The organism is Aureivirga marina, from assembly GCF_015767265.1.
Taxonomy (GTDB): Bacteria; Bacteroidota; Bacteroidia; order Flavobacteriales; family Flavobacteriaceae; genus Aureivirga; species Aureivirga marina.
This window is the reverse complement of record NZ_JADPIB010000001.1, coordinates 57,672-115,342: the sequence shown is the minus strand read 5'-3', so window position 1 is coordinate 115,342 and position 57,671 is coordinate 57,672. Positions and strand designations below refer to the sequence as shown.

Genomic DNA, 57,671 nt, shown 5'->3' with positions numbered 1-57,671 from the left:
CAAATGTTGATAGATTATATAGTATGAGTTGTTTAAAAAATGTTGGGAGAAGATTACTTAGTGAAAATAGACAAAATGAAGCAGTGGAACTTTTTGAATATTGGGTGAAATTATATCCAAATTCTCATGCAGCACATTTTTATTTGGGAATTGCACAGAAAGAAACTAAAAATCCTTCCAAAGCATTAAAATCGGTTAAAAAAGCAATTGCTTTAGCTTCGAAACAAAATAGTAATGAAGCTAAAAAATATAAAGAAGCTTTGGAGAAGTTTTGATAAATGAAACAAAAAAATCCAACTCGATGAAAGTTGGATTTTTTTTATATAATCAATAAAGATTTATCCTCTGATTAATTTTTTGTATTTGATACGTTTTGGCATTAAATCTCCACCTAGACGTTTTTTCTTATTTTCTTCATATTCTGTGAAACTTCCTTCAAAGAAATATACTTGAGAATCTCCTTCAAAAGCAAGAATATGCGTACAAATTCTGTCTAAGAACCAACGGTCGTGCGAAATTACTACCGCACATCCAGCGAAGTTTTCTAAACCTTCTTCTAATGCACGAAGTGTATTTACATCTAAATCATTCGTAGGCTCATCCAGTAAAAGAACGTTTCCTTCTTCGCGAAGTGTCATCGCAAGGTGAAGTCTGTTTCTTTCACCTCCAGAAAGAGTATTTACTTTTTTGTTTTGTTCTGAACCAGAGAAATTAAAACGAGAAAGGTAAGCTCTAGAATTTACCATTTTTCCTCCCATCATGATTTGCTCTTGCTCATCTGAAAAGTTTTGCCAAATTGATTTTTCAGGATCAATATTCGCATGTCTTTGATCAACATAAGCAACTTTTGCAGTTTCTCCTAAATCGAAAGAACCTTTATCAGGAGTTTCTTCTCCCATAATCATTTTGAAAATCGTCGTTTTTCCAGCACCATTTGGCCCAACAATACCAACGATTCCTGCTTGAGGAAGTGTAAAGTTTAAATCTTCATATAATAATTTATCACCAAAAGCTTTTGAAACTCCAGTAGCTTCAATAACATTTGTTCCTAAACGAGGACCATTTGGAATATAAAGCTCTAATTTATCTTCCATTTGTTTTTGGTCTTGGTTTAATAATTTATCATAATTCTTCAAACGTGCTTTAGATTTAGATTGACGTCCTTTAGCTCCTTGACGAACCCATTCTAACTCACGTTCTAAAGTTTTTTGACGCTTCGAAGCAGTTTTTTCTTCTTGTGCTAAACGTTTTCCTTTTTGATCTAACCAAGAAGAATAGTTTCCTTTCCATGGAATTCCTTCTCCACGATCTAATTCAAGAATCCATCCTGCAACGTTGTCTAAGAAATAACGGTCGTGCGTTACAGCAATTACAGTTCCTTTATATTGAGCTAAATGTTGCTCTAACCAGTGAACAGATTCTGCATCTAAGTGGTTGGTAGGCTCATCTAAAAGTAAAACATCCGGTTGTTGTAAAAGTAAACGACAAAGCGCAACACGTCTTCTTTCTCCTCCAGATAAGTTTTTGATTAAAGCATCACCATCTGGAGTACGAAGCGCATCCATTGCAATTTCTAATTTTGTATCTAATTCCCAAGCACCTAAAGCATCAATTTTATCTTGAAGTTCCGCTTGACGAGCCATTAATTTATCCATTTTATCGGCATCAGAATAAACTTCTTCTAAACCGAACATGTCATTAATTTTATTATACTCATCTAAAACAGCAACTGTTTCCGCAACACCTTCTTTCACAATATCCATTACTGTTTTTTCTTCATCAAGTTGCGGTTCTTGTTCTAAATAACCTACAGAATAATCTTGAGAGAAAACTACATCACCTTGATAGTTTTTGTCTAATCCTGCGATGATTTTCAATAAAGTAGATTTACCAGATCCATTTAAACCTAGAATACCAATTTTAGCTCCATAGAAGAAACTTAAATAGATATTTTTCAAAACTTGTTTGTTTGTCGAAGCATAAGTTTTGCTTACACCTGACATTGAAAAAATAATTTTTTTATCGTCTGACATGATTTGTTATGTTTTTTAAAAAGCAAATATCGTAAAAAAGAAGATTCTTTGTTTGTGATATTCAGAATAATATTTGTTAGCAATTGAAAGAGAATTCATTTTGTTTAACTAGACATTAACTCAAAACGTATGGCTTTCTGAGTAAATTTAATAGAGAAATTTTAAAACTTATTGAATATGAGAAGGTTTTTTACGCTTTTTTTAATAATAGTTTTTGTTTTTGCTTGTAATAATGACGATGATTATTCTATTACAACTCCAGCAGATCCGTTACAAAATAATGGTGATAATTTAGGAGGGGAACAAAATCAAGATTATACAGAATCAATTTTAGCCTTAAACATTGCATCTTTCGGAAACCAGATTGGTTGGGCAGGAGGAACTGTTGGTTCACGACAAGAAATTGAAAAATATTTAAAAAATACCCATTTTGCCACAAAAGGAGATTGGTCTTTAAAATGGTGGGCAAATTATAATAATGATGAAACAGTTGTAAATGGAGGAATTATCATACAAGACACAACTGTAAATAATAAATTTGCGCTTTCTATTGAAGGAGCACAATTAGCAAATCATTTGAGTGATAGTTTGAATCAAGATATTTATGTTTACGAAAAATATAGAAATCAATACAATGTTTCAAGAGGAATTAATCAATTACGATTGAATGTTTTAAAAATGAAAGATACAGAATCTGCCTATCCCGATGCTACAATTGTAGATTATTTTGTGAATTATATTAATGAAGATCCAGAAAATCATTTACCAATTACGATTTATTCTGCTTCAATTAGTCAAGGTTCTGCTTTGTCAATTATTTTAGCAACAGATTTATATGAAGCTATTTCATCCAATGTTTCAAATTTAAAAGCAGGAGACGTTAACATTCGAATTTTTTGTTATGCAACACCTTCTCATTTTTCGCAAGAATATGCAGATTATTTTAATAATTTACCAAGATCTTCAGATTCTTCTGCACCGATTTCAATTTATTTTCGAGATCATGTGATGAATGGTGATCAAATTCCACAAAAATTTGCTTGGGATTTTCAACATGCAGATAGTATTCCTTATCCTATTTCTTTTGGTTTAAAAACTGAGTTGAAAGTTGCTGGAGAAGCTCTATATGCAAAAGAATTGGCTGCTGGAGTAAGTTATGTAGAAGTTCAAAAAATATTTAATGGAGATCATATATTTATTCCTAAAAACTTAGGAGTTCATCCTCCAAATTTGCCAGATACACTGAAGACACAAAGTGATTTTGAAGCATATGTAGATTGGAATCATTGGCATAATAATTATATGTTGTATTTAGGTGGGCCATGTGTGGATCCAAGTAATCCAAATAGTGACGGAAAAACATGTGAAAATCCAGGTATTTTTAATGGAACAAGTAATACTACCCATTTTGCAATAGAATATGTAGACTTATTTTTTACAGATTATATTGAATAAATAAATTCAAATTGGTTGTGTATGAAAATTTAAGATAGTTTTTATTAGGGATTTTTAAAATAACTATAAATTCGCCAAACAAAGAATTATAGAAATCCCAAAGAAAACAAATAAAATGAATTTTGATATACAACCAATCTCTACCAAATTAGATAAAGAAATACAACATAAAATTGATATAAAAACAAAGCCTTTAGGAGCTTTAGGAAAATTAGAAAAAATTGCTTTTCAAATTGCTAGAATTCAAGAAACATTAGAGCCAAAAATTAGTAATCCGACTATTTTAGTTTTTGCAGGAGATCATGGGATTGCAACTGAAAATATTGTAAATCCATTTCCACAAGAAGTGACAACGCAAATGGTTTATAATTTTTTAAATCATGGAGCAGCGATTAATGTTTTTTGTAAAACAAATGATGTAACTTTAAAAATAATTGATGCAGGAGTTAATCATATTTTTGAAGAAAATTCAAATTTAATTAATGCAAAAATTGCTTTAGGAACTAGAAATTACAGATTGGAAAAAGCAATGACAAAAGATGAATGTCTTTTAGCAATTGAGAAAGGAAAACAATTAGTTTTAGCGCAAAAAAAATCAGGAACAAATATCATTGGATTTGGTGAGATGGGAATTAGTAATACTTCTTCAGCTTCCTTAATTATGCATTATATCACAAAATATTCTTTAGAGGATTGTGTTGGAGCTGGAACAGGTTTGGAAAATGACGGAATTAAAAGAAAAGTAGATGTTCTTAAAGAAGTTATTGAAAAACATGGAGAAATTGAAAATCCATTAGATATTTTACAAACTATAGGAGGTTTTGAAATTGCAATGATTTGTGGAGGAATGCTACAAGCAGCAGCATCGAAAATGACAATTTTAGTGGATGGATTTATTTGTACTACAGCTTTATTAATAGCAAAATCTATCTATCCAGATGTTTTGGAATATTGTATTTTTTCTCATAATTCAGAAGAAAAAGGACATGAAAAAATGTTAGATTATTTAAATAAAGAAGCTTTATTAAATTTAAATTTAAGACTAGGAGAAGGAACAGGAGCAGCGATTGCAATTCCAATTTTGAGAACAAGTGTAGCCTTTTTTAATGAAATGGCAAGTTTTGCATCTGCTGGTGTTACAGAGAAGTTATAGATGAAATAATAAAAATAATCAATTGTTAAAGAGGCTTTCGAGCCTCTTTTTTTATTTTTATGGTCCCAAATTATAAATTGGAACGAATAAAAAGTGCAGAATTAAGAGTTTTGTAAAAAAAAATAAAAATGGAGTGGGGGTAAAACAAAAGTTATGAATCATAGATATAAATAAGTTTTAAACTTAGAAGAAATCAATCAATAATTAAATCATAGAAGTATCCTTTATAATAGCCGTAAAGGAAGGAAATTAATCATTTAAAAAATTAAATAAGTGTACATGAAAATAGTTCAAAAAGCATTGTTGCCTATTTTTTTACTTTTAGTTTCTGTAAAAGTTTTTTCACAGGAAAAAATAAAATTGAAAGGAAATGTAAAAGATGAAAAATCGAATGAAAAATTATTTGCTGTGAGTGTGAGCGTTCCTACTCTAAAACTAGGAACAACTACAGATGAAAATGGGAATTTTACGCTTGACATTCCAAAAGGTTTACACACTTTAGAAATCCAATATTTGGGTTACAAAACAGTTTCGAAAAAAATTGACTTTAATCGAAACATGACACTAACTTTTTCTCTTGCTCCAGATGTAGAAAATTTGGGGGAAATTGAAATTGTAAGTAAAGGAATTACTACAGATATTAAAAAACCTGCTCTAGGAGTTTATACAATTAAAGCTTCTCAGATTAAGAAAATTCCATCTGTAGGAGGAGAGCCAGATATTATTAAATCTATCCAAGTTTTACCAGGTGTTAGTAATAATGGAGAAGGAAGTAGTGGATTTAATGTTCGAGGTGGAGCTGCAGATCAGAATTTAATTTTATTAGATGGAACACCTGTTTATAGTGATTCACATCTTTTTGGATTCTTCTCTGTATTTAATGCAGATGTGGTAAATAGTATCAAATTATATAAAGGAGGAATTCCAGCAAGATATGGAGGGAGAGTTTCTTCAGTTTTAGATATTTATCAAAAAAATGGAACTTCAGATAAAATTCATGCAACTGGAAGTATTGGGAATATATCGAGTAAATTGACAGTTTTTGGTCCAATTGATAGACAAAAGAAACTGAATTTTATGGTTGGAGGAAGAGCTTCTTATGCGCATTTATTTTTAAAATTAGCAAACCAAGATAATATTGCTTATTTCTACGATTTAAACACGAAATTGAATTATGCAATAAATGAAAAAAACCATCTTTCTTTATCTGGATATTTCGGAAGAGATGTAATTGATTTAGGAGGAAGTTTTAGAAATGCTTTTGGAAACCAATTAATGAACACCAATTGGAAACAATATTGGAATGAAAAATTAAGTGCAGATTTTTCTGTTCATTATTCTTCTTATGTATATAATCTTGAAATTGATGTTGCAGAGTTTAAATGGGAATCTGCAACAAATAATGTACATGCAAAATATGATTTCTTATATAATGTAAATGAAAATTTAAAATTAAAATTCGGAGCTTATGGAGGATATTATTGGTTTAACCCAGGAACAATTCGTCCAAATAGCGAATCTTCTTCGATAAATTATAGAAAATTAGATGATAAATATGCTTATGAAGAAGCGGTTTATTTATCCTTAGAACAACAGATTTTGCCAAAGTTGAAAGCGCAATATGGTTTGAGATATAGTTTTTTCCAAAGAGTTGGAAAGCAAAAACAATATAATTACGTAAATAATATGCCAGTTGTTTATGATCCAGTTCAAGGAATTTATAAGCCTGGACAAGAAAGTGAATTAATCGAATATACAGGAACGATTAAATCATTTTCAAATCCAGAACCAAGAGTTGCGCTTTCCTATAATTTTGCTGAAAACAAATCGTTTAAAGCAGGTTATAATAGAATGTATCAATATATTCACTTAATCTCAAATGCAAGTTCTCCAACACCTTTAGATGTTTGGGCACCAAGTGGAACATATATCGACCCACAACAAGTTGATCAGTATAGTATCGAATACCAACAAAATTTTAAAGAAGGAGCGTATTCTTTAGAAGTTGGAGCATTCTATAAAGATTTAAAAAATAGAGTAGACTATATTGATGGAGCAGATTTAATTGGGCAAAATCAAATAGAAACACAAATTCTGATTGGTGAAGGTAGAGCTTATGGATTGGAAGTTTTATTCCAGAAAAATGTTGGAAAATGGACAGGACTTTTAGCTTATACTTTATCAAAAGCAGAACAAAGAATTCCAGGAAGAAATGCAAATGAACCTGGAATTAATAATGGAGAATGGTATAATGCTCCATACGATAAAACACATGATTTTAATATTACAGCATCTTATGAGCTAAATGATAAATGGAGTTTTAGTGGGAATTTTGCTTTCCAATCAGGAAGACCCGTAACTTATCCTGATGCACAATATGAATATCAAGGAATTACTGTTCCAAATTATGCAGATAGAAATAGTAATAGATTACCTGTTTACCATCACTTAGATGTTGCAGCTACTTTAAAACCTAGAAAAAATAAAGATAGAAAATTCCAGTCAGAATGGGTTTTTAGTATTTACAATCTTTATGGAAGAAAAAATGCGAATTCTATTTCATTTAGACAGAATGAAGATTCTCTGAAAAACGAATCTGTAAGACTTTCTATTTTCGGAATTGTACCATCTGTTACTTATAATTTTAAATTTTAAAAAGACATGAAAAAACTAAAATATATAGTATTATTTGTATTAATTACACTTTTCCCAGCATGTGAAGATGTTGTCGAATTAGACTTACCAACAAGTCCTCCTGTTTTAGTCATTGATGCAGCTTTAGATTGGGAAGTTGGAACAGATGGTTCGTACCAAGTCATCAGATTAACAACAACTGCTCCTTATTATGATGAGGGCGTGCCAGTAGCGACAGGAGCAGTTGTTCATGTAAATGATGAAAGTGGAAATACATTTGATTTTGTGGAAGAAATTGCAACTGGAAATTATATTTGTATGGACTTTTTACCACAATTAAATGAAAAATATACACTACATATTCAATATGAAGGAGAAGAATATATTGCAGAAGAAACGTTATTACCAACTGTTGAAATTGATGAGGTTAAACAAATTGATGATGCAGGATTTCTTCAAGATCAATTAGGAATTGAAGTGTCTTTTACAGATCCAGGTGATAAAGATTATTTCTATTATTTAGATATGGAAACAAATATTCGTCCGTTGAAAGAAATTAGTGTTTTTGACAATGAATTTTCAAAAGGAAATCAATTTAATATAGATATTACATTTGAAGATATTGAAGTTGGAGATAGAATTGATTTTAAACTTTTAAATATTTCAAAACAATATTACGATTTCATGAATTTACTTTTAGAACAAGCTGATAATGGAAATCCTTTTTCAGGAAATCCAGCAAAAGTAAATGGAAATTGTTACAATCAAACAAATCCAGAAAATAGGCCATTAGGTTATTTTAGAGTAGCGGAAACTAGAAGCCGTTCTATTATTCTTGAGTAAATATGTTTTAATTTATCTTTAAACGTTAAACTAGGTTTTTCAATTTGAAAAGCCTAGTTTTTTGTTTTTAACATACTTTTAAGAAATTTTATTTAACAAATTTAGTTATACCTTCTGTTGATTTAAACTTAATTTACTAGCTTTGGAAACATCATTTTGGAAATACAATAAAAACTATGAATAAGAAAAGATTATTAATTATAGGAGGGATTGCTGTTTTAGGATTTACTGGTTATTCTTTTTTTTCCAATTCTAAATCCGAAAGTACATTACTTTTATCAAAAGTAGAAAAAGGTAAATTTGAAAATATTATTGTTTCATCTGGTGAATTAAAATCGATGAATTCTAAAGAAATTAAAGCTCCAGTTGCTTTGACAAAACATAGAATTCGTGAGATAAAAATTAAAAATTTAATTCCTGAAGGAACAATTATTAAAAAAGGAGATTTTGTAGCAACATTAGATCCAACAGAAATTTTTGAATTGATTTTAGATGCTCGTTTAAATTTAGAAAGCGCTCAGTCAAAATACACACAACAACAACTAGATACAACACTAAATTTAAAACAAGAGAGAACTGCAATTAAAGATTTAGAGTTTTCCATTCAGACGACAAAATTAGAGCTTAAACAATCTATTTACGAGCCGCCAGCAACCATTCGAAAATTGGAAATTAACCTTGAAAAATCGGAGAGAGATTTAAAGGAAAAAAGAGAAAATTATGTCATAAAACAAAGACAAGCCAAAGCCAAAATGATTGAAGTTGGGACGGAGGTTTCAAAGTTTCAAAACAAGCTTGATGAACTTTTATCTTTAAAAGAATCATTAACTGTTTATTCTGAAAGTCCTGGAATGATTATTTATGACAAAGATTGGAATGGAAATAAGAAAGTGTCAGGTTCTTCTATAAGCGTTTGGGATTTGACTTTAGCAACAATTCCTGATTTATCACAAATGGAATCCAAAACATATGCAAATGAAGTAGATGTTCGAAAAATTAAAAAAGGAATGTCTGTAAAAATTGGCTTTGATGCGTTTCCAGAATTAGAAATTGAAGGAGAAGTTACAGACGTTGCAAATGTTGCTGAAACGAAGCGTGGTTCAGACGTGAAATTGTTTCCGATTACCATTAAATTAAAAACAACAAATGATAATATTCGACCAGGAATGACAACTTCTAATGGGATTTTAACTTTTGAAAAAGACGAAGTTTTAAGTATTCCTTTGGAAGCAATTTTTACAAAAGATACTGTCAGTTTTGTTTATATGAAAGATGGTTTTTCAAAGAAAAAACAACAAGTAATTTTAGGAGAATCAAACGATAATAAAGTTATTGTAGAAAAAGGACTTTCAGAAAAAGACGAAGTTTATTTGAATGAACCTGAAGGAATGGAAGAGAAAAAAATAAATCGAATTGAATAAAACAGGTTTGCTAAAATGAAATTCGATAAAATATTTTTAGAAAAACTGAAATCAAATATTTCAGAAGCTTTCCGTGTTATTCGTACAAATAAAGTGCGAACTTTTCTTACAGCTTTAGGAATTATTTTTGGAGTTAGTGCTGTTATTACAATGCTTGCAATTGGAAATGGTGCAGAAAAGGAAATTTTATCTCAACTAGAATTGGTTGGTGTAAACAATATTGTTGTAACACCACTTTCTGATGATAAATTAAATAAGCAAAATGATGAGAACGATGAAAAACAACTAGAATCCAAACGTTTTTCAAAAGGTTTAGATCTTCAAGATATGGAAAGTATTAAAAGAACAGTTCCATCCATTAAAGCTTTAAGTCCAGAAATTATTTTAGATACAAGAGTCATTAAAGATGGAAAACAAAAAAATGTCAAATTAATCGGAATTACAAATGATTATTTTGACATTACAAATATGAAATTGGATAATGGAGCTCTTTTTTCTAAATATCATACTGTAAATGGTTCTAGAGTTTGTATCATTGGAAAATCTTTAGAAAAGAAATTGTTTACTGGTGAAACAGCTATAGGAAAAGAAATTAAAGTAAAAGATATTTGGTTAACCGTTATTGGAGTTACAGAAGAAAAATTCATCTCTGAAAAAGCACAAGAAAACTTAGGAATACGCGATGTAAATAAAGATATTTATATTCCAATCAAAACTTTTTTAGTACGTTTTAAAAACCGAAAAAAAGTTTCATCAAAAGCAGGTGGAGGTGGAAGTTTTTATGTAAATGAAAGATCTAATAAACCAAAATTTAGAGGAAATTATCATCAAATAGATAAATTAACCATTCAAATTGATAAATCAGAACATTTAACAGCTTCTTCCGATGTTATTTCTAGACTTTTGAAAAGAAAACACAATGATGTTTTAGATTTTGAAATTTCTATTCCAATTCATCTTTTAAAACAACAACAAAAAACAAAACAAATTTTCAATGTTGTTTTAAGTATCATTGCTGGAATTTCTCTTTTAATTGGAGGAATTGGAATTATGAATATTATGCTTGCTTCTGTTTTAGAAAGAACAAAAGAAATCGGAATTATGCGCGCAATTGGAGCGACAAAAGAAGATATTGTTCTACAATTTTTATCCGAATCAATTATCATTAGTTTAGGTGGTGGAATTCTTGGAGTTGTCCTTGGAATAATTGCTTCGATTGTTCTAGAAATGGCAACAGGAATTGAAACAATTTTATCGATAAAATCTATTTTATTATCCTTTTTAGTTTCAAGTTTAATTGGTTTAATTTTCGGAATTGCTCCAGCAAAAAAAGCTGCAAATAAGAGTCCAATTGAAGCAATGCGTTACGAATAAATGCTATTTAAAAAATTAAAATCTTATTCTCTTTATTTTTCAAAATAACACATGAAAATGAAAAAAATATTAGTCATTCTATGTTTTTTGCCTTTAAGTTTATTTGCTCAAAAAAAAGTAATTACGCTAAAAGAAGCAATTAAAAAAGCACAATCAGAATCTCCAGATTTCCAAGCAACAAAAAATAGATATTTTGCACAATATTGGCGATTTAAGAATTATAAAGCTTCTTTTTTGCCAGAATTACGTTTGGATGCTTCACCTTCTTATACAAATTCGATTCAAAGTACACCACAAAATGATGGAACGTATAAGTTTACAAAACAAAATACAGCAAGAGGGACATTAGATCTTGGAATTCGTCAAAATGTTCCTTTTACAGGAGGAACAATTTTCGTTTCTTCTGGTTTAAATGCAATTTATAATTATAATGAGGATGGTTCTACTGTAAAAAGTTTTTCTGCTGTTCCTTTTTCTATTAGTTATACGCAAAATTCTCTTTTTTTCAATGAATTTCGTTGGGATAAAAAGATTGAACCTTTAGCAAATGAATCAGCTAAACGAGATTTTGTGGAAAGTATGGAAAATATTTCTTTAGAAACAAGTAGAATGTTTTTCGCACAATTAAAAGCACAAAAACAGCTGGAAATTGCAAGTAAAAATATGTCTAATCAAGATACTTTATTTCAGATTGCAAAAGGTCGTTTTAAAATTGGAACAATTGCAGAAAATGAATTGCTTCAAATGGAATTAAGCAAATTAAATGCTGAAAATGAAGTAACAAATGCAGAGTTACAATTAAAATTAGCAAGGCAAAATTTCTCTAGATATTTAGGATTGGAAAATGCAGAATTTGAACTTGATTTTCCTGAAAAATTAAATCATTTTAATGTAGATGAACAAACTGCTTTGGAATATGCTAGAAATAATAGAAAAGCGGTTTTAGATTTTAGAAAAAGAAGATTAGAGGCGGAAAGAAATTTGGCAAGAGAAAAAGGTTCTAATGTTTTAGAATTTAATTTAAGTGGAAATATTGGAACAAATTCACAAGCAAATGAATTTAATCGTTTATATGAACCAGATAATTTTAGTCAATCGCAAAATGTTTCTTTACGTTTGGGAATCCCACTTTTTGATTGGGGAGTTCGTAAATCAAAAGTGAAAATTGCACAAGCAGATTTAGATTTAGCTAAAGTGGAAATTGAAAATCAAGAAATTGCTTTTGAACAAGAAATTTCATTGCAAACACTTCGATGGAGAAATCAGAAAAACACATTAATTATAGCGGAAAAAGCGAAAGAAGTTGCTTTAAGACGTTATGATATTACAAAGAAAAGATACATTTTAGGGAAAATTACAATTACAGATTTAAATATTGCACAACAAGAACAAGATCGTGCCGTTGTTAGTTATTTAAATACTTTAGAAAATTATTGGAATGATTATTATACTTTGAGAAGATTGACTTTATTTGATTTTGAGAAAAATGAGCCATTAACTTTTGAAAGTGTTTATAAAGAATAATTTTTAAGAAAAAATTTAACGAAGCAAAAAGAAAATAAAATACATTTGCTTTTTTTAAAACCTTAAAACAATGTTTGGAGTAGAAAATTTTTATGTTTTTGTAATTACTGCGTTACTTTTTATCATGACGCCTGGAATCGATTCTGTTTTTGTTTTAAACAAATCAGTTAGTCAAGGAAAAAAAGCAGGAATTTACTCCACATTAGGAATTAATGGAGGAGTGATTGTTCATACTTTTTTTGCAGCTTTAGGATTGTCAATGTTGGTTGCAAAATCTGCAATGGCGTTTATGATTGTTAAATATTTAGGAGCTGCCTATTTGATTTACTTAGGAATTTCAAGTATTATTTCTAAAAAGCAGCCAAATTTTGATGCAATTGAAGTGAAAGAACAAAGTAATAAAAAGCATTTCTTTTCTGGATTGATTACAAATACTTTAAATCCGAAAGTTGCTTTGTTTTTCTTGTCATTTTTTCCTCAATTTATCCAAAAAGAGCAAATTGAAAATCCACTTCCTTTTATAATTTTAGGAGTAACATATGCTTTGATTGGAATTTTATGGTTTTCTGTAATGAGCTTTTTTGCAGCAACATTTTCAGATAAAGTAAAAGGAAATGAAAAATTTCATAATCGATTGAATAAATTTTCTGGAGCAATTTACATTCTCATGGGAATTAAGATTGCTTTGACTAAAAAATAAAAGAAAAATCCAACCGAATAGGTTGGATTTTTTGTTTTTGATGAATTTAAATGAAAGATTAATCATAAAATTCTTTCAAAATAATATCTTTTCCTTGAATATGTTTTTTCAATTCTCTTCTCAAATAATAACGATGCATAAATCCAGTTAAAACCACAATTTTCTTTCCTTTATTTTGTTCTGTGATTTTCATGATATTTTTCGCCATTGTTTGATTTCTAAGATCCCAAAAGTTTGCCCATAATTGATATCCATCACGATAACTAATTTTTTCTCCATTTGGTTTAATTTGAAATCTATTTGCAAATTCCTCACGAACATTTGTGATTTTAGGAATCATTTGATATTGATAAAATTGTCTTCTTTCGCAAAGACTATCTGTTTTTGGATTGTTAAAATGTTCTGGAGATTTTGCAGCTTCAATTTTAAGAGGTTCAATCGAGTTTTTATAAGTTGTTGCAATTTCAGATTCTTCTTTTGTCAATAAATTTGCTTTATTCAAACTATCCACAAGACGAAGCGTATATTTATCAGTCGGACGCATTCCATTCTCTCTTCGATATTCATTTCTTCCTTCAAATTCGAAAGGTCTTAATTGCGTTTCAGGATGTTTTTTAATATACATTCTTGAAGCAGTTCCTTCGTTTTCTCCGTAATCTTTTTTAAACTTAAAATCGGAAGTAAAAAAGGAAGAATCGATTTCATGTAAAATAAAATCAGGCTGTAATTTTTCTAAAATCTGATACAAAGTATCTCCGTTAAAATTTGGAACTGGTTTGTGTAATGTTCCGATTACAATTAGTTCAGTTGATTTTTCTTGTTTTGGAGCTTCTTCTTTTTTTTCATTTTTACAGGAAATAAATAGAATTGCAAAGAAAACAAGTAAAGTGAATTTTCTCATTGGTTGGTAATTTATTTAGGGTTTAAATATAGCGTTTCTGAAATAGAAAACTTTGATAATTAATTTTTAATTTCTTGTAATGTATTTTCTCCCCAAGCGTTCATTTGTTCTAAAACAGAAATAAGACTTTTTCCGAAATCTGTCATATAATATTCGATTCGCAAAGGAGTTTCATCATATATTTTTTTCTCAATGATTAAATCTTCTGTCAATTCATTAATAGTATTTGCCAACATTTTATCACTGATATATGGCAATACTTTTTTTAATTCATTAAAACGATTTACACCTTCATTGATTTTCCACAAAACAGCAGGTTTCCATCTTTTTCCTATAAAATGAAGTGTTGTCATAAAAGGACAATCATATTCGAGGAATTTTTCATTTTTAAAGTTTACAGATGATAATTTTCTCATTACTTACTTTTTTGTTAGTTACTAACTGTTTGGTTATTTGTTGTCAAAGATAGAATTTTGTATTGGAAATATAAAATATAATATCATGAAAATTAGTTTTTTAGGAGCAGGAAATGTAGCTCGAAATTTAGGAGGATTATTTACAAAAGCTGGATATACAGTAAAATTTAGTAAACCAAATCCAGAAGGAGAACTTCTATCAATCGCAGAAGCTTGTGATTTTGGAGATATTGTTTTTATTACAACTCCTTATGATGCTGTAAAAGATATTTTGACTAAAAATAGAGAAAGATTAAGTGGGAAAATTGTAGTAGATGTTACGAATGCTATAAATATTCAAGATTGGTCACCTTTATTTTTGGGAGAAAAAAGTGCAGCAGAAATTTCTTCAAAATTGATTCCAGAAGCAAAAGTTGTAAAAGCATTTAATACTGTTTTTGCAGATATGATGAATGAAAAAGATTTAGTTTATAATGGAGAGAAATTAACAACATTTATCGCTTCGGATTCCGAAGAAGCTGCGAATACAATTAAAGAAATTGCTGATAAATCAGATTTTTCAGGAATTGTACTTGGAAGTTTAAAAAATGCAAGATATTTAGAAGCTTTAGCACATTTAAATATTTCGCTTGCATTAGCAGGAAAAGGAACCAAAGCAGGTTTTTTATATTTTAGCAAATAATTCGATTTTGCCTTACAATTTAGGTTGTAAGGCTTTTATATTTAGAAAAAATACCAACCATGACTTCCAGCGATAGCTCCAATTATTGTAATTATACTTAAAATTAATAAAACCCAATGTGCGCGATGCATAATATTGAAGGTTTTTTCTGGATTTTCTTGTGCGAATTTTTTAAATATTTTGTGTAGAAGAAAAGGTTCTAAAAAGAAAAGAATTAAAGTGAAAATTAGCCAAATAATTACCATTGCATGCATCCACCAAAATCGAATACTTTCAAAGCGATCCCAAGCATTTAATTTATAAATCATATAAAAACCAGTAATTGCAGTTAATAAAGTAGCAACTTTTGCATGATTTGAAAATCGACCTTCTATTTTTTCAAATGTATCAATCTTATTTTCTTTTATTTTCATTCTTTTGATTGCAGGAATAATTACCGTAGTAACCATATAAACTCCTCCAATCCAAACTACAACAGCAACAATATGAATAATTCTAGCTAACGTTAAATCGTGCATTTTTTCCTTTTTTAGATTCATTCTAAAAGTACGATTAAAACAAATTATATAATAAGATAAATGTCATTCAATTTTAATTTAGAAATATTTAACACTTAAAAATTAAAATTTTAAACCTATTTAAAATACTGATAATGAAATAATTAGTAATTTCATGGTGAGTTTTGTAAAAAACAAAATCCTGAGAGATTTTTGGGGAAATAAGTTTTAATGCAAGCGATTAATGTAGAGAGAATAACTTATAAAATTATATATAAATCCATAAAAGTTTTATTTATGAGAACACCAAAAATAACTAAACCAATCAAACTGACTTTATTATTAGCTTTTGTATTTACGATGTTTTCTTGTAGTGAAGATGATTCACAGCCATATATTACAACACCACCAAGTAAAGGAAGAGTGTTAGTAGTTGGAGCTGGTGCTTCAGGATTACAAGCAGCGAAAATGTTAAAAGATAATGGGTATGATGTGGATATCATGGAAGCATCAGCAGAGATTGGGGGAAGATTGCGTAAGAATACAACTTTGGCTGACTTTGATTTAGATTTAGGAGCTGAATGGGGAACAGGTACAAATTCATATTTATATGAAATGACTCAGATCTATGGACAAGATATTGTGATAGATAATACAGAAGAACAATATTGGTTTATCGATGAAGTCTATGATGTAGAAGATCTTGATTGTCCAGAACATATCAAAGCTTTAGTTGAATATGTTTATGAAACTGCTCATACACAACCAAATCAAACAATTGATGAGTGGGCAGAAGGAGAAGGAATGGGATCAGAATACGATGATTTAATTGAAGCAATTGCAAATTTAGAAGGAGCATCAGCTGAAAATCTTAGTGCTCCAGAAGAATTGTTGGAAGAACTTAAATCAAATGTAAATCGCGATAAATTTAGATTACGTAATAAAACATATTGTGATTTTGTTCATGATCATTTAGCAGATGCTTTAAAAGATGAAATTTATCTTAGTTGTCCTGTTTCAAAAATTGATTATTCAGGAGAATTAATTAAAGTTACTGTTGGAGAAAAAATTTATGAAGTAGATAAAGTTATTGTAACAGTTTCTGTAAAAGTTTTACAAGAAGGATATATCGAATTCGTTCCTGCATTACCAGCTGAAAAATTAGAAGCAATTAATAACATTGGAATGGAAGAAGGAATGAAAGTATTTTTAAAGTTTACGGATAATTTCTTTCAAGATGCAATGATTGTTGGTGGAAGCGAAGGTTCAATGTATTATGATGCAACACATGGAAAAGATTCTGAAGATGCAATTTTAGGAGTACAAGTTACTGGAAGAAATGCGAGAGAATTAAGTGCATTACCAGAAGCACAAGCTGTACAAGCAATACTTTCTGAAATGGATGAAATATCTGAAGGATTAGCTTCACAAAAATTTACAGGAGAATATAAAATGGTTGACTGGGGGAAAGAAGAATTTATTAAAGGAGCATTCTCTTATGAGAAAGTGAATACAGGAGATGCTAGAGATGTTCTTGCTGCACCAGTTGCGAAGAAAATTTATTTTGCTGGAGAAGCAACAAGTACAAATGGAAATAAAGGAACTGTAAACGGAGCTTTAGAAACAGGAAAACGTGAAGCTTTACGTGTGATGGAAGATTTTGAATAGTGTATTTTAAAAACAAATAATTTCTTAAAGTCAAATTGTTCTTAGATGAATAATTTGACTTTTTTAGTATAGTGATATTTACTTATTTTTTAAAAACTAGGATTTTCCCTAAAATAAATTTTAATCATAGATGATAAATTCATATCTGTATTAATTGCTGAAAATGAATGGTATAAATAATATTTTTTGTTTTAGTAAAATAAAATATTTAACACTATCTAAATAACAAAGACATGAAAAAACTAGTTTTAATTTGCATTTTATTAAGTGTATCACACAGTGTTTTTGCTCAAAACACACCTTCTTTTAAATTTAAAAATAATAAGCAAGAAAAGATCTTTTATGAAATAAAATTTGAAAAACAAGATCCTATAACAAAGGAACAAGAATCTATAACAAAGGAAAAAAAAACTAATAATCTGGTACTAGAAAGTAATTATATCAATGAAAAAGATGAATATATTAGAATTCTTGACTCATTAGAGAAGAGAAGTGAAAAGGAACTTGGGAAAAAGGCTAAAGAAATAAAGAAATTGAGCAATTTTGGAGAAGATTATATTAAAAAAATGAAAGAATATAATTTGATTTTGGAACAAGTTAAATTTTTAAAAAAAGAGAAAGATTCAATCTCAAATACTAAAAAATTTAATGAGAAACAATTTCATTTTCTAAGTTTTGGAAAAGATAATTCAAAAGCATTTTATGATATTGTTTATAGTGATGAGAGTAAACAATTTTCTACATTAACGAAATCAGGTATTACAATAGGAAATCAAACAGGAGGTATTTTCTCAGAAATAGTAAATGGTAGATTCGGGGCAATTAGAGCTGGAATTGGATTGATGGTTTCAAGTAGTAGTAAAGAAAATGAGTTGGAAAAAAAAGAAAATGAAGCTTATCAAAAATTAATCAGTGAAGGAGGAAATACAGTTTTAAAATTAGAATATCCCGTAGCATTTTATCATTCGAAAGAATATCAATTTAATATAATTTCAAGATTAAAAGCAAAAGGATCTGCTGATTTTAAGGAGTTTGGTAGTATAACAGAAGATTGGGCAGGAAGTTTTTCTTATGGAATAGATTTATATACGGATATAGCCACAGACAACCAGAAAATTAGGTTTTTTGGATATATTGATGTAAATCACTATTTCGGTACTGATGAATTTAATACAAATTTAAAAGTTACAGATTCAAATTTTTTATTCGGACAAATTACATTAGGAGTTATGTTTAACAATGTAAAATTATCTGTGGCAGTTGCTACGTTTAGTAGCGAAGAAATTCTTAGAAATAGAAATGTTGTTTTAGGAAGTTCTATAATGCACTAAATTAAAATTTTAGACTTTATTTTATCGTTGTTAATCTTTTCTTAAATCAAATTTTAGATTTTGAGTAGGCTTTTGGGAATAATTATTTTAGCGAAAATCAAAATCATAATTTATGAATAAAAATATATTCTACCTATTATTATTTATTGGGTTTACAGGATTTTCACAAGAAAAACTAAGTTTTGCTGCAAAACAAAAAGGTATTTGGGAAATAGCTAAAAATACGACAATTGAAGTTGCGAAAGCGATGCCAGAAGAAAAATAGGATTATAAGCCAGTTGAAGATGTGATGACATTTCGTGAGCAAATGGCTCATATTACAAGTGCTTTAAAATCTATGGAAACGAGATTTATTTATAAAGAAAACTATAACGGATATGGAAAAGATTTATACAATCTTTCTAAAGAAGAATTAATTAAAGAGATGACAATTACTTTTGATAATTTAATTCAGAATTTACAGAAGTTATCCGATGCTGATTTAAATGAGAAAGGGAAAGATTTTGGAGACGTGAAACTTACGAAATGGCAATCTTTTTTATTTATGCAAGATCATATTACAAATCATAGAGCAAAAGCTGTTTTATATTTACGTATGAATGGAATTACTCCACCGAGATATAAGTATAATTAATATATTAAATAATAAAAATTGATGAAATAGACATGGTAAAACATGTCTATTTTTTTGTTTAAAATTTAGATATTTGCATTCTAATTATTAAACATGAAATTACTATGAAATTTAAATTGCTAATTGTATTATTATTTATTTCTATCTCAATATTCGGTCAATCAGAAAGAGAAAAATTTGACAAAGATTATGATCAATTATTAGTTTCTTTAATGAATGAAAAATGGGAAAATGCATTTAATTCATCAAAAGAATTACGAGAAAGAATAAATAATGAAGTTGAATTTGAAAAAGAAGCTGAAATTTTAAATTACATCATTATTTATGCAACTGCTGGATTGATGAATGAAGGAAAATTAACAAAAGAAGAGAGTCTTGAAAAAGTAAAATATTTGAAAGGAAGAACAATGATTTTACCTTCACATCCTTTTAATCCAGAATGTTTTACGAATTGTACGCATTTTTCAGAAGATGAAAATTATGATTTTTCTACTATTGTAAATAATGCAAATGGAACGCAAATATTTTGTTTTGAAAGTGTAAAATTAAAAGGAGAATTAAAACATACAAAAGAAGAATTAACTGGAAAATATATCTTTCTTTCAGGAAAATTAGATGAAATTTCAGTAGAAGGATTTTCGTTACCAAGATTTAATTTAAAATTTTCCGAAGGGGAATACACAATTTTAGAAAGATAAAATTAAAACAAATAAAAGCATACAAAGTAACAATCTCTGTATGCTTTTTTTAATTATTTCATTTTCCCAGAAAGTTGTATGTAACTTGGAGAATTTACATTTTGAATGCTAAATCCAGGAATTTGAATAGCTAAACTATTTCCAAGAGCTTTATTAAAATCTTTTAAAACTTCTTGTACCGCTTTTTTAATATAATGACAAGTAGTTCCTCCACTACAAGAATCAATTTTACTACTAAAATCCAATTCTAAATTTCCATTTGATTCTGAAAAAGAGACATAGATTTTAATGTGATACGTATGCCAAGTTTGAATAATAATTTCCGTATATCTTAAATTTACATTTAGTAAAAGTTGGTTATTTTGAAAAACACTATTTAAATATCCTGGATCAAATTTTATGCTTGCACCACAAGGAAATTTTACTTTTTTAGAATCATTTGGATTATAAATTTCGATTGGATAAGTAGCACTTTTGAAAGCTAAAAAATCTTGATCAACAAATAAACCTGTACCATTTAATTGTTTTTCAATTTCATCTTTTAAAAAAGACATTATTAAAAAATTAGATAAAACTAAAGCAGAATTATTTGTTGAATTTTCAATGACATTATTTGATAAATTATACGTTCCTATTCGTCCATCCAAACCAATTAAAATAGCTAGAAAACTTTCTGTTGGAGTCGAATTACTCACAAAAGCTAGTTGTATATTACTGTTATTTAAAAACTTTGGAAAATGTGTTTTGAAATCAAGTTTTATTGCATTACAATTAGCAAATGCTTTATTTATAATTTGTAAAATATATTGTTCAATTTCATCTTTATATTCTCCAAGATAAGTAATATTTAATTGTGATAAATCAACAGATTCTAAGATTGTTTGTCCAAATTTAATCACCAAATCATAAGAATTTTCAGAACCATCAATTGCACAATTAATATTGTTTAAATTGACAATAAAACTAGCTTTTCCTGAAATTTTAAATAAATCTTTAATTGTTCCATTTAAAGAAATTTCAATTTCCATTTGACTTTGAGATAATGAAGTATTATTAACAATTGTTGGGCAACCAATTGAAATATTTTCAAATTTATCTGGAAGTGAACTAGAATCATAAAGTTTTTTAATTTTATTATTTACAATCGCTAATCTATTTGCAAAAACAATATCCCAATTAGAAGTAACAGAATTTACATAATCTATCGTTAAATAGATTTTTCTAGTATGCGATTTATCAGATTTGTCATAGGATTCTCCTTTAGTACTAACTTGAATATTTTCATTAAAACTTTTTGCAACTAAATTTCCTTTGTCTTGAGGGTCTTTAAGTGATTTAATTTCTAGTTGCGCAATAGAATTAAAGTTTTGATCTACTAATTGAAAAGTAATTTGTCCGCTATGACCAGTTTTGGCAGTTTCTAAATATGTTTCTTCCGAATTTGGAGGAATAACTTTTCCGTCTATGTTTTTACCATCATCTTCAACCCAATGTTGATCCGTTAATTTGGTTAAGAGTTTTAAATTCGTATTATTAATAATTGTAATATTTGCTGGACTTGACATAATTTAAATTATTTAAAGTTTATATTTATTCAATTAAAATAGAAGTAAGACGAAAGCCTTTCAAAAAATAAAAAGCATACAAAAAACAATTTTGTATGCTTTGGTTTTGTAGAAAATAAAATAATTATTTTCGAGGATTGTTATAAAAAACTTCAAGAGTGATTTGTCTTAAATCTTTATCTTCCTCAGAATGTCTTTCTCCTTTTGCAACAAGTTTAATTTTTCCATTATAGCTTGTTGTAACCAAATTTTTCTCGTCTTGTGGATCTTTTAAACTTTTAATTTCTAATTCTCCAATAACATCAAATTCAGAATCAATTAATTGAAAAGTAATTTGTCCACTGTGACCAGTTTTTGCTACTTCTTTAAATGCTTCTTGACTTTTAGGGGCAATAACTTTTCCATCAATATTTCTCCCATCATCTTCAATCCAATGTTGATTCGTTACTTTGGTTAAAAGTTTTAAACTTGTGTTGTTAATAATTGTAATATTTGCTGGACTTGACATAATATAAAGTTTTAAATGTTATTAATCATTAGTAAAATTAGAATAGAATTAAGATAGATTTTTACCATGAAAAAGGTAAAATTGATTTACCCAGAAGTAGGTAGAAACCTTTTTTTGTTTGTAGATTTGAAAGTGAAAAAAGAGTAACGCTTAAACTAAACGTTTTATATTAAATGCTAGAACACGAAACACAACTTAAAAGATTAGTTCTTGATGAAGAGTTTTTAAAATTGGAAGAAATTGCAGCAGAAGAAATGGATTTAATGTCTATTTTTCGTGTTGCACATAAAGAATTACCACATTCAAATTTTCTTTCTTGGCTTTTTAATCCGAATGAATCACACAAATTAGAAGATTACTTTATTAAAGAATTTATTAAACTCTATTTTAAAGAAAACGAATATCAAGATTTAGGAAAAACAGAAGAAAAATTATCTGTTTTTGATTTTGTAAATATGGATTTTTCCGATTTGGAAATTCGTAGAGAATATGAAAATATTGATCTTTTTTTAATATCTGAAAAAAATAGTTTTTGCATTGTAATTGAAAATAAAATTCATGCAAAAGAAGGAAAAGGACAATTAGAAAAATATTATAATCATGTAGAGCAAAATTATAAAAGTTATAAACACCGAATTTATATTTATTTATCCCTATTCGCACAAGAAATTAGTAATGAAAATTACGAAACACTTACATATAAACATATTCTGAAGATCTTGGAAAAAATTTCTTCAAATAAAAATATAGCTCCTAATACACTTTTTATTTTAAATCAATATCAAAAAGCATTAAAATCACAAATGAACGAAAATCTTGAATTTGAACAACAGGCAAAGAAAATTTATCATAAATACAAATCTGCTTTTGATTTTGTTTATAAATATGCATCTCCATATGGTTCTAATTTGGTACCGAATAAGTTAGAAGATTTAATTAAAACTAATGAAAGTCTCAATGATTTTCCTTCAAATAGAAGTTATGAAAGATTTCAACCTAAATTTTTTGAAGATAATTATGATGAATTACTAAATAAAGGATTTTTTAAAGAAAATAATGAAAAAGAGGAGGATGAAAATAAACAGGAAAATGTTGAAGGAAAACAAGAAAAAGATGAAAATAAACAGGAAAATGTTGAAGGAAAACAAGAAAAAGATGAAAATAAAAAAGAAAATATAAGAAAACTAAAAAATAATTGGTTGTTTTTATTTGAATTTAGAGTTAGCAGTGATATTATTAATTTTGACTTTAAAATAGGTGATTACGAATGTAAAGAATGCAGAGAAAAGCTTTATAATTTATATTTAAAACATGAAGAAGTTTTTAATAAAATAAAATCAAAAGCAAAATTAAGTAATAAATACCATCTATGTTTTCAAAAAAAGATTGTTACTAAAAATGATTATGGACGATTTTTAGATGGTAAGTTGGAATCTTTGGATAGATTAATTGAAAAAAGATTTAATGAATTAATGACAGAAGATATTCCAAAAATTTTAGGTGTTTTAGAGGAAGAATTAAAAAAATAATAAATCACTTTTCCTATTTTTACCCAAAATATAAAATTATGTAATTGTTATGACACTATTGTTTACAGTAAAACAACTTGGGAAAAAGCGACCATATATTGCAAAAAAAGAAATGGAATTTCCTTTTGAAGAAAATACGAAATATACTTTGGAAGAAATTTTAAAAACAATCGTTTTGCAACAAGTTGGAGAATTTAACGCGGAAAGAGAGGAAAAAACATTGTTTAATTTTTTAGGCGAACAAGGAATTTTACCAACACAAAAAGAGCAAACTTTATCTGAAGAAACGATTGAAGCTAAATTATCTGAAGGAAAAGTAAAATTCAATGATATTTACAACACAAAATTAGCAGATGAAGACAAAGCAATTGAAACTGTAATGTATGCTTTTAAAGATGGAATTATTGCAGTTTTCCATAATCAAATTCAAATTGAAAGTTTAGATGAAATTATAGAATTAAAAGAAAAAGATGAATTTGCTTTTGTTCGTTTAACTTTTTTAGCAGGAGGTTGGTGATTTTAAAAAGAATAAAATAAACTTCATAAAAACGAAGTTCAAAAATCTAGCTTAGAATTTTTTCTAAGCTATTTTTTTACCCTAATTTCAGGGATGTATTTTAAGTAATAAAATTCAATTTTTGTAAAAGAATTATTTATACCGACATAATTTGGCAATGTTGAATTATACTTTAGCAAAAAATAAGTAACAGGCTAGTAATCACATAGAACTTTAAAAACATTAATCACAACTAGTAAAACTATTAAAAAATGGAAAGAAAAGAACTAGAAAAGTTTTTATCACAAAGAAAAAGAACAAATCATTTACAGAAATTGCGTGAAGAATTAGAAAATAAAAATACTTCTGCATCTTTTACTGAAGAGCAAATTCTTTTTGCGCAAATTTTAGTAGATCCGAAGAAATTTGGAGTTAATTTAAAAGATAGATATTACAATCGATTGTATTTTGATCGTTATGGAAAACGTTTTCAAGAGCTATTGAAAATTAGAGAAAAATGTGTGACAAATGATATTTTTGAGAGTGATTACTATGAGGTTTTAGAATACATTTTTGGAAAAGAATACGCTTCTTATTTACATGAATATTGGAAAGTAATTCCAGCTTTACCTTATCAATCAGGATATGCAAGAAGATCTTTTCGTGTGATTTATAATGAAAATGATGAAATCGAAAATCAGATTTTTGTAAATCAATTGAACTTTTTGGTTCGTGCAATTGAGAATTATAAATATGATTTAACAATTGAAGAATTTTTAAAACTTAATTATTCTTATGAAGTTTCAGGTTTCCCAACGACAGAATTATATGCGGGAGCGATTTTAGCTGGAAATAAAGAAGTTAAAGAATTGTTGATTTCGATTGTTTTAGGAGAACATGAAACCTTAAAAATTTCACAATCTATAATTAAAGCTTTATTGATTTCTCAAGAAGATGATGCTGTGGAAGCAGTGAAGAAATTACTTTTAGCAGCACAAAGACAAGAAGGTTTACGCCAAACAATTTTAGAAACTGTGGATGAATGTCCTTTAAATGTTTTTAAAGATTTTGTAGCCTTAATTAATCGTGAAAAAATGCATCGATTTGCTGCGGTTGTTAGAGCTTTTGATACTTGGACAGGTTTGGAATTAAGTGCAGAAAATCAAAGTGCTGTAAAGAAATTTTTCCATCTTGCAGAACATTTCTTAGAAGAGAGAAATACGATTGAAAAAGGAATTTATAGTAGTGATTCTTCGGAGGCTTATTTGGCTTTATGGGCTTTAGGAACAGAAGATGTAAATTCTTTAGAAAAACATATTCTAAAGTTAGCAAATGACGATAGAATTCAGAAAAAATTATTAGCGTTTAAAATTGCAAAAGAAACACAAATTTTTCGATTTAATCATTTAGTTGCAAAGGCGAATTTACATTTTGATCATTTACAAATTCAGTGTGAAGCTGTAAAAGTTTATGGAGATTATTATAGTATACTTACCCAGAAAGCAAAGCAAGAATATGTAGATGTTTTATTAAAATTAATCGAAGTAATTCCAAATGAAGGAAAACAATTCAAATCTAAATTATTCAATTGGGAAAATCATCAGACAAATCGTTATCAATTAACACATTGTTTGTTGACTATTTTAGATATGAATAAACCAGAAGATGCTGCATTAGTTTCTCCAATTTATCATAAAGGTGATATTGAAACTAGAAGGCAAATTATGTATAGAATTCTGAATAAATATGGATATGGAAGAAGAGATGAAAAGAAACGAGTAATTTTACCACATCAAAGAGAATTTGCTTTTTTACTTTTAGAGGATAAATCGGTTGATATGAAAGCGGAAGGAATTGATTTTATCTCTAAAACAAAACTTTCTTTTGAGGAACTTTCGTCTTTTGTTGGTTTATTAAAAAGTAAATCTGCAAACTTGAAAAAGAAAATCAATCATTTAATTTTAGAAAAAAACTTTGAATTCGCACTTTGGTTTACAAATGAACTTTTACAACAAAAGACAGTAGAACAGCGAGTTTCAGGTTTAGATTATTTGGTTGAACTTCAGAAACAAGAGAAAATTCTAGATGTTTCTATTGCACATCAAGAAGGAATTGAAAGTGGAGAAGAAGTTACCTATGGTGATTGGATAAAAGAAACCGTTGAATTATATAAAGAACGACCAAAACTTTCTAAGAAAGAAAAGGAAACATTGGAAGTTTTGACACTTTCAGAAGACAATACATTAAACTTTAATTTAGAAAATGGTTATGGTGGTATTTATACTTTTGATCCAGTAAAAAAATATTTTGCTCCACAAAGAAAAGAAGCTTTTTATCAAATTATTTCAGAACACAAGATTTTTGATGGAAAGAATATCATTGAGGAATTTAAATTTTCAAAACCAAAAAAAGAAGTAATCCAAGATATTGAAGAATTATTGGATTTAATGAATGCGAATAAAACGTATGAATATAGTTATGAGAATTATAGTGGAGGAAATGAAACTGTTTTATTTGGAACATATTTTCAACCTTTTAAAAGTAAAGATTTAAAAGATGATTTCTTTTTGGAAAATTATCCGCTTGCTGAGCTTTGGGATGCTTGGTATAAAAATTCAGGATTAACGCCAAAAGATTTATTTTTAATTGATCTTACACTTGGATATAAAAGAGAATATGCGAATCATTTTCCGAAAATTTATGAAAAAGTAGATTTGTTTTTGTTCCAATTAGATTTCAAAAAAGATAAACTAATTAGAAAATACTATTTAACAACTTTAATTTCTCTTTTAGCTAAAAAATATCCTTTTGAAGAGAAGAAAGAATTTATCAAATTATTGTATTTCAATTTAGTGAATTGCGTTCCTGAAGAATATTTTACTAAAGAAGCAAAAATCGAATATTATACAAGACATTGGTATGATACAGCGATGATTTCAAAAATACAAAATGCTTATTTAGGTGGAACACGATTGTTATCTGATGAAGAATTTACTATTTATTGGAAAGTGCATCATTGGTATAATTTCCAAAAAGAAAAACAATCTCCAGAAGCTTACAATAAATTAGGATCTGGGAAATATGCAAGAGCTTTTAAATTAGGTTTAATTACAAAAGATGAATTGTATTGGGCAGGATTTTCAAAAGATTTTGTAAGTGTTTTAACTAGAAAATTAAAGCGAAAAAATAAACAAAACCAGATAATTGAAACATCTGAAGCTAAATTTTTAGAAGAAAATCCAATTTTAAAAGAAGTGAAAAAAACAGTTTTAGATAGAATTTTAGAAATAGAATTTGAGAGAACTGTTTCAGAAACAAGCGTAAGTTATTTAATTCCAAGTATAAAAAATATTTACGGAATTGACTTGCTTTTCAAATGCATTGAAAAATTAGGAAAAGAAACTTTCAATAGAGGAGGTTCTGCTTATTGGAATAAAACTCCGTCTTTAAAAGAAAATTTCTCTGATTTAATTGAAGTTTGTTCTCCTAAAGAAACGGATACACAAGAGATTTTTGATTCTTATGTAAAATCATCTAAAATTTCTGTGCAAAAATTAGTGGATTTAGCAATGTTTGCACCACAATGGTTACCTTTTGTGGAGAATAATTTGAAATGGGAATTGACAAGTGCAGTTTGGTGGTTACAAGCGCATACAAAAGATGAATCTTCAAATCCATCTGAAGAAAAAATTGCATTGTATTCAAAGATTTCAATTAATGATTTTAATAATGGAGCAGTGGATGTTGATTGGTTTAAAAAATCATACAAAGCTTTAGGAAAGAAAAAATGGGATATTGTTTATAAATCTGCAAAATATATCAGTCTTGGAGGACAAAAAAGAGCACAATTATATGCAGATGTAATTCTTGGAAAAACAAAAATTACAGAAGTTAGAAAACGTGTAAAAGACAAGAGAAATCAAGATTATTTACGTGTGTTTGGATTAGTTCCTTTAAGTAAAGCAAATCCTGAAAAAGACACATTAACTCGTTATCAGTTTTTACAAAAATTCTTAAAAGAAAGTAAGCAATTTGGTTCGCAAAGACAAGCTAGTGAAAAATTAGCTACACAAATTGCAATAGAAAATTTAGCGAGAACAGCTGGTTATCCAGATCCAATTCGTTTGACTTGGGCAATGGAAGCGAAAGAAGCTGCACAGATTTTAGAAAATGCAGTTTTAGAAATTGATAATGTGCGAATTTCTTTGGAAATTAATGAAATTGGAAAAACTAGTTTGTCAATTACAAGAAATGAAAAAGTTCTAAAATCGATTCCAGCAAAACTTCGAAAAAATAAAGAAGTAGTTGCATTAAAAAACAATGTAAAACGACTTCAAGAGCAATATAGAAGAACAAGAAAAAGTTTAGAAGAAGCAATGATTTCTGGAGATTTATTTAAAGCTTCAGAAGTAGGAAATTTAATGCAACATCCTGTGATTTCTCCAATTATTAAAGATTTAGTTTTTATTTCTGGTGAAAATCATGGATTCTGGAAAGATGGAAAATTAATTTCAGCAAAAGGAGTAAAAGTTGAAATCTCAGAAGATTTACAAATCGCACATTGTACAGATTTATATGCAACAAAACAATGGTCAGATTATCAGAGATATTGTTTTGTGAATGAAATTAGACAACCATTTAAGCAGATTTTCCGTGAATTATATCTTCCAACAGAAAATGAAAAAGAAGAAAATCATATTTCAAGAAGATATGCTGGTCATCAAGTTCAGACGAAGAAAATGATGGCTTTATTAAAATTACAAGGTTGGATTTTAGATTATGAAGAAGGATTACAAAAAGTTTTCCATAATGAGAATTTCTTGGTGAATTTAATGGCATATGCAGATTGGTATTATCCATCTGATGTGGAAAGTCCGACAATTGAAGGAATTGCTTTTTACCGAAGAAATACTTGGAAGAAAACATTAATTTCAGATATTTCTCCAAGAGTTTTCTCAGAAATTATGCGTGATATTGATTTAGTTGTTTCTGTTGCTCATGTTGGAGAAGTGGATCCAGAAACAAGTCAATCTTCTATTGAATTAAGAGCTTCTATTGCAAGAGAAACTGCAATGTTATTTAAGTTAGATAATATTACATTTAAAGAAAAGCATATTTTAATCAAAGGTAAACACCAGGAATATTCAGTGCATTTAGGAAGTGGAATGGTACATATTGTTGCAGGAAGTACGATGAATATTTTACCTGTGCATTCACAACATCGAGGAAAAATATTTTTACCATTTGTAGATGAAGATCCAAAAACGGCAGAAATTATTTCTAAAATGTTATTGTTAGCAAAAGATGATAAAATCCAAGATCCAACAATTATTCGTCAAATCATGGTTCAATAATATCTTTTTATAAATAGAAGTTGTGTGAAAATTATTTAAAATTAAATACTATATTTTCAGACCACTTCAAAGTATTAAATCACGGAAAGATTTTAAATTTTTTCGTGATTTTTTTTTAAAACAATCTAAAATCTTTTTGATAACTAGCTAATATTTAACGAATTTTTGAAAATTTCTTATCATTTTTTTACAAATGAGTCTATCTGTTTTTCTCTAAAATTACATCATCAAAAAGGTTAATTAAAAATAAATAGAATTGAGTATTTAATTATGAAAAAAAGAATCATTAATTACAAGAGGGTAAAACCAGAAATTTTACAATTATTACTGGAAAAATATCCAGATGGATATCGAAATAAAGATTTAATTGTATTTAAAAATTTAAAAAATGACATTGTAGAAGCTTTAGAAGTTTGCTTGAATGGAACGACTTATTTGGTCAGGGTTGGAGCAGAACTTGAAGAAGTTTTACAGAAATATGCTAAAAAGCTGAAAAAGGAAAAACTCTTGGTAGAGTAGTAATGTTTACAGAAAGAAAAACGAGCTATCTTTTTATGGATAGCTCGTTTTTTAGTTTTTAATTCAAATATATATTGTCAGAAGCTTACTTCTTAATCATTTCAAAGCTTCTTTTGATGAAATTCGTCAATTCTTCACCATGTAAAAGGTTTTGAGAAAGTTTTGCTAAATCAAATCCTTGTTTAATTAATTCTTTTTGTACAGCTTCATCTTTTTCATTTAGAATAGATGCAACCATGTCATTGTTTGTATTTACAACTAAATTATACATTTCTGGCATGTTCCCCATTCCAAACATTCCACCTCCTCCAGTTGCGCTCATTTCTTTCATACGACGCATAAATTCTGGAATTGTAATGATAAATGGATTTGCATTTGAATCCATCGCTTCTAATTGAACTGTATAATTTTCTTTAGGAACATTTGCTTCAATAATTGGTTTTAAAGTTTCTTGTTCTTCTTCAGATAGTTTACTTACAACATTTTCATCTTTTTTGATCAAATTATCAATATGATCTCCATCAACACGAACGAAAGTTACATTTTCTTTTGTCGATTCTAATTTTTGAATCAAGTGCGAAACAATTGGAGAATCTAATAAAAGAACTTCGTAATTTTTCTCTTTTGCAGCTTCGATAAAACTGTGTTGTGCTTTTTTATCAGAAGCATAAAGAACAACTGTTTTTCCGTCTTTATCTGTTTGGTTTTCTTTAATCTTTTCAATTAATTCATCAAAAATGAAATATTCACCATTTACAGTTGGATATAAAGCGAATTTTTGTGCTTTCTCGAAAAATTTCTCTTCAGATAACATTCCATATTCGATAATTACTTTGATATCATCCCACTTTTCTTCGAAAGATTTTCTATCGTTTTTGAATAAACTATTTAATTTATCTGCAACTTTACGAGTGATATAACTAGAAATTTTCTTTACAGCTCCGTCAGCTTGTAAATACGAACGAGAAACATTTAATGGAATATCTGGAGAATCAATTACACCACGTAACATTTGTAAGAAATCAGGAACAATTCCTTCTACATTATCCGTTACGAAAACTTGGTTTTGGTATAATTGGATTTTATCTTTTTGAGGATCCATGTTCTTTGTTAACTTAGGGAAATAAAGAATTCCTGTTAAGTTAAATGGATAATCCACGTTTAAGTGAATGTGGAATAAAGGTTCCTCAAATTGCATTGGATAAAGTTCACGATAGAAGTTTTTATAATCTTGATCTTCTAATTCGCTAGGCTTTTTTGTCCAAGCTGGATTTGGATTATTGATAAAATTATCAACAACAATTTTTTCTTCTTTTGGCTCTTCACCTTCCGCAACAGGTTCGTCAGATTTGATAGTTTCTTCACGAGTTCCAAACTTAATTGGAATCGGCATAAACTTATTATATTTAGATAAAAGTCCTTCGATTTTAGCTTTATCTAAAAACTCTTCCGAATCTTCCGCAATGTGTAAAACGATTTCCGTTCCTCTATCTTCTTTATCCGTTTCTTCTAAAGTATATTGTGGACTTCCATCACATTCCCAACGAACAGCTTTTGAACCTTCTTGGAAAGATTTTGTGAAAATCTCCACTTTATCCGCAACCATAAAAGCAGAATAGAAACCAAGTCCAAAATGACCAATAATTCCAGAATCTTCTACTTTGTCTTTATATTTTTCTACAAATTCTTCCGCTCCAGAAAAAGCAACTTGATTGATATATTTTTCAACTTCTTCTCCTGTCATTCCAATTCCTTGGTCAATGATACGGATCTCTTTTGCGTCTTTGTCAACTTTTACTTCTAATATAGGCTCTCCGATTTCTCCTGTAACTTCTCCAAGTTTAGATAAGTGTTTTAATTTCAATGTTGCATCTGTTGCATTTGAAATTAACTCACGTAAAAAGATTTCGTGATCAGAGTATAAGAACTTTTTAATAATAGGGAAAATATTTTCCGCAGTAACATTAATATTTCCAGTAGCCATAATTTATATTTTCTTTTAATTTTTTAATTCAAATAATTATATCTCCTTCGAGATTTCTGTGTTTTCTTTTGAAACACATTTTGCTTTTAGTCAAAGAAAATACCAAAATGTTTTTTATGACATTGTGTCGGAAATATTAGGTTTTGTTATGACAAAATGAACTAAAAATTATTATCTAATACGACATATAAACCATCAATCAAACCCGTCGTACAATAAAATAAATCTTCAAACTCTTCTTTAAAATTATTGAGATTTATTCTACTAGAAATTTGTTCTAAATTTATATTTCCATCTATATCAATAGGGTATCTAAAACCGTCAGATTTCAAATCTAAGTTATGAAACTCTTTCAATTTATTATATGTTTTTTCAGCTGGCTTTTCATATTGATCTTGCCAAACTTCTTTTAATATTTTTTGACTTTCATTCCATAAAGTAGCTAAATCATGACCTCCTTTATATTTATCTTCTTGTTTATTTAGTATTTTATTTCCAAGCATTATAATTTCTTTCATTGACAATTCTAATAAATGTCTATGAAGAAACAAATAAGGATAAATAAGAAAATCAATTTCTGTTCTATTTTCTTTAATTTGTTTTTCAATAGCTTCAATTGCTATGACATAACCCTCAACATAATTAATTCTTCTATTAGCTAGATTAGGAATACGTGCATTAAACTGCCAATCTTCTGTCTCTTTAAATAATTTTGCCATTATTACTAAAATTTAAATATTTAGGCAAAATTAAATGATAAGTATGAAATCTTTTTGCGTAGAAGAAGATGAAATTTTGTCTTTTTATTTCTATTATTTGAAATAAAAAATTTAAAACTAAACAAAAAATTATATTCATTTACATTCTCAAATTTTAAATAAACCAAAACTTAATCAGCTAAAAAACAATTGTTTAAAAAAAATGTGGATTTGCAATATATTTATTTTAACTGTAACTTAATGAGGAGATTACGTTTGTGGAATTACTAAAATTAAGTTTAAAATGACTAAAACAAATCCTTTTATTAAAAGACATCAAGAAGTTGCAGAGAAAATAGAGAAAATCAAATCAGAAGGAAATGAACATGCTGAGAAAATGTTGCAAGAATTGCTTTTACAGGAATCTTTAGAAGAAATGGAAGTGGATATTAATGAAAATTTTGAAGTGAAAGAAGAGAGATTTACACGGACCAAATCGGAATTTCCATTGAGTTATGAAGTTTTTTATGAAGATGAACATGATTGTGTGAAATACAAATTTTCCTTTCCAGTTTATTCGAAAGATGTTTCTTTTTATGACGAAGTTTTATCGTTTAGTTTTCCAAATAAAGTAGATTTCAAGACGAAAGAAGATTCGTATCAATTGGAAATTGATTTGAAGACTTTTATTAAATGGGAATATCGAAATTTTACAGAAACCAAAAATCAATTAGAGCAAGAAAAAACTGTTTTTTCAGAAAAAGTTTTAAATCCATTGCAATTTGAAATTGATAAAATGAATTCAAATATTAGAGCTTACAACCAAAGCCTAGAATCCTTAATACAAAATTAAATTGAAGAAATGGCACCGAAAAAGTGCCATTTTTTATCTTTTTTTCCCAACAAAACGAATAACAAATCCTTTTCCATTATGGAATTCACCTTCTGAAAGTTCGATTTCTTTCTCTTCCAAAAATAAGATGTCATAATTTTTAAAATCCTGTTTAATTTCCTCTTTTGAAAACAATAAATCTAAATCTTTTGGTCCTCCAACTTTTGGATTTTTAGCATTGAAATAAATATGATTTTTACTAAATGCTTCAAAAATCACAATTCCATCAGGTTTTAATAAAGAATTTAATGACTGATGAAAATCCGATTTTTTATCAGAAGCAACATGTGCATAAATTAATGCAATTGCATCAAACGAATTTTGTTTTAAATGCAAAGAGTCAATTTCTCCAACTAAATAATCAATTTTCACATTAAATTCCTGTGCAAGTTTTAAGGCTTTTTCTTTTCCTTTTTCACTGATATCAAAAGCAGTTACATCCCAATTATTTTTTGCAGCAAAAACACCATTTCTTCCTTCACCATCGGCAGGAAGTAAAATTTTTCCAGGATTTAGTTTTAAAATCCAATGCTTAAAAAATTGATTAGGTTCTTTTCCATAAGCAAATTTTTCCGATTGGTATCTTTCGTTCCATTTTGATTTATATTCTTGATTCCAATTTTTTTCCATGATAATAGCTTTTTAATTCCTTGCAAAATTAAATACAGAAAGTCTGAATAAAGTAGGACAAAAATGAAATTAAGATGGATTTATTGAAACTTTTTACGAAATGATTGTGGAGAAAAATCGGTATATTTTTTAAAGAATCGAATAAAATAGGAAACGTCTTCAAAACCAAGGTGAAAAGCAATGTTTTTTATTTGTTTTGAAGTGATGATTAATTGTCTTTTTGCTTCTAAAATATTTTCAGAAACAATCAATTCTGAGCAAGTTTTATCTGTGAATTTTTTTGATAATTTATTTAATTGATAGGAGGTAAGATGTAATTTTTCTTTATAAAAAGAAATGTTTTTTTCTTGTTTAAAATTTGTTTTAATCAATTGAAAAAGCTGCTCAAATTGTAGTTTTTGTTGCGAAGATTCTTTTAAAAAATCATTGTTGGAATTTCGAGTTAAAGTGATAAAAATTAAATAAAGATGAAAATAAATAGCTTCCAAATACTTTTCATTTTTAGTGGTAATTTCCTTTAAAATTTCTTCCAAATGCGACTTAATATTTAAAAAAGTTGTTGTTTCTAATTGGAAATAATTTTCATGTTGTAAGTTTTGAAAAATAACATGGATTTCTTCGTTGTTTTTAAAGAAAAGTAAATCTGTAAACTGGATTAAAAAACCTCTTCTGTTGCTTTTTAAATCCAATTGATGTACTTGTTGTGGATGCACAATAAAAACGCTGTAATTTTCCACAGAAATCGTTTCAAAATCAATAGAATGCTCTCCTTTTCCTTTCTCAATAAATAGAAAATAATAAAAATTGTGACGATGGTATTTTTCGAAAATATCTTTTCCAATTTGAATGTTTTCCAATCGACGAATTCGAAAATGATTTTCAAAAGAAATCAATTTCTTATTCTGAGAAATATTTCGAATTGGAATTTTTGACATGTTGTTTTTTGTAAAGATAAGAGGAAATTTTTGGTATTGATATTTTTAAAAAATATGCAGTTCAAATTTCTACATATTTTCCTAATTTAATATAGGAAAACAAAAATCAACTTATGAAAGAAAAGAATTTAGAAACAAGAGTGGAAGAAGTTATAAATCTAGCTGAATATGGAGATTTATTAGAAGGAGTGAAAGTTCAAATTAAACAAGAAAAATTTCATATTTCTACTAAAAAACCAATTACAAATGCTATTATTTTATTTTTAATTGATGATGTAAAATGTTATCAAGAAGACAAAAATTGGAATGGAAAAACTGATGAAAAAAGATTTGTTCTTACACCTTTGGGTAAGGCAGTTCAAGATCGAATTTTTGGGGAGTGATGTTTATAGAGTATTAAGATGACAAAAGTTTGATATCTTTAATAAAAGAAATCACTATTAACTTAATTTTTAAATAAAATCATAATTATGGATGAAAAAAAAAGATTTGATTTATTAACTTCTGGATATAGGATTGAATATTTTCAAACACCAATAATAATTGATGTTTTTCTGATTATCATTAATTTTATAATTCCATTTATTATTCCTTTTTATTGGGTTTATATAGGTTTTAAAAATTTATTTAAAAAAAAGACACATTTTTATAAATTTAAAGAAGTGTCTATCTATAAAACTGATAGAAAAATTAAGACTGAAAGAAAAATAATTGGGAAACCTAAGGTTAAAGATTATTATGAGGAAAGTTATAAACCTATTCCAAGAGAAAGGTTTTTTTATTTGGTTAAATGTATTGCAGCATTTGTAATAGCTTATATTGGATTTCGATATAATTTATTTTATAAAATTATATAAATTTGTTTAATTAACTTTTACCAATTCCTCAAAATTTTAACAAAACCTATAAAAACAAAAAAGCCTTACTATTTCTAGTAAGGCTATCATGTGATCGCGATAGGAATAGAATTTTTCATTTAAACTACTGATTATCAATGTTTTTTAAAATTGAAGTTTTCAAATTGTAAAACATTTTGCTATTTTCTCTTTTTTAAATTAAATCTAAGTGTGATAATCAGTTAATTACGTAATAATGTCTAAAAATTAGATTATTCATCATCCGTTTTTTCTTTTTTAATTTCTTTATCAATTTCAGAAACTAAGTCTGAACATTGATCATAATCTGCATTTGGATTATCTATCTCCAAATTTGCTTTTTCGTTTTCATCTTTCATATGAGTAATTTTATAATTGATTAGTTTTTTTACGTTTTAAATTATTATTAACCTTAATTTTTTTAAGATGGAAAAGAGAGAAAAACTAGCAAAGTTAACTCGCCAATTAGAGAAGCTTTATAAGAAGCTTAAAAAAGCTAAAAAAAAAGAAAAAGCGTAAGAAGAAAAAGAAATCTCATTTAACTATTGTCAGATGATTTTTTTTCTTCAGGTGAAGCCTTTTTTGGGGTTTCACTTTTTGTTTTTTTTAATGAGTGTTTTGTGTTTTTCTTCTTCATTTTAGAATAAATAATAGAATTATCCATCATAACATCTATTGAATCATTTACCTTTATTCCTTGGTTTAATGAATCATTAGTTTTCAGGAATATTTCTAATAATTTATCTTCTATATTTTTACTTTTAAACTCTTCTACTTCTATACTAAAATCTTTTTCTACTGGTATTTTCTTTTCAGAAACATCATAAACTGCAGGTTCTTCTTCAACAATATTAGTTTCATCATTTAAAAACATTTCTCCTTTTCCAAATAACAACCAATTAAAATTTACTTCAGGAAATGCTTCTTCTATTTGAGACATTAATTTCAAACCAATATTAATGCTATCACTTGTCAACCTTGAAACATATTGACTTCCAACTCCTATACTTATAGCAAATTTAGTTTTTGATATTCCTAAAGTTTTAATTAGAAAATCCATTCTTTCTCCTATACTGTTCATATCTTTTATGATAATAAAATACTTCTATTTACATATTTGTGTATTCAAACTTGGTAGTGTGAAATATTTTAATTAATATTGTTACATAGATTATAAATACTGTTACATAGTATTTACACAAATATATAAAACATTAATCTTTTATGTTTATTTAATCACTAACCATTAATCTAAAATTATGATATCAGCAGAAGAAAGAGAGAAACTAAAAAAAGTATTGAACAGAGGATATATTTCAGAAGTGAAAGAAATACTAGAAAAAAAAGGTGTTTTAAATTCAAAAGGAAATCCACATTCATCAACAATGATTAGCAATGTGCTAAATATGGATGTATATAATAATGATGAAATTGAGTTGGCTTTATATACAGTCTTTTCGAATAGAATAAAAAAACAAAAAGAAAAAGAAGAAGTAAAAAGGAAACTACTAAACAGTTAATCAAAGAAATATAGTATCATAATTTAAATAAAAAAAGCCTAGCTGCAACTAGACTTTTTATGATTGATGATACTTATCTAAAAAGATAAATATAAACTTATGAAAAACAAACTTAAAGAAAAGGAAGCTCCTGTGCAAATAGCAGGAGTTTCTCCTATGGATTGCAACATTGAATTTGTAGGAACTTCAGTTGGAAGAAAAGTTATTTGGTTACAAAATGGAAAAAGTCGACATTTTGAAGAACTACCAAAAAGTATTATCCAGGAACTAGGAAAAATGTATTTGAATACTCCAGAAGCTATTTTGGAATTTACAACAAATCCTGAGTATAGAAATCCTAGTTTAGAAAGACAAATCGAGCTTTTTACTTTTTATAATTATGGTGATTTAGATGATAAACCAGATGTTATAAATGGAAAACTTCAAGCTTCAGAAAACTTCCGAGAAAAAGAAAATTGCCCAAGTTTAAAGTTTAAAGAAATTAAAATCAATGGAGCTTCTTTAACAAAAGAAGAGCTTAAAATAATTGATTTATTCAAAAAGGATTTTCCAGATAAAGCTTGTTGGGATGAATTGGGAGTAAAAGAATCTCAATTCAAATATTTAAAGTCAAAGCTTTATAGAAAGGCAAATGTTCAAAGTAAGACAGGTTTATTAATCAGAGTGTTTCACGAAAATATTTAAAATATGAAAAAGTATTATGTATTGGGAAAAGAAGCACAAGGTAAGCTTCAAAAAGAATGTCCTTTAAACTGGAGACAGATTATCGAAAATTTGAGTAGTAAAATAAAATCACTTTGTGGTGTTTTTGATTTCAATTTGATAGAAGCAATAAAACATTATTTGAAACAAAATCCTGATCAAAGTGAAAGAATGAACGTAATTATTTACTATTTAAAAGATGATCCGATGATGTTAAAAGCCGAACATGAAATTATTGAAAAAGAGATAGCAAAGTATAAACAACAACTGAATTTCCTAAATTCTACAAGCTATGACAGTGCGAATGACAAGTTTCAAATCGAAAGTTTCTACAGAAACAAAATTGAGGAGTTACAAAGAAGACAAGAGCAGCTTAGAACAAAAACAAACAATTTGGTACAAGTGTAAAGCAAGAAGGCTTTTGTATAAGCTAGTAACCATTGAGGAAGAAATTCCAGATTCTTTAATTCAAAAATGGTTGGAAGCAATTATAGAATTAAACGATCATATCAACGGAAGAAAAATACCTCAAGAAAAAACCTCATTCGAAACAGTAGAAACGTTTATCCAAAATTTGAACAATCATGAGCAACTATAAAACATATATTCCAAAAGAAATAGCTGAAGAAATAAAATCAAAATCTACTCTAGAACAAATTTTAAATCAATATCATAATCTAGGTAAAAAGAAAGGTTCTTCTTATGAAATGCATTGTAATAATTGTAAAGGAGAAGGAAGATTAAAATATACACCAACTAAGAAAATAGCAAAATGTTTTAAATGTGATGTAGGAGTAAAAACTCCTATATCATATTTAATGAAATTTCATGGACATAATTATACTCAAGCTTTAGAAGAATTGGCACAACTGAATTTTATTGAAATTCCAAAGTTTAAAGAAAAAGATAAAACCACTACAAAAAGAAAATTAAAAACTGCTGCACAAAAAGCTAAAAAGGAAAAAACATTTTGTGAAACTATGCTTGAAAATTCTGGTTTGGCTAAATCAGATATTACAGATCAAGATGTTTTCATGATTGATAATACTAGAAAATCAGCAGAAATTTATAAAAGTGGTTCTGTAGATGAAAAATTTCAAAAAGTTCGAGGAGACGATGTAATCATAGATTATTATGATTTGGAAGGAAAACAAATGACATATTACGAACTTGATAGAAGTGGAAACCCAAAAGGAAAACCAAAACCATTTTTTAGAGTTCGTTTTCAACATCCGGATTTAAACCAGGATAAAAATGGAAATCCTGTAAAATACAAAAGTCCATACGGTTCTGGAACAAAACTATACATTCCGAAATGTATTAGAAGAAAATATAAAATGTCTTCTAAAATCAAGACACTTTATATTCAAGAAGGAGAAAAGAAAGCTGACAAAGCTTGTAAGCATGGAATTATTTCTGTTGGAGTTATGGGTATTCATAATATGGCAAATAACAAAAAGCTTCCAGCAGAATTCGAAAGAATAATTAAAAGATGTCAAGTTGAAAATATTGTTTTTGTCCTGGACCAAGATTGTTTTGATCTTTCTTCAAAAATTGATTCTAAACACTCAGCAGATCAAAGACCAAAATCATTTTATAGAGCGGTTGTAAACTTTAGAGATTATTTTGCTGCATTTAAAAACTCGGATATTTACTTAAATATTTTCTTTGGACATATTAAACCAAACAATGAAAATGATAAAGGAATTGATGACTTATTAACTAATAGTTTAAGAGGAAAAGAAGATGAATTAGCAAAGTTATGTGATAAAGCGTTAATCGAACCAAAAGGAGATGCAACTTGGCTACAGTTTCATAAAATCACAACTGTTTCAGAATTTAAAATAAAAGAATTTTGGGCATTAGAGAATAAAGATGCTTTTGTTGCTAAATATTTCGACACTTTAAAAGATGTTCCGGAATTCGTTTTTGGAAAGCAAAAATGGCGTATTGATGAAAATAAAGAATGTGTTTTAGCACAACCTTTAATGGATTCAGAACAGTTTTGGAATGGAGAAGAAAGAAAAGATAAGAAAGGAAACATTATAAGTACAAACTACACTTTTAACCACAAAAGATGTTATAATTTTTTACAAAATCGCGGTTTTTTTAGAATAGAAAAGTTCGATGGAACATTCTCTTTTGTTCACCTTCAGGATAATATTTTAAGAGAAGTAAAAGAATACAAAATGAAAGATTTTGTAATTGATTTTACAAAGCAATTAAACATGGAAGATGTAGAAAATATGCTATATCGAAATGCTAAAAATTATCTTGGATTAGATTCACTTTCCAATTTAGAATTCAGAACACTAGAATTGAATTTATCAAAGAGAAATCTTCAGTATATGTATTTTAATGATAAGTATTGGAGAATATCAGATGAAGAAATTGTAGAAGAAGAATTAAAAAATTTAGAAGGACAAGTTTGGGAAGATTCTATTTTAGATTTTAAGCCAGAAAAATTAGATTTCTTCTTAAAAGATATACAAGAAATAGGAGAGAAGGAGATTAAAAAAGTTCCAGGTTTAAAAGATTTTAAAGGAGAATATTTATTTGAAATTATGGAAGAAGGACAAAAATGTGATTTTCTTCAATTCCTTTGTAATACTTCAGATTTTTTTCATGAAAATAAAACCAGGAAACTAGAAAATTATTCAATTGCTGAAAAGCTTGAAATAAATAGACATTTATTGTCAAAGCTCACTGCAATGGGATATTTATTACATAATTATAGAGATGCAGCATGTGAAAAAGCTGTTATTTGTATGGATGGAATGATGTCAGCGGTTGGAGAATCAAATGGAAGAAGTGGAAAATCTTTGTTTGGAGTTGCTTTAGATCATATCATTAAAACTGTTTATATCTCTGGAAAGAAAAAAGATTTAACTGAAGATCGTTTTATTTGGGAAGAAGTAAATGAAAGAACTCAAAATGTTATTCTGGATGATATTCGTGCCAATATGGATTTTGAAAGGTTCTTTCCAGAAATCACAGGGAATTTTCAAATTGAAGGAAAAGGAAATAAGAAATATACTTTACCAAAAGGAACAGGACCAAAACTACTATTTTCAACAAATCATGCATTGAAAGGAGAGGGAGGAAGCTTTGATGATAGACAAATACTTTTAGGTTTTTCAGATTGGTATAATTCTAATCACAAACCAGTAGATGATTTTGGAGTTTTATTTTTCCAAGGTTGGTGTGAAAAACAATGGAATAGATTTTATAATCTAATGGCTCAATGTTTACATCTGTATTTTAAATATGGAATAATTGAAGGACCAAAAGAAGCTTTAATGAAAAGGAAATTAAGGCAAGATATAGGAGAAACATTCCTGGATTGGGCTGATGAGTTTTTCTATAAAGAAGCCACAGTGAATTCAGCTATTCCAAAAGAAGATATGTTTAATGGAGATAATATTTCTCTTGGAAAAGGATTTCTAACCAAATATCCAGATCAGAAAAAATATACAAACATCAGAACTTTTAAAAAGAAACTAAAACAATATTGTATTTACAAAGAGTTTGAATTTAATCCGAAACAAAACGGAAAAGATGATAAAAGAAGCGGAACTGAATATATTACAGTGAATGTTCCTGATGAAATGTATTTCGAGATTGCACAGTTGAATAAGTAATTAAAAACCTCCTGAATGGGAGGTTTTTTTATGCATACAAATAAATTAAAATAGGGAACGTGTATTTTTTTACTTTCAATGATTTTTCCTCCCTACACCCACCAATTTATTTTAAGAGAAATAGAACTTATATGCTGATTTTCAAAGAATATCCGCTATATATAATAATATATATTCTTTTTTAAAAAGAAAGGATAATTAAAAAGCAATATAAAATCGTGCTTTCGTGCTAAAAACAAAAAACAAGACTTAAAGCCTTGTTTTTATTGGGTTTTTCTTAGCACGATTTTAGCACAGTTTAGCACGAAAGTTCAATTATCTAGACCGAATAATTTTTTAAATCTAGAAATTATGCTGTTGTCTTTTTCTCTATCATCATTATCCATTAGAATATTTAAGCCTCTTATTGCATCTAGGTGTGAAGTTAAATCTCCATCAAGACCATATTCATGTGCTCTTCTATTTAATCTACAAATATATATTGTAAACGAACCTTTATCGGACAAGTCTATATATAGATTACCATTTTTTGCAATATGATCATTATAATTATCAAAGTGTGGATGAACAATTTTAAAAGAATTAGATGAATTAGGGTATCTTATATAATTTCTATTTTCATTACTTAAAGGGTTTTCTAATTCATTATTGATTATTTTATTTTTTTTAATTTCATTACAATCACAACAAACTACACATAGATTTTTTGGAGTAAATATAAATTTTGGTATTTGAGATTTTGGAATAATATGTTCTATATGAGCATTACTTGCAGATGAAATAGAAACTTCATTTTTACAATATGAACAAAAACCTGATAACCCTCTATAATGATTTCGAATGTGCCTTCTCAAATCTAATAAATCATCATTTCCCCAATGTTGATGAGTAAAGTCAGGATCATTTAATTTAGAATTTATTAAACTTTGTTGCTCTGGTGTAAAAGTAACGGGTATTGTAATATCAGGCATATTTAGTATATAATTCTTGAATTAAAGGAATAAGCTTATTTAAAGGATCGTTTAAATCTAAGTTAGGTTGTTGATTTATTAAAATTTGATAATTTCCTAAATCTTCTTCATCAAACATTTTAACTTTTGAAACTTTAGATAAAATTGAAAAACCAATTCTAGCTAAATATTCATTTTTAAAACCAGGAGAATCAAAGATATTTGCTAATTGATAATCTATAGATTGATTTCTAGATTTTGAAGCACTTAATAAAATATTTTCATTGATTTTTAAAATAAAACAGTTATCGTGCTCAAGTTTTGAAATTAGTTGAGGAGAATGTGTTGCAATTATGAAATGACAATTTTTGAAATTTTTAAAAGTTGAAATCAATAACTGAATAAATTTTTCTTGCCATTCTGGATGTAATGAAATTTCAGGTTCATCTATTAAAATTAAACTATTGTTTTTTATTAGAGCAGCAATATTAAGAATTGTAATCAATATACATTGTTCTCCAGAACTAGCTTTTGTTAAATCATATATGTCATGATTTTCTTTATACAGTAAAACTTCCTTTAATTTTAATAAACCACATTCTATTAAAAACAATAATTCAGAATATAACAAGTCCCTAATTTCAAAATAAAAATGATTAGATATTCTTACTCCATCATTTATAATTACTTGAATGTCATCTATTAATTCTATGTTGCTTAATATATCATATAGTTTATTAAACTTTTCAATATCAAATTCATTTAATTGACCTGGAATTTTAAAAAAATCCGTGCTTAATAAAGTACCTATTTTGGATTTAAAAAGATAATATTGAATTTTTTCCTTATTAGATTTAATTTCCTGTAATTCATTTAATATAATTTCAATATTTTGCCTATTTAATTTAGTTCGATAAATTAAATTAAGTACTGGCATATATCCTATATATTTCAATGTTTTTTTAAGATTTTCTAATTGAATTGGATTGGAATTTGCCACATCAAGGATGTTCAAAATAATTTTATTCAATAATGCTAAGCCAAAGTTTCTACTTTTAATATCTCTTATTCCTAAATAATGATAATTTGATTCTAGTAATGTGTTTTTATATTCATTTGATAAAGGGAATTTATCAAAAGGGCTAGTGGATATAGCTAATATGTTTTTTGGGTATAAAGATGATTTTTTAAGTAAAATGTTATTGTTAAATAAACTGTCTTGATGTTTATTTACATAAAAATTTTGAAAAACACTATGTATAATATTATTTAATAAATGACTTTTACCAGATCCATTTTTACCAACGATAATAGAATAAATATTTCTGTCTTTTATTAAATCTTTTTCATTTATAAGTCTAAATTTTTTGTCTTCATGAACAATTTCAGCTATCATTTTTTATAATTTTATTTATATTTTCCGAATTTACAAAATTTAATGTCCTTTAAAATCTCTATGAACATTATTATTCTTGTAATATGACATTACAAAAGAATAAAGAAGGAGCAATTTCAAATATTTGTGAAGTTGGAGTAAGATCATTTAAGTTTGCTCCAGACTATTCTTTTCATAAAATATATGGAACACCAAATTCCATAAAGTTTTTAAACTCTTCTCAGAAAACAAAATCAGGAACACTTTATAATTATAAAATTCAACTTCTTTATCCAGGATTAAAAGAATCAGACTTTTTTGATTTTCATAGAATGCTGAAAGACAAATATTCGGTAAGAATAAAAACTGTACAGCAAGAAGTATATGAAGTAGGAAATAAGATAATTCCTCTTGAAATGAAAATTAATTTTAAATCTGGATCAGGAACAGAAATCACATTTTATAATAAATCATTAATTCCTGTAAGATTTGTTGATGATGGTTTTCCTTATGCTTTAACCTTTTCACTTTAGCTTATGAAAAAAATAGAAATAGAAGATAAAAGAGATACAAGACAACTTACTGGAGATCCAAAAGACCAATTTTCAGCTTCGGATTTCAATATTATAAAAAGTACAATCAATAATTTAATTGATGAAGTTGCTAAAAAACAATCTAAAGAAGAAGGGAAAAGTTTATCTGCGGAAAACTTTACAAAAGAATTAAAGGAGAAAATTGAAAAGCTAAATTTTGAATCTATTGAAAGTGAATCAAGAGATTTAGAATATTTATATGTTTCAGAATCTAGAAGTTTAAAAGAATCAGATAAGGGAAAGGTTTTAGTAATTCAAAATTCTGCTGTTGTGATAACAGTTCCAAATGAATTATCTAAAAAATTCAATTGTTATTTCACTGCAATTAAAAATTTTAATGGAAGATTAGAAATTGGATCTAAAGAGTTTGATGCTCCAAACGGATTAGAAATAACAGATAAATTAACTAAAAGTCTAGGTTTTTTACCAGATGGAAAATTAATAATAAGACCTTGATATGACTGGATTAATTAGCCATGTTTTTTCTCAATCAAATCATAAGAAAATTAAACTAACTGATTTTGCGAGTTATAATTTGAACGATGAAGAATTACAAAAACTTTTTGCAATTGATTATGATGTTCCAAATTCTAAAAAGGAATTTAAATATAGTGTAGTAGAAGGGAATGATGTATTACTTTATTATAGTAATGATTCAACATTAGAATTTGAACAATCTGCTTTTGCTTTTGAAAAGCCATGTCCAACAGAAATTATTGATGCTGAAGGATTGATAACTGGAAGCAGACCACATCCATTTAGATTAAGAGAAAATATAGTTTTAAAGAGATTGTATTTACCAAATTTACAATCTGTTAATTGGAGTTTTTTAGATCAATGTTATGCTTTAGAAGATTTATACATTCCAAAATTGAAAAGTTTTAATAAACATACTTTTCCATATGCATATACTTTTCGTTGTTTACCGTTAAACTCTCCAGATAAATTTCGAGCAGTTTTAAATTCTGAATTAAGAGAATTAACAATAATTCCAAGTTTACAAAAATTGTTAGATCATCTTCCAGATTCTGAAAGTCAAGTTACATGGATTTCCTAAAATAATATAGATATGATTATAACTAAAGAACCAATTGAGATTACAATTAATAGTAGATCAAATAAAAAAGAAACAATTTTAGTTGCTTTGGATATTGTCAAATATGTAAGGGATAAAGAACTAGGAAAGTTTTTATTTGAAGTAGTAGATTATAAAGTTAAAAATCAAAATGGGATTTTTATTTATGAAGAATTTGATAGAAATGTTAGAAGTAAAAGTTTAGAAGAAGTAAATATTTTTTGGAATATAACTGGAGACAAATCAACTCCAGAACTTTTTGATTTAGCTCTATCAAAAGGTTTGTTATTAGAAACGCAACAAGATCCTGTTCATAATTCTACTTCAGAGATTTGGGAACTACATACTAAACAAGTTTAGAAATGGAAATATCAAATTATATATCAACATTTTTGCCCTATTTTTTGGGATCAGGAGGAATACTTATGTGGATTCTTGAGAGAAAAAAACGAAATACTGTAATTAATACCAATGAATTAGAAAATGTTTCTAAATCTTTAATTATTTACAGGGATATGATAGAAGATTTAAAAAATAATTTGAAAGAAGCAGAAAAGAAAGGTGATGAATTAGAAAAGCTTTTGAATGATACTTTTAAATCCAATAATGAATTGAAAAAAGAATTGATAAAAAAAGATATTGAAATCTCAAAACTTAAACATGAAATAGAGAAGCTAAAAGCAATAAATTAAATGCATACGAAAAAAAAAGTTATCAACATTACGGGAACCCGTATTGTAATGAAATTTCTTAAAAAATATATTGCAGTATGTCAAAAAGAGCCTTAATACCCTTTGAATTGCCAGATCATTTGGCTTACTATTTATATTTCCAACTAAAGACACCAGTTGAAAATATAAACGGTTATGAATCTAAAGCTTTACATGTTTCAAAAAGAAGTAAACTTGGAGAGTTAATTTTATTATTATTAGAAGAAACAGATAAACCAATTAAAGTAAAAGAAGGATTTACTTTATACATTTCTATACCAGTTAGAATTAAACAAAATAAAGAAGAATCATTTGTAGAAAATAGATATTCTTTTGTTTATCTTTCAGAGAAATCTAGAGAATCTATCATAAAAGTATTTCAAGCTTTTTTTGAAACTAATCTTTTTAGTTTCGTTGATGGAGTTGCTTTTTATAGAGAAGGGAAAAAGGGAAAACAAAATGCTGCAATTATTGAATTTTTACAAAAACATAGAGTTCCTTTTAACGAATCAGAGTTTGAAAGGTATAAAAAACAATATTATCGAAGTAAAAAAGCTTGCGAACCCCCATTAAATAAGCTATTAAAAAATTTAGGATAAAACTGTCCCTGATTTTTTTAAAAATTGAAATAAAAAAATCAAAAAAAATACTTTTTCTTTTCATTCATAAATTCCCAATACAAGCCCTTAGAAATAAGGGCTTTTTTTATTGTCCTTTTCTCAATCTTCTATTAAGATTAAAATTGTATAAAACAAACTTATACATGAAAAGTAAATCGTCATTAGAACTATTTTCTTCGCTTTGGGCAATTTCTCCTAGTTCACTTTATGAGTACAAACCACTTTTTGCAAAAATACTTTCTGGAAGAGCTGATTCTGAAGGAAGAGAATTAGAAGCTAATATAAATTACCTAGTTGATGAAAATGGAGATAAGATTGAAAACAGATCAAATGATATTCCTCCAGGAACAGTTGGAGTAGTAAATCTAATTGGACCAATGATTAAATATGGTAATTGGTATTTATGGGGAGCTGATGAACTTGTTGAAATGTTAGAAGCTCTTGATAAACATCCAAATGTAGTTGGAACAATTTTAAGAATCGATTCTGGAGGAGGAGCAGTTAAAGCGGTTCCAGTATTCGCCAATTTTTTAAAAAGAAAGAAAAAACCAGTTGTTGCACTTTGTGATATTTGTGCTTCTGCTGCAATTTGGGTTAAAAGCTATTGTGATTATTCATTTGCTGAAAATAATATTTCAGCAATGTTTGGATCTATTGGAGTATTAGCTCATTTATTTTCTTATAAAAAATTCTATGAAGATTTAGGAATAGAAGAACATATAATTGTTTCTGATTATTCTGAAGATAAAAACAAAGCTTTCACTCTTGCCGAAAAAGGAAAGTATAAGTTGATAAAAGAAGAATATTTAAATCCTACTGCAAAACAATTTCAAGAAACAATCAAAGTAAAACATCCAAAATTAAAACAAGATGTTCCAGGGATATTGAAAGGTAAAATGTTCTATGCTGAACAAGCATTAGAATATGGACTAATCAATGAAATAGGAACTTTTGAAAAGGCAGTTCAAAAAGTTCATGAACTAGCTAATATAAACTCATTTTTAAACTCGTAAAATCAGATAAATAATGCCAATTAATTTTAAAATAATCGAAGCTTTAATCTTAACAAAATTAAACTTAAAAGCTTTTGCAGATGGAAAACTAGAGTTTACATCAGAACAAAAAGAAAAATTGAAAGCAACTTTTGGAGATAAAACAGAAGAATTAACTGCAAAGTTTTCAAAAGAATATAATGCAAAATTAGAAGCTGGATTAAATTCAAAGGAATTAGATCAAACTATTAATGCTTTTTTAGAGGAAAATAGCAATTCTGAAGCTAACACGGAAGATGGTGAAGGTAATGAGGAAGAAGAATCAATTTTACAAAAAGCACAAAAGGTAATAGAAATTGGAGCTTCAAAAGATAAACAAATAAAGCAATTACAAGCTGATTTATTAAAATTGGCAAACGAACCTGAACCAGAAACCTCTATTGAAACCGTTAAACTAGATAATATGAAACAAATTGGTCATTCAGAAACACATTTGTTCTCAAGTAATGAAAAATTCAATGCTATTGAAGGTAGATCCTGGAATAAAAATTTTAAAGATATAACTTCTAAAGAATCAACATTAGATACAGTTGCTTTGACTGAATGGAATACGATTAATATTGAGAAGATTAATAGCGATATTCAAGATTATGCTGCAAAATTTTCTCCCAATATTGAGACATTATTAAGAGATAGTTATGGTATTCCTGCACATTGGAAATTAGTTTCTGGAGTTTCTGATAAATATATCATGGCTAAGTTAGTTTCTGGAGAAATAACACAAGCAAGAAAAAAAGATTGGTTACCAAAAAATAAAAGTCGATTCGTTCCACAAATTGGAAAAGTTTATGATGTTCAAATTGATATTGAATATGAAGGATATGAATTACAAAAATTAGAAAAAACTTGGTTACAATCTCAGTTTGATTTAAATGGTTCAGATCCTTATAAATTATCTTTTGTTCAATATTTAGTTGAAAATTTGATTAAACATGCAAGAAAAGAAGATAAAATTGTTCTTGTAAAAGGAGTATATAATCCTTCAGAAGATTCAAATACTCCAGCTAGCTATTTAAATCGAATGACTGGTTTATTAAAATTGATTTCTCTAAATAGAAATCAAACTTATGTTCCATTTAAACTTGGTAAGCCAACTAAACAAAACATTTTCGAATATGTAAAGAAAATGTGTGATTCTTTACCTTATGATATTAAAACTTTACCAGAACTAAGATTTGGAATTTCTCCTTCTTGGTTAAGAGCATATAAAGAAGGATGGGAATTTGCTAAGGGAGTAAATACAGATTATAAAGGAACAATGGATTCTGTAGATGGATATCCAAATGTTAAATTTGATAGCCTTGTTCAACTTGAAGGATCTGATTTATTTTACATTACACTTCCAGATAATATCACTGTTATGGTTGATAAAGTTGGAGAAGAGAATAATTTCAGTATGATCAAGAAAATTAGAGGTATTCAAATAGCTTGTGATTATAAACTTGGAATCATGATTGAGTGTTTTGGAGCGGATATTAAAGCAAGTAAAATGGTTTCATTTGAAAACCAATTATTCTTCAGTAATGATGTTGAAATTTGTAATGATGTTTATGTTCCAGCAGATGCAAATACAACAACTTTAACTGCAAAATATCATAATGCAATTATTGTTGGAAAAGGAAATACTTCTCCTAAAGAAGTCACAGATATTATTGATGTTACTCCAGGAGAATTAATTTACTTAAAAGGAGATAATGAAGAGAATCCTTCTACAATTAAAAATAATGATAAAATTATTTTATCAGGTGGAGATTGTGTTTTAAAACCAAATATTGAATTAGTTCTTTTAGTTAGATCAGATTCTAAATTACTTGAAATTAAAAGAGTTGATTTAGCAAAAGAATATGATGGAGTAAAATTAAATTCAGATGTTACTGAATTAGATGCTGCTGAAGGAATGGAGTTTGTTACTTCAGAAAATACTTCACAAGTTGAGATTTCAGATATTTTAAATGCTATTCCTGGAGAAACTTATCGAATTACAGGAGGTTCGGATACGAATCCTTCAATTCTTAAAAAATCAAACTCTAAATTTTCTTTAGCTTCAGATATCACTTTAACAACTGGTAAATTCATTGAATTAACTTTTACAGGTCAAAAATTCATTGAAGGAAAACGAGGATAGTATTTAATCAAAAGAAGCTATTTGTTTAGCTTCTTTTTTTGCTTTAATCTATAAAAATATACTTATGTCATTTGTAAAAAAAAATGTTTTAAAAACTAATAAAGCTGCTGGAGTAGCTGAATCAAAAGATCCTAATATCATAATTGTTTATACTAAGGATATTCTAACTTTTCCTGATAGAGATTCTGGGAAAGTTAAAATGATTTCTGATATTGTTTTAAAAGAAGGAGCTTATTCAATTAAAATTTATGCAACACCTTCTTCTATTAAACCAACTAAAACGTCTGATGGTGAAGAAGATTCAAAAGGATTTATGCATGGAACTGAATTTGCACATCCTGGAGATTCTCTTGAAATAAATGAAGCTATTGCTGATTTGACGAATGAGAATGTGATTATTCTTCAAAGAACAGGATGTACAAATAACTTTTACTATAAAGTTTATGGAACTCCATGTGCGCCTTTACAGCTTAAATTAGAAGGTCAAAATGATTTTGAAGCAACTAAAAATATTTTCAAATTTGAAGCTACTGTTAAAAATAAATATTTACCAGGATTTTATTTTGGAAGTGTAACATTCGATGAACCAATGGGTGTTATCGTGGATGGAGATACGGAAATTAATTTTACTGGTTCTGGAGAATATAGAATTATTGCTGATGGTTTAGAGGTTAGTGGTATTAATGGAGGTAATCACGGAGATGTGATTTCAATTGTAGGTTATGGAAATAATGTTGATGTTCCATTTTTAGATCCAAAGCCAACAATATTTCTGAAAGATGGTGCTGATTGGTATGGAAATCAAGGAGAAATATTAACCTTAAAAGCATTTAAGAATTCTGAAGATGGAGATCTAATTTGGATCGAGCAATCAAGAACATAATTATCTTTCATATTTTATTATTAAAAGCTTTTACTTTAATTGGTAAAAGCTTTTTTATGTCCTTTTTTCAAGGGATTACATAATATAAATTGCAATAATTGATTGTTAAACTGACTTTATATTATGGACATATTAGAATATTTTAAAAGTGATCGTTCTTTTCAAAAAGGAAAAGAATTATATAATAAGCATCCTAAAAAATCGCTTGCTTTCTCAAGGATTCTAACAAGGTTAAATGATACTGAAGAAAATAGATCTAAACTATGTTATGAGCTTTCGAAGTTATATGGAATTACTGAGAGAAAGATGAATATTATCTTGAGAAAACCAATTGAGAAAAAAGTTTGTCCAACAATTGAAAAGGTAAAGAATACAAATAAAACTCCTGAGAATATTACAACAAAAACTGATAATTCTAAGCAGGAAAATCAATCTAAAACAATTCGTGAACAATTCCCTTTTTTAACTTCTGAAAATTGTCCAGACGTTGCAAAAATTCTAGTTGCAGATTTAATAACTGCATATGCTGCTTACAAAAAAGCACATGATCAACTTTTTGAAGGTTTAAAAGAAGATGAATTGTTTGATGCTGCTGCGGATGTAATTGAGCCTTATATTAAAAATAAACAGATTTTTAAAGAATTAGAATCTTATCAGAAAACTGGGAAATGGCTTGGTAAATATCCTAAGTTGGAAAAAGAGATTCTTATTCAAGAATTAAAACAATCATCCGCAGATGATTTGGCTAAAGAAAAAGAGAATACGGAAAGGAATATTAGAAGAAATGACGAGAAACTTAAAAAGGCTGACAAGAGTAAAAAAGAAAAATATGCTAAAAAAGTAATTTATTATAAAGAAAAACTTGTTTTAATAGAAGCAGAATTAAAATCTAGATAATACTCTTTTGTAAGCTAAATAGTAACCAAAGCAAGCCGAACCGCTTGCTTTTTTAAATTCAAATTGTATGGAACTTTTAAAATTCAACTTCACAGATTTTCATTATTCACAGATTGAAGAATTAGCAGCTAAAAATTATACTCCATATCAAATTGCTATAACATTAGAAGTTTCTTCAGAACTTTTAAAAAATGCTTTGTTAGATGAAAATTCAAGAGTGTTTTTGGCTTATCAAAAAGGAAGATTAAAACATCAAACTCAACTTGAAGATGCTATGAAGATTTCTGCAATTATGGGAGATGGTAGAATGATTGATTTATTACAAAAAAGAAAAGAAACTACAGACTTTGAGAATTTAAAAAATGAATATTTAGACTTATGAGAAAGAAAAAAAATTATGAAAGCGAATTAGAAGGAATACATTATGAAATTCTTACTGAATGGGTGGCTAATGGAAAAAATGATGTATTAGATGAAGAAATGACTTTGTATCTGGAGCAAATAGATCTTGTTCGAGATTTATATTATAAATGGAAAGTAAAAAAACAAATTGTAAAAATATTATTACAGAAATATCCAGATCTTTCAAAAGCTGCTGCTGAAACTCGATACCATGATTCAATGAACTTCTTTTATTCAGATAGACAAACGAAAAAAGAAGCTTATAGAGCTATGTTAGCTGAAAAAATAGAAACTTTAGCCAATCTAGCTGCAACAACTGCAAGAGATGAGAAAGGGATTATTACAGCTGGAAAATTACTGAAAATGGCTTATGAAGTTTCTGGAGCTGGAGAAAAAGAACCAGAAAAGCTTCCAGAACATTTACTAATTCCGAAAACTCCAATTTATACTATTAATGCAGATCATATTGAAGATTTAGAACGAGTAGATAGAAATATGCTTGCAGCTCAAATTGATAGTATGGATATTACAGAAAAGCAAAAAGATAAACTGAAATCTGAAGCACAAGTTGAACCTTTTAAAATGTTTAATGAAGAAGATGACTAAAAGGAAAAAAATCAACTTAAAAGATGAAAATTTGGATATAAGATATTCAAATATTGTTTCTACAATTATTCAACTTGTAAAACCAAAAAATCTTGCAGTTATTGGTGGAAGAGGAACTTCAAAAACTACAGACATTCAAGCAACAAGAACAATGGATATTTCCCATGAAATGCCAGGTTGTTATATTGCTCTTTCTTCAGATACTTATATGAATGCTTTGAAAAATGTTGTTCCAGCTCTTTTAGAAGGTTTTCAAAGACATGGATGGATTGAAGATATTCATTATGTTGTTGGAAAAAGACCTCCAACACATTTTAAAAAACCATATAAAAAACCTGAGCTTTGGAAACACACAATTACGATTCACACAGGAACACATATAAAATTGATTTCTATGGATCGTCCTAGTACTGGAGCTGGAGATTCGTATCAACATATTATTGGAGATGAAACAAAATTTCAATCTGAAAAGAAAATTGGAAAACTTACTCCAGCTGTAAGAGGTGAAGCAATTCGTTTTTCAAAATCTCCATATTATCGAGGACGTACTTGGACAACGGACATGCCGAACAAAAATCATAATGAACATGATTGGATTTTAAGATTAAAAAAGAATATGAATAAAGAGCAGATTAAATTAATTTTTCAAGTTGCTCTTGTTTTGAATGAATTAAGGATTGAATTATATCATGCTGAGAAAGCAAAAGATGAAAAGAAAATAATAAACATTAATAGAAATATTGAGCGTTGGACAAAGAGATATGATAAAGTAAGAAAAGATTCTACTTTATACTTTCAAGTTTCTTCTTATGTAAATGCTGATATTTTAACTCCAGGTTTCTTTGATGATTTATTGAAAGAAATGGATTTTACAGATGTAAAAACTTCTATTTTATCAATTGAGCCAAAGCTTGAAAAAGGTCAAAAATTTTACCCAAATCTTACTACTGCAAATTTTTATTCAGATTCATATAATTATAATTATTATGATCAATTTGAATTGACTAATGAAGGAGTTTCAGAAAGTTGTTTAGGATTAAAATATTTGAAATTAGATGAACCAATTGAAGCTGGATTAGATACAGGAAATATGTGTTCTATGGCAATTGGTCAACCTTTTGGATCTGAATACAGAATTATTAAAAATTTATATACAATCCCTCCAGATTTCTTACCAGAACTAGCAAAACAATTCAGAAACTTTTTTAAAGAACATCAAAGAAAAGAATTGATTCTTTTTCATGATAGAGCTGCAAATGCTTATGAAGCTGTAAGGGAAGATCATGCTTCAAAATTCAAAAAAGCAATCGAATACGATGAAGACAGAAATCCTACTGGTTGGACTTGTACATTAATGAATCGAGGACAATCAACAATAACACAACAAAAAGAATATGAATTATTATTAGCAATGTGTATTGGATCTCATAGCTTACCAAAACTTTTAATCGATAAAAATGAAGCTCCAGAAGCAAAATCTTCCATGGAGTTAACTAAAATAATTGTCCGTGAAGATAAAAATGGAAAGAAAACAATTCATAAACAAAAATCATCTGAGAAATTAGCTTTTCATCTTCTTCCTAAAAATTCTACAAATATGAGTGATGCAGTAAAGTATTTACTTTGTCGTCCTGAATTTTTTGCAAAATTAAATGGTGAAAGTTCTTATGTTTCTTCAGATCCAAAAATTTACTAAAACTACTTTTCGGTCAACTTTTAATTGAAAAAGGTCAACATTTGACCTTTTTTTCATTTTATAAAATTATAAACCTGCATAAACACTAAGTTTTCACTCGAAAAAAATATTTGAAAAAAGTTTTTCAAACGATTCTGACCGCCCCGCTCAGAGTTGTGTTTGTCTGGACACTTATATATTATTATTTAGAGATATGATTTATTAGTGTTTATGCGCTATGAAGCAAAAAAGAGCATTTCAAGAGTAGTTTTTCAAAATTTCCAACATTTTTCTTTTTTGGGTCGACTTTGTCCTTTTCTCAATCTTCTATTAAGATTAAAATTGTGTATGGACAATTCTAAATCAATACACATAAAAGAAGCATTTAAGAAGATGCGAGAACTAACAGAAGCTGGACAAACTTTTAGTTTTTCATTTCACTCTTGCAATTTGTCGGACAAAAAATCTCGTGGAAAAATCTTTGTACAAAAGGCAAAGATTAGAAAGCAAAATGCTGATATGATGTTTCAATACTTTGATGAAGTACAGCAAAAATCAAAGCAATGTTATGTGTGTTTATTAATGACTTTTAATAATCAAAAAATTGAACTTTAATGTATATACACGAACATTTAGATAATGATATTGATGTAGTTCTTAATGAAAAGAACTTATATACTTTCCAGATAGATGGAAGATCTAATGGAGGAGGATCTAATACATCAGATTCTTCAGTTCATAATTTTTCAGATTGGACCAGGACAAAATTAAAAGCTGGGAATTTTGAAGTTATTCCATACGGAAAAGATAATAAGTTAGACAAACAACTTCAGGATACAATCTTTCCAAATCATCTTGCACCGAGAATTCTTACTAAGAAAGCTTTTCTATTATGGGGAACAGGACCAACATTATATAAATTAACTCCAGAAGGAAAGAATATTGTTCGTGAATATGTTGAAGATTCTAAAATAGAAGAATGGTTGTATTCATTTGATATTGAAAAAACTTTACTGAATTCAATAACAGATTATTATTATACTGAAAGTTGTTTCCAAAAAATTATTAGGAAAAAAGGAAGCAGATTAGGATTAAACACTCTCCCAGAGATAGAACATATTTCTTTTAAAAAATGTCGTTTGGCTTATCGAAAATCAGATAAAAGAAAAAAAGCAACTCATGTTGTAGTTGGTGATTGGGAAAATGGAAATTCTAATGATTTTAAAGTTTATCCATTGTTTGATCCTTTTTCTCCAGATAAATATCCAATATCAATTGCATATAATTTTCAATCAACTTTTGGAATGGATGATTATGCAATGCCTGATTTATACGGTTCTTTAGCTTCAATTAAAAGATCTACTTCAATTCCTTATATCATTGAAGCTTACACAAAGAATTCAATTAATATTAAATATCATATTACTTCTCCAGCTCGCTTTTGGGAAAAGAAAAGAGATCAATTGAAAAAGTTCTATGAAGCTAAAAAGCAAGTTTATAAAGAAAAATATTTAGATGAATTAAAATCTAAAATATTAAAAACAATTACAGATTTATTAAGTGATGTTGATAATGTTGGTAAAATCTGGCACAGTGAATTAATCATTGAAACGCTAGGTGGAAAGCAAATTGAGCATGGTTGGAAAATCACGCCAATTGACCAGAAAATTAAAGAATTTGTGGATGCACAATTAAAAATCGGTACTCATTTCGATTTTAATACTGTTGCTGGACTTGGTTTGCATTCAGCTTTAGCAAATGTTGGAGCAGATGGAAAATCTGATTCTGGAAGCGAACAACTTTATGCTTTAAAAAATCACCTTTTAACAGAAACTAATATTCCAGAAATGATTGTTTGTAAAACGATCAATCAATTAATCAAATACTTTTTTAAGACAAAAATAAAACTCGGATTCTACCAAAGTTTGCCTGAGCGTGAAGAAGATTTATCAAGTGAAAACCGAATAAAAAATAATTAGTATGGAATTGATTTTTAATAAAGATGGAAAAGGATCAAAAGAACTAAAAGAACATTTAGGATTTCTTGATGCAGATTTTAAATATAAAAATATCAAAACAGATATTGAACACGCAACTTTAGATTTGATTAATCTAATTGGAGAAGAAACATATTTAGAGATTCTGAAAATTTACAAAAAGGAAGAATTAACTGAAGAAGAGCAAACTTTAATTCGTTATACACAGCTTCCAATTGCTCAATTTGCACATTTGGCTTTTTGTGCAAATTATGATTTGAACCATAGCAACAACGGAAGAAAAATTGAATTAGGAGCAGATGAGAAAATTCCTTTTGCTCATCAAATTGAAGCAGATAATATTGCTTCACGAAAAAGAGGATATAAAGCTTTGGACATTCTTTTAGATTATCTGGAGAAAATTCAATTTAATTCCTGGATAAATTCAGAAATATTCAAAGAAGCAAAAAATCACTTTATTTCTTCAACAAAAGAGTTTAAAAAAGTATTTAAAAACTTTGACTCAAGACAACTTTTTGTTCGACTTCAATCTGCAATTCATGATATTGAAATGGATGAAATTATTCCAGTGATTGGACATGAGAATTTCAATACTTTACTTCAGAAAAAGAATGAAAACGATTTAAATACTCAAGAAAAACAATTGGTGAATTTTATTCAAAAAGCAATTGCATTTTTCTCTTTACATGAAGCATACAAAACACTTCCAGTTGAAATGTTTCCAGGAACAATTTATAATGAAAAAGGAGTAATGAGTTCTCAAGCTCGTTTGGAAGTTCAAGACTATTTCAAATTAAAAGCAAGCAGTTTTTTAGAGAAAATCATGAAGTTAAACATTCAAAAAATGGAAGAAGATCTTTTAATAAATACGGAAGAAGATATTATAGATCCAATGAATA

General features: G+C 27.7%; 56 protein-coding genes and 1 pseudogene (2 of these 57 cut by a window edge). 43 read left to right on the top strand and 14 right to left on the bottom strand.

Annotation, left to right across the window (positions count from 1 at the left end):
• On the top strand, positions 1–275 hold the 3' end of the coding sequence (locus I1A51_RS00565) for an alpha/beta hydrolase (protein ID WP_196890432.1). 922 nt of this gene lie to the left of the window's left edge; the window shows 275 of its 1,197 coding nt (coding positions 923–1,197); its start codon lies off the left edge, out of view; the stop codon is at positions 273–275.
• 63 nt (positions 276–338) lie between these two features.
• Here I1A51_RS00565 and ettA read toward each other — a convergent pair whose 3' ends face one another.
• The gene (gene ettA, locus I1A51_RS00560) at positions 339–2,033 is read right to left on the bottom strand and encodes an energy-dependent translational throttle protein EttA (protein WP_196890431.1); all 1,695 of its coding nucleotides are present in this window, start codon (positions 2,031–2,033) and stop codon (positions 339–341) included.
• 177 nt (positions 2,034–2,210) lie between these two features.
• Between ettA and I1A51_RS00555 the strand changes: the two genes are divergently transcribed.
• The 8 genes from I1A51_RS00555 to I1A51_RS00520 all read left to right on the top strand — a co-directional run bounded on the left by I1A51_RS00555 (position 2,211) and on the right by I1A51_RS00520 (position 13,137).
• Complete coding sequence (locus tag I1A51_RS00555) at positions 2,211–3,488, top strand: hypothetical protein (protein WP_196890430.1); 1,278 nt, start codon at positions 2,211–2,213, stop codon at positions 3,486–3,488.
• 115 nt (positions 3,489–3,603) lie between these two features.
• The gene (gene cobT / locus I1A51_RS00550) at positions 3,604–4,641 is read left to right on the top strand and encodes a nicotinate-nucleotide--dimethylbenzimidazole phosphoribosyltransferase (RefSeq protein WP_196890429.1); all 1,038 of its coding nucleotides are present in this window, start codon (positions 3,604–3,606) and stop codon (positions 4,639–4,641) included.
• Positions 4,642–4,920: 279 nt separating this feature from the next.
• A complete protein-coding gene (locus I1A51_RS00545) occupies positions 4,921–7,296 on the top strand; it encodes a TonB-dependent receptor (RefSeq protein WP_196890428.1) in 2,376 nt (791 codons plus the stop codon).
• Positions 7,297–7,302: 6 nt separating this feature from the next.
• The gene (locus I1A51_RS00540; RefSeq protein ID WP_196890427.1) at positions 7,303–8,118 is read left to right on the top strand and encodes a DUF4249 domain-containing protein; all 816 of its coding nucleotides are present in this window, start codon (positions 7,303–7,305) and stop codon (positions 8,116–8,118) included.
• 176 nt (positions 8,119–8,294) lie between these two features.
• Entirely contained in the window at positions 8,295–9,539 is a 1,245-nt protein-coding gene (locus I1A51_RS00535; RefSeq protein ID WP_196890426.1) for an efflux RND transporter periplasmic adaptor subunit, read from the top strand.
• A gap of 15 nt (positions 9,540–9,554) precedes the next feature.
• The gene (locus tag I1A51_RS00530) at positions 9,555–10,913 is read left to right on the top strand and encodes an ABC transporter permease (RefSeq protein WP_196890425.1); all 1,359 of its coding nucleotides are present in this window, start codon (positions 9,555–9,557) and stop codon (positions 10,911–10,913) included.
• Positions 10,914–10,970: 57 nt separating this feature from the next.
• A complete protein-coding gene (locus I1A51_RS00525) occupies positions 10,971–12,437 on the top strand; it encodes a TolC family protein (protein WP_196890424.1) in 1,467 nt (488 codons plus the stop codon).
• Positions 12,438–12,507: 70 nt separating this feature from the next.
• A complete protein-coding gene (locus I1A51_RS00520; protein ID WP_196890423.1) occupies positions 12,508–13,137 on the top strand; it encodes a LysE family translocator in 630 nt (209 codons plus the stop codon).
• A gap of 58 nt (positions 13,138–13,195) precedes the next feature.
• Here the strand turns inward: I1A51_RS00520 and I1A51_RS00515 are convergent, their stop codons facing one another.
• Together I1A51_RS00515 and I1A51_RS00510 are read right to left on the bottom strand one after the other, a co-directional pair.
• On the bottom strand, positions 13,196–14,038 hold the full coding sequence (locus I1A51_RS00515; protein ID WP_196890422.1) for a hypothetical protein: 843 nt from the start codon (positions 14,036–14,038) through the stop codon (positions 13,196–13,198).
• 59 nt (positions 14,039–14,097) lie between these two features.
• Positions 14,098–14,454 carry a winged helix-turn-helix transcriptional regulator gene (locus I1A51_RS00510; RefSeq protein ID WP_196890421.1) on the bottom strand — a complete coding sequence of 119 codons (357 nt, stop codon included), beginning with the start codon at positions 14,452–14,454 and terminating at the stop codon, positions 14,098–14,100.
• 85 nt (positions 14,455–14,539) lie between these two features.
• Between I1A51_RS00510 and I1A51_RS00505 the strand changes: the two genes are divergently transcribed.
• On the top strand, positions 14,540–15,136 hold the full coding sequence (locus I1A51_RS00505) for an NADPH-dependent F420 reductase (RefSeq protein WP_196890420.1): 597 nt from the start codon (positions 14,540–14,542) through the stop codon (positions 15,134–15,136).
• A 41-nt stretch (positions 15,137–15,177) separates the two neighbouring features.
• On the opposite strand, the gene I1A51_RS00500 is transcribed toward I1A51_RS00505, so the two are convergent.
• Entirely contained in the window at positions 15,178–15,654 is a 477-nt protein-coding gene (locus I1A51_RS00500; RefSeq protein ID WP_196890419.1) for a hypothetical protein, read from the bottom strand.
• Positions 15,655–15,930: 276 nt separating this feature from the next.
• Here I1A51_RS00500 and I1A51_RS00495 point away from each other — a divergent pair, with 276 nt between their 5' ends.
• The 5 genes and pseudogenes from I1A51_RS00495 to I1A51_RS00475 all read left to right on the top strand — a co-directional run bounded on the left by I1A51_RS00495 (position 15,931) and on the right by I1A51_RS00475 (position 19,964).
• A complete protein-coding gene (locus tag I1A51_RS00495; protein ID WP_196890418.1) occupies positions 15,931–17,301 on the top strand; it encodes a flavin monoamine oxidase family protein in 1,371 nt (456 codons plus the stop codon).
• Positions 17,302–17,534: 233 nt separating this feature from the next.
• Positions 17,535–18,632: a hypothetical protein gene (locus I1A51_RS00490; protein ID WP_196890417.1), complete on the top strand. Its 1,098-nt coding sequence runs from the start codon at positions 17,535–17,537 to the stop codon at positions 18,630–18,632.
• A gap of 112 nt (positions 18,633–18,744) precedes the next feature.
• Positions 18,745–18,897, top strand: a complete 153-nt coding sequence (locus I1A51_RS00485) for a hypothetical protein (RefSeq protein WP_196890416.1) — start codon at positions 18,745–18,747, stop codon at positions 18,895–18,897.
• Between the two features lie 15 nt (positions 18,898–18,912).
• Positions 18,913–19,266 (top strand): annotated as a pseudogene (locus I1A51_RS00480) (DinB family protein); the annotation flags it as partial.
• Between the two features lie 104 nt (positions 19,267–19,370).
• On the top strand, positions 19,371–19,964 hold the full coding sequence (locus I1A51_RS00475) for a hypothetical protein (RefSeq protein ID WP_196890414.1): 594 nt from the start codon (positions 19,371–19,373) through the stop codon (positions 19,962–19,964).
• Between the two features lie 53 nt (positions 19,965–20,017).
• On the opposite strand, the gene I1A51_RS00470 is transcribed toward I1A51_RS00475, so the two are convergent.
• Positions 20,018–21,529 carry a hypothetical protein gene (locus tag I1A51_RS00470; protein ID WP_196890413.1) on the bottom strand — a complete coding sequence of 504 codons (1,512 nt, stop codon included), beginning with the start codon at positions 21,527–21,529 and terminating at the stop codon, positions 20,018–20,020.
• A 124-nt stretch (positions 21,530–21,653) separates the two neighbouring features.
• A complete protein-coding gene (locus I1A51_RS00465) occupies positions 21,654–22,037 on the bottom strand; it encodes a hypothetical protein (RefSeq protein WP_196890412.1) in 384 nt (127 codons plus the stop codon).
• Between the two features lie 173 nt (positions 22,038–22,210).
• Between I1A51_RS00465 and I1A51_RS00460 the strand changes: the two genes are divergently transcribed.
• The 4 genes from I1A51_RS00460 to I1A51_RS00445 all read left to right on the top strand — a co-directional run bounded on the left by I1A51_RS00460 (position 22,211) and on the right by I1A51_RS00445 (position 29,935).
• Positions 22,211–23,566 (top strand): PDDEXK-like family protein, encoded by a 1,356-nt coding sequence (locus I1A51_RS00460; protein ID WP_196890411.1) that lies wholly within the window; start codon positions 22,211–22,213, stop codon positions 23,564–23,566.
• 49 nt (positions 23,567–23,615) lie between these two features.
• Complete coding sequence (locus I1A51_RS00455; protein WP_196890410.1) at positions 23,616–24,083, top strand: hypothetical protein; 468 nt, start codon at positions 23,616–23,618, stop codon at positions 24,081–24,083.
• 251 nt (positions 24,084–24,334) lie between these two features.
• Positions 24,335–29,416, top strand: a complete 5,082-nt coding sequence (locus I1A51_RS00450; protein ID WP_196890409.1) for a DUF4132 domain-containing protein — start codon at positions 24,335–24,337, stop codon at positions 29,414–29,416.
• 270 nt (positions 29,417–29,686) lie between these two features.
• Positions 29,687–29,935, top strand: coding sequence for a hypothetical protein (locus I1A51_RS00445; RefSeq protein WP_196890408.1), 249 nt, complete (start codon positions 29,687–29,689; stop codon positions 29,933–29,935).
• Positions 29,936–30,020: 85 nt separating this feature from the next.
• On the opposite strand, the gene htpG is transcribed toward I1A51_RS00445, so the two are convergent.
• On the bottom strand, positions 30,021–31,919 hold the full coding sequence (gene htpG / locus I1A51_RS00440) for a molecular chaperone HtpG (RefSeq protein ID WP_196890407.1): 1,899 nt from the start codon (positions 31,917–31,919) through the stop codon (positions 30,021–30,023).
• A gap of 161 nt (positions 31,920–32,080) precedes the next feature.
• A complete protein-coding gene (locus I1A51_RS00435) occupies positions 32,081–32,638 on the bottom strand; it encodes a hypothetical protein (protein ID WP_196890406.1) in 558 nt (185 codons plus the stop codon).
• A gap of 283 nt (positions 32,639–32,921) precedes the next feature.
• Here I1A51_RS00435 and I1A51_RS00430 point away from each other — a divergent pair, with 283 nt between their 5' ends.
• Complete coding sequence (locus I1A51_RS00430; protein ID WP_196890405.1) at positions 32,922–33,470, top strand: hypothetical protein; 549 nt, start codon at positions 32,922–32,924, stop codon at positions 33,468–33,470.
• Positions 33,471–33,503: 33 nt separating this feature from the next.
• Here I1A51_RS00430 and I1A51_RS00425 read toward each other — a convergent pair whose 3' ends face one another.
• A complete protein-coding gene (locus I1A51_RS00425; RefSeq protein WP_196890404.1) occupies positions 33,504–34,139 on the bottom strand; it encodes a class I SAM-dependent methyltransferase in 636 nt (211 codons plus the stop codon).
• 80 nt (positions 34,140–34,219) lie between these two features.
• On the bottom strand, positions 34,220–35,074 hold the full coding sequence (locus I1A51_RS00420) for a helix-turn-helix domain-containing protein (protein WP_196890403.1): 855 nt from the start codon (positions 35,072–35,074) through the stop codon (positions 34,220–34,222).
• Between the two features lie 113 nt (positions 35,075–35,187).
• Between I1A51_RS00420 and I1A51_RS00415 the strand changes: the two genes are divergently transcribed.
• Together I1A51_RS00415 and I1A51_RS00410 are read left to right on the top strand one after the other, a co-directional pair.
• Positions 35,188–35,457 carry a hypothetical protein gene (locus I1A51_RS00415; RefSeq protein WP_196890402.1) on the top strand — a complete coding sequence of 90 codons (270 nt, stop codon included), beginning with the start codon at positions 35,188–35,190 and terminating at the stop codon, positions 35,455–35,457.
• Between the two features lie 87 nt (positions 35,458–35,544).
• Entirely contained in the window at positions 35,545–35,931 is a 387-nt protein-coding gene (locus tag I1A51_RS00410) for a hypothetical protein (RefSeq protein WP_196890401.1), read from the top strand.
• A gap of 251 nt (positions 35,932–36,182) precedes the next feature.
• Here I1A51_RS00410 and I1A51_RS17670 read toward each other — a convergent pair whose 3' ends face one another.
• Together I1A51_RS17670 and I1A51_RS00405 are read right to left on the bottom strand one after the other, a co-directional pair.
• On the bottom strand, positions 36,183–36,308 hold the full coding sequence (locus tag I1A51_RS17670; RefSeq protein ID WP_262895801.1) for a hypothetical protein: 126 nt from the start codon (positions 36,306–36,308) through the stop codon (positions 36,183–36,185).
• 179 nt (positions 36,309–36,487) lie between these two features.
• A complete protein-coding gene (locus tag I1A51_RS00405) occupies positions 36,488–37,030 on the bottom strand; it encodes a helix-turn-helix domain-containing protein (protein ID WP_196890400.1) in 543 nt (180 codons plus the stop codon).
• Between the two features lie 178 nt (positions 37,031–37,208).
• On the opposite strand from I1A51_RS00405, the gene I1A51_RS00400 reads away from it, so the two are divergent.
• The 5 genes from I1A51_RS00400 (at position 37,209) to I1A51_RS00380 (ending at position 41,812) form a co-directional block, all read left to right on the top strand.
• On the top strand, positions 37,209–37,469 hold the full coding sequence (locus I1A51_RS00400) for a hypothetical protein (RefSeq protein WP_196890399.1): 261 nt from the start codon (positions 37,209–37,211) through the stop codon (positions 37,467–37,469).
• A gap of 99 nt (positions 37,470–37,568) precedes the next feature.
• Entirely contained in the window at positions 37,569–38,153 is a 585-nt protein-coding gene (locus tag I1A51_RS00395; protein WP_196890398.1) for a helix-turn-helix domain-containing protein, read from the top strand.
• A gap of 3 nt (positions 38,154–38,156) precedes the next feature.
• A complete protein-coding gene (locus I1A51_RS00390) occupies positions 38,157–38,579 on the top strand; it encodes a hypothetical protein (RefSeq protein WP_196890397.1) in 423 nt (140 codons plus the stop codon).
• 13 nt (positions 38,580–38,592) lie between these two features.
• Positions 38,593–38,769 carry a hypothetical protein gene (locus I1A51_RS00385; RefSeq protein ID WP_196890396.1) on the top strand — a complete coding sequence of 59 codons (177 nt, stop codon included), beginning with the start codon at positions 38,593–38,595 and terminating at the stop codon, positions 38,767–38,769.
• A complete protein-coding gene (locus tag I1A51_RS00380; RefSeq protein WP_196890395.1) occupies positions 38,756–41,812 on the top strand; it encodes a CHC2 zinc finger domain-containing protein in 3,057 nt (1,018 codons plus the stop codon). Before I1A51_RS00385 ends, I1A51_RS00380 begins: the two co-directional genes overlap by 14 nt.
• A gap of 311 nt (positions 41,813–42,123) precedes the next feature.
• On the opposite strand, the gene I1A51_RS00375 is transcribed toward I1A51_RS00380, so the two are convergent.
• Together I1A51_RS00375 and I1A51_RS00370 are read right to left on the bottom strand one after the other, a co-directional pair.
• Positions 42,124–42,783 (bottom strand): HNH endonuclease, encoded by a 660-nt coding sequence (locus I1A51_RS00375; RefSeq protein WP_196890394.1) that lies wholly within the window; start codon positions 42,781–42,783, stop codon positions 42,124–42,126.
• The gene (locus tag I1A51_RS00370) at positions 42,776–44,158 is read right to left on the bottom strand and encodes an AAA family ATPase (protein WP_196890393.1); all 1,383 of its coding nucleotides are present in this window, start codon (positions 44,156–44,158) and stop codon (positions 42,776–42,778) included. The genes I1A51_RS00375 and I1A51_RS00370 overlap by 8 nt, the downstream gene beginning before the upstream one ends.
• Positions 44,159–44,241: 83 nt before the next feature.
• On the opposite strand from I1A51_RS00370, the gene I1A51_RS00365 reads away from it, so the two are divergent.
• The 16 genes from I1A51_RS00365 to I1A51_RS00290 form a co-directional block, all read left to right on the top strand.
• Positions 44,242–44,670, top strand: a complete 429-nt coding sequence (locus I1A51_RS00365; RefSeq protein ID WP_196890392.1) for a hypothetical protein — start codon at positions 44,242–44,244, stop codon at positions 44,668–44,670.
• 3 nt (positions 44,671–44,673) lie between these two features.
• Positions 44,674–45,186 carry a hypothetical protein gene (locus I1A51_RS00360; protein WP_196890391.1) on the top strand — a complete coding sequence of 171 codons (513 nt, stop codon included), beginning with the start codon at positions 44,674–44,676 and terminating at the stop codon, positions 45,184–45,186.
• 1 nt (position 45,187) lies between these two features.
• On the top strand, positions 45,188–45,787 hold the full coding sequence (locus I1A51_RS00355; protein WP_196890390.1) for a hypothetical protein: 600 nt from the start codon (positions 45,188–45,190) through the stop codon (positions 45,785–45,787).
• 12 nt (positions 45,788–45,799) lie between these two features.
• On the top strand, positions 45,800–46,165 hold the full coding sequence (locus I1A51_RS00350) for a hypothetical protein (protein ID WP_196890389.1): 366 nt from the start codon (positions 45,800–45,802) through the stop codon (positions 46,163–46,165).
• A gap of 2 nt (positions 46,166–46,167) precedes the next feature.
• A complete protein-coding gene (locus tag I1A51_RS00345) occupies positions 46,168–46,497 on the top strand; it encodes a hypothetical protein (RefSeq protein WP_196890388.1) in 330 nt (109 codons plus the stop codon).
• A gap of 77 nt (positions 46,498–46,574) precedes the next feature.
• Positions 46,575–47,114, top strand: a complete 540-nt coding sequence (locus tag I1A51_RS00340; protein WP_196890387.1) for a hypothetical protein — start codon at positions 46,575–46,577, stop codon at positions 47,112–47,114.
• 164 nt (positions 47,115–47,278) lie between these two features.
• Positions 47,279–48,148 (top strand): S49 family peptidase, encoded by an 870-nt coding sequence (locus I1A51_RS00335; protein WP_196890386.1) that lies wholly within the window; start codon positions 47,279–47,281, stop codon positions 48,146–48,148.
• Between the two features lie 13 nt (positions 48,149–48,161).
• Positions 48,162–50,312 (top strand): hypothetical protein, encoded by a 2,151-nt coding sequence (locus tag I1A51_RS00330; protein ID WP_196890385.1) that lies wholly within the window; start codon positions 48,162–48,164, stop codon positions 50,310–50,312.
• Positions 50,313–50,376: 64 nt separating this feature from the next.
• Complete coding sequence (locus I1A51_RS00325) at positions 50,377–51,195, top strand: hypothetical protein (RefSeq protein WP_196890384.1); 819 nt, start codon at positions 50,377–50,379, stop codon at positions 51,193–51,195.
• A gap of 123 nt (positions 51,196–51,318) precedes the next feature.
• Positions 51,319–52,092: a hypothetical protein gene (locus I1A51_RS00320; RefSeq protein ID WP_196890383.1), complete on the top strand. Its 774-nt coding sequence runs from the start codon at positions 51,319–51,321 to the stop codon at positions 52,090–52,092.
• Positions 52,093–52,159: 67 nt separating this feature from the next.
• Complete coding sequence (locus I1A51_RS00315) at positions 52,160–52,474, top strand: hypothetical protein (RefSeq protein WP_196890382.1); 315 nt, start codon at positions 52,160–52,162, stop codon at positions 52,472–52,474.
• Positions 52,471–53,100, top strand: coding sequence for a hypothetical protein (locus I1A51_RS00310; RefSeq protein ID WP_196890381.1), 630 nt, complete (start codon positions 52,471–52,473; stop codon positions 53,098–53,100). The genes I1A51_RS00315 and I1A51_RS00310 overlap by 4 nt, the downstream gene beginning before the upstream one ends.
• The gene (locus I1A51_RS00305; protein ID WP_196890380.1) at positions 53,093–54,796 is read left to right on the top strand and encodes a hypothetical protein; all 1,704 of its coding nucleotides are present in this window, start codon (positions 53,093–53,095) and stop codon (positions 54,794–54,796) included. The genes I1A51_RS00310 and I1A51_RS00305 overlap by 8 nt, the downstream gene beginning before the upstream one ends.
• A 372-nt stretch (positions 54,797–55,168) precedes the next feature.
• Entirely contained in the window at positions 55,169–55,390 is a 222-nt protein-coding gene (locus I1A51_RS00300; RefSeq protein WP_196890379.1) for a hypothetical protein, read from the top strand.
• Complete coding sequence (locus I1A51_RS00295) at positions 55,390–56,754, top strand: hypothetical protein (protein ID WP_196890378.1); 1,365 nt, start codon at positions 55,390–55,392, stop codon at positions 56,752–56,754. The genes I1A51_RS00300 and I1A51_RS00295 overlap by 1 nt, the downstream gene beginning before the upstream one ends.
• A 1-nt stretch (position 56,755) precedes the next feature.
• A protein-coding gene (locus tag I1A51_RS00290; RefSeq protein ID WP_196890377.1) for a DUF6712 family protein crosses the window boundary here: on the top strand, positions 56,756–57,671 show its 5' portion. Its footprint extends 38 nt past the window's final position; 916 of the gene's 954 nt are visible here — the first part of the coding sequence; it begins with the start codon at positions 56,756–56,758; the stop codon falls past the right edge of the window.

Coding starts and splice junctions, on each gene's coding strand:
- I1A51_RS00535 (WP_196890426.1), top strand. CDS start 8,295: ATGAATAAGAAAAGATTATTAATTATAGGAGGGATTGCTGTTTTAGGA.
- I1A51_RS00340 (WP_196890387.1), top strand. CDS start 46,575: ATGTCAAAAAGAGCCTTAATACCCTTTGAATTGCCAGATCATTTGGCT.
- I1A51_RS00445 (WP_196890408.1), top strand. CDS start 29,687: ATGAAAAAAAGAATCATTAATTACAAGAGGGTAAAACCAGAAATTTTA.
- I1A51_RS00460 (WP_196890411.1), top strand. CDS start 22,211: ATGCTAGAACACGAAACACAACTTAAAAGATTAGTTCTTGATGAAGAG.
- cobT (WP_196890429.1), top strand. CDS start 3,604: ATGAATTTTGATATACAACCAATCTCTACCAAATTAGATAAAGAAATA.
- htpG (WP_196890407.1), bottom strand. CDS start 31,919: ATGGCTACTGGAAATATTAATGTTACTGCGGAAAATATTTTCCCTATT.
- I1A51_RS00405 (WP_196890400.1), bottom strand. CDS start 37,030: ATGAACAGTATAGGAGAAAGAATGGATTTTCTAATTAAAACTTTAGGA.
- I1A51_RS00370 (WP_196890393.1), bottom strand. CDS start 44,158: ATGATAGCTGAAATTGTTCATGAAGACAAAAAATTTAGACTTATAAAT.
- I1A51_RS00330 (WP_196890385.1), top strand. CDS start 48,162: ATGCCAATTAATTTTAAAATAATCGAAGCTTTAATCTTAACAAAATTA.
- I1A51_RS00315 (WP_196890382.1), top strand. CDS start 52,160: ATGGAACTTTTAAAATTCAACTTCACAGATTTTCATTATTCACAGATT.
- I1A51_RS00415 (WP_196890402.1), top strand. CDS start 35,188: ATGAAAGAAAAGAATTTAGAAACAAGAGTGGAAGAAGTTATAAATCTA.
- I1A51_RS00420 (WP_196890403.1), bottom strand. CDS start 35,074: ATGTCAAAAATTCCAATTCGAAATATTTCTCAGAATAAGAAATTGATT.
- I1A51_RS00400 (WP_196890399.1), top strand. CDS start 37,209: ATGATATCAGCAGAAGAAAGAGAGAAACTAAAAAAAGTATTGAACAGA.
- I1A51_RS00390 (WP_196890397.1), top strand. CDS start 38,157: ATGAAAAAGTATTATGTATTGGGAAAAGAAGCACAAGGTAAGCTTCAA.
- I1A51_RS00410 (WP_196890401.1), top strand. CDS start 35,545: ATGGATGAAAAAAAAAGATTTGATTTATTAACTTCTGGATATAGGATT.
- I1A51_RS00335 (WP_196890386.1), top strand. CDS start 47,279: ATGAAAAGTAAATCGTCATTAGAACTATTTTCTTCGCTTTGGGCAATT.
- I1A51_RS00300 (WP_196890379.1), top strand. CDS start 55,169: ATGCGAGAACTAACAGAAGCTGGACAAACTTTTAGTTTTTCATTTCAC.
- I1A51_RS00345 (WP_196890388.1), top strand. CDS start 46,168: ATGGAAATATCAAATTATATATCAACATTTTTGCCCTATTTTTTGGGA.
- I1A51_RS00310 (WP_196890381.1), top strand. CDS start 52,471: ATGAGAAAGAAAAAAAATTATGAAAGCGAATTAGAAGGAATACATTAT.
- ettA (WP_196890431.1), bottom strand. CDS start 2,033: ATGTCAGACGATAAAAAAATTATTTTTTCAATGTCAGGTGTAAGCAAA.
- I1A51_RS00545 (WP_196890428.1), top strand. CDS start 4,921: ATGAAAATAGTTCAAAAAGCATTGTTGCCTATTTTTTTACTTTTAGTT.
- I1A51_RS00375 (WP_196890394.1), bottom strand. CDS start 42,783: ATGCCTGATATTACAATACCCGTTACTTTTACACCAGAGCAACAAAGT.
- I1A51_RS00515 (WP_196890422.1), bottom strand. CDS start 14,038: ATGAGAAAATTCACTTTACTTGTTTTCTTTGCAATTCTATTTATTTCC.
- I1A51_RS00360 (WP_196890391.1), top strand. CDS start 44,674: ATGAAAAAAATAGAAATAGAAGATAAAAGAGATACAAGACAACTTACT.
- I1A51_RS00455 (WP_196890410.1), top strand. CDS start 23,616: ATGACACTATTGTTTACAGTAAAACAACTTGGGAAAAAGCGACCATAT.
- I1A51_RS00495 (WP_196890418.1), top strand. CDS start 15,931: ATGAGAACACCAAAAATAACTAAACCAATCAAACTGACTTTATTATTA.
- I1A51_RS00395 (WP_196890398.1), top strand. CDS start 37,569: ATGAAAAACAAACTTAAAGAAAAGGAAGCTCCTGTGCAAATAGCAGGA.
- I1A51_RS00355 (WP_196890390.1), top strand. CDS start 45,188: ATGACTGGATTAATTAGCCATGTTTTTTCTCAATCAAATCATAAGAAA.
- I1A51_RS00325 (WP_196890384.1), top strand. CDS start 50,377: ATGTCATTTGTAAAAAAAAATGTTTTAAAAACTAATAAAGCTGCTGGA.
- I1A51_RS00425 (WP_196890404.1), bottom strand. CDS start 34,139: ATGGAAAAAAATTGGAATCAAGAATATAAATCAAAATGGAACGAAAGA.
- I1A51_RS00435 (WP_196890406.1), bottom strand. CDS start 32,638: ATGGCAAAATTATTTAAAGAGACAGAAGATTGGCAGTTTAATGCACGT.
- I1A51_RS00465 (WP_196890412.1), bottom strand. CDS start 22,037: ATGTCAAGTCCAGCAAATATTACAATTATTAACAACACAAGTTTAAAA.
- I1A51_RS00305 (WP_196890380.1), top strand. CDS start 53,093: ATGACTAAAAGGAAAAAAATCAACTTAAAAGATGAAAATTTGGATATA.
- I1A51_RS00490 (WP_196890417.1), top strand. CDS start 17,535: ATGAAAAAACTAGTTTTAATTTGCATTTTATTAAGTGTATCACACAGT.
- I1A51_RS17670 (WP_262895801.1), bottom strand. CDS start 36,308: ATGAAAGATGAAAACGAAAAAGCAAATTTGGAGATAGATAATCCAAAT.
- I1A51_RS00380 (WP_196890395.1), top strand. CDS start 38,756: ATGAGCAACTATAAAACATATATTCCAAAAGAAATAGCTGAAGAAATA.
- I1A51_RS00295 (WP_196890378.1), top strand. CDS start 55,390: ATGTATATACACGAACATTTAGATAATGATATTGATGTAGTTCTTAAT.
- I1A51_RS00350 (WP_196890389.1), top strand. CDS start 45,800: ATGATTATAACTAAAGAACCAATTGAGATTACAATTAATAGTAGATCA.
- I1A51_RS00450 (WP_196890409.1), top strand. CDS start 24,335: ATGGAAAGAAAAGAACTAGAAAAGTTTTTATCACAAAGAAAAAGAACA.
- I1A51_RS00500 (WP_196890419.1), bottom strand. CDS start 15,654: ATGCACGATTTAACGTTAGCTAGAATTATTCATATTGTTGCTGTTGTA.
- I1A51_RS00555 (WP_196890430.1), top strand. CDS start 2,211: ATGAGAAGGTTTTTTACGCTTTTTTTAATAATAGTTTTTGTTTTTGCT.
- I1A51_RS00485 (WP_196890416.1), top strand. CDS start 18,745: ATGAATAAAAATATATTCTACCTATTATTATTTATTGGGTTTACAGGA.
- I1A51_RS00525 (WP_196890424.1), top strand. CDS start 10,971: ATGAAAAAAATATTAGTCATTCTATGTTTTTTGCCTTTAAGTTTATTT.
- I1A51_RS00520 (WP_196890423.1), top strand. CDS start 12,508: ATGTTTGGAGTAGAAAATTTTTATGTTTTTGTAATTACTGCGTTACTT.
- I1A51_RS00470 (WP_196890413.1), bottom strand. CDS start 21,529: ATGTCAAGTCCAGCAAATATTACAATTATTAATAATACGAATTTAAAA.
- I1A51_RS00530 (WP_196890425.1), top strand. CDS start 9,555: ATGAAATTCGATAAAATATTTTTAGAAAAACTGAAATCAAATATTTCA.
- I1A51_RS00510 (WP_196890421.1), bottom strand. CDS start 14,454: ATGAGAAAATTATCATCTGTAAACTTTAAAAATGAAAAATTCCTCGAA.
- I1A51_RS00320 (WP_196890383.1), top strand. CDS start 51,319: ATGGACATATTAGAATATTTTAAAAGTGATCGTTCTTTTCAAAAAGGA.
- I1A51_RS00475 (WP_196890414.1), top strand. CDS start 19,371: ATGAAATTTAAATTGCTAATTGTATTATTATTTATTTCTATCTCAATA.
- I1A51_RS00430 (WP_196890405.1), top strand. CDS start 32,922: ATGACTAAAACAAATCCTTTTATTAAAAGACATCAAGAAGTTGCAGAG.
- I1A51_RS00505 (WP_196890420.1), top strand. CDS start 14,540: ATGAAAATTAGTTTTTTAGGAGCAGGAAATGTAGCTCGAAATTTAGGA.
- I1A51_RS00540 (WP_196890427.1), top strand. CDS start 7,303: ATGAAAAAACTAAAATATATAGTATTATTTGTATTAATTACACTTTTC.
- I1A51_RS00365 (WP_196890392.1), top strand. CDS start 44,242: ATGACATTACAAAAGAATAAAGAAGGAGCAATTTCAAATATTTGTGAA.